The following is a 57,671-nucleotide window of genomic DNA, read 5'->3' as shown; positions in this document are numbered from 1 at the left end:
ATCATCTGCATGCTCTTTAACTTCATTTATTCGCACCATAAGCATTCCTAGGGATTGTTCTAATGAATCATTTAAATCTTGATTTCCGAATAATTTATAGTTATAAATTGCTGAATCTATATTAGACAAGTTTTTTATAATTGCACTTCTTAACTCTAGTGGGAGTGAACTATTTGATAAATCTTTTTTTAAATCTTCTATTTTTGATATCAATGACTCTAGCTCTTCATTGTTAATTAGATTTTCACCAGCTATATTAGAAACTACAAGCGATATCATTTTTAAAGGTTCTACTTTTTCTTGTGTAATACCTAATTTTGAAATATAAGTATCTATATTTGTAGAAAGAAAACGAGTTAAGATATAATCTAGTGGTTCAAGAAAAATTGGAGAATCATAACCTTCAAGAGATTGTACTTGCTTTTTTGCTCTTTGAATTAAAATTATTATGTCTATTTGTTTTTCTAAAACTAGTGTAAGATTCTCTTCGGTTGGCAACTCAAATGATTCTACTATTATGTCCTTTAACTGTTTGTTGTCATTAATAAAACGATCATCTATAAAACCATTGTTTAAAACATCATAAAGACGTCCAACAAAATTATCCTTTGTAAACTTTTCTGTCATTGTTTGCCTCCAGTTTAATAATAATTTTTTATCCTTTTCAGTCTGCTTAACTTTAACAATGCCCTTTTAAAATGCCTTCAAATTTCATCTGCATCTTCAGGGCGAAGGCGTTTCCACTGTCCTATATTACAAATAATCCTAGTTGTCTATACCGTAATCTTAATTTCTACTTGACGGTCTCACTACCCTTAACTTAAATCCACATGTATTATTATATTTTCGACATTTTTGTTAGCAATTCCTGCAAATTTGAAGAACAGAGTTTTGAAGAACAGAGTTGTACAAATTTCTGATGCCACCACCCGTAAATCGACGGAATTTGTCGATAGGGTAGTGGTTTTTACATCGGGAATATATGCTCAGTCGATGAACAAATGGGTGATCTCAATAACTTAAACTTGAATTGCTGAATTGCTGGTGCCTGGCACCACCCGTAAAATAGCGAAGATTGTCGATGGTTGAAAGTTGGATAATGATAGTTTTGTTGTGAAGGAGATAGTATAATAGATTTTGTAACTACATACCATGGTGGGCGGTTGGCCATCTCCTGGAAGAAGGGAGGTGGTAGGATGACGACATTTGAAGCATTAAGCCTAGTTGCTCAATTCAGTTTAGCTCTAATAGCTACACTTACTTTTGTTGTAACTATTGTCGTCTTTCTATACAAAAAGAAATAGCCGCCCACGACCAAGGTAACGGCTACTTCTTTGTATATTTCTCATAATTTGGTCAGCCGCTCTTCATGCGGCATGTAGTTATTACTAAGCTGGGTGTAGACGCACTCAGCTTTTCTTATTGTATATTAATTATAACGAATAATACATATTGTTGCAAATATGCAAAGGTTGTATTTTAGAATATAAATGAAATTAAATAAGAGGAAATAATAACATAGTTCAGGGAGAGGTTTGACATGCTTCTCCTGTTTTTTGTTATTGGAAGGATTTAGTGTGAAACAGGAAAACAGGAACACGAGGCTCATAGATTAAACATTTATGGATAGTATAGAATCAGCTTTTATAGTGATTTATATCGTGAAAATTCAACTTTTTGCTTTTCGACTACCTCAACGTTTTTTGCTATTTTATATGTATCTATCGAAAAGAGCGTATAGTATGGGAGGTAGTTTTATGGCAACGATTGTTTCAAGTATTGGATTGAAAGGCTTAGAGGGATACCGTGTCCATGTGGAAGTACAATTAATGCCAGGTGTAGAGGGGGTGAGTATCGTAGGTTTGCCAAATGCTTCTGTGAAAGAGTCTAAGGATCGGGTGATGTCGGCACTTTATGCAAATGATTGTCAAATACCGGATAAGAAGGTGATTATTAATCTTTCCCCAGCAGAACAACAGAAGAATAGCCCGATTTTTGATTTGGCGATGGCTATTGGTGCAATGTACGAGGCGGGGGTGATTCAAGATAAAATTCCTAAAGGAGCAGCTTTTCTTGGTGTGCTGTCTCTGGATGGATCAATCAAACCTGTTGGTGGGATGTTACCGGCCGTGTTAGCTGCAAAAAATGAAGGGTTTTCTATTTTGTATCTTCCTTGGATGGAAGATTTCCCTTTAAGCCGTTTAGGTGGAATGGAGTTACGTTTTGTTCGTACGCTTCGTGAGGTAATTGAGTCTTTTTCAGGACAACTATCGGTGTTCAATCCTTCTATTATATCTTCCAATATTGCTGAAGAACCAACAAGTAGTGATTATAAGAGAGATTTTAAACATATTCTTGGCCACGAAAAAGCAAAAAGAGCGCTAGAGATTGCTGCTGCAGGTGGGCATAATGTATTGATGTCTGGTCCGCCTGGTTGTGGGAAGAGTTTACTTGCTGAAACATTTTCATCGATTTTACCTAAGCTAACGGAAGATGCTAGGTATGAAGTGATGAGTATTTATCAGTTGTCCGGACTACCGAATAAAGCGTTCCACATTGCTCCTTTTCGCAATCCCCATCATTCTTCTTCTGCGGTTTCTCTCATTGGGGGAGGGTCTAATCCTAAGCCTGGTGAAGTATCCCTTGCTCATCGTGGCGTCCTTTTCCTTGATGAAATGGCTGAATTTCCAAAACGAACACTTGACATGCTTCGGCAACCAATTGAGACGGGGAAGGTAACAATTAGTCGTGCTAGTTCAACAGTGACGTATCCTGCACAGTTTCTTCTTTTAGGTGCCATGAATCCCTGCCCCTGTGGTTATTTAGGCTCGAGGCATTTTTATTGTACATGTTCTCCGAATCAAATTACTGCTTATGCCAATCGCGTTTCCGGACCAATTCAAGATCGGATGGATATCTTACTATACTTACAAGCGGTTGCGTTAAATAAGGAAACAATGGAAGGTAACGAAGAATCTGAAGTAATCAGAGGAAGAGTTACCAAGGCGAGAGAAAGACAATATGCCAGATACGGAGCTGAAATATTAAATGCCAACGTATCACAAGAGTGGATTCTAGAGCATGTCAAGCTCAGTTCAGACCAACAGAAAATGGTTCAACAGTGGTCTACCCAATATAATTGGAGCACGCGTGTGCAAATGAAGGTGTTACGAATTGCTCGAACAATCGCGGATTTACAAGATGTTCATGCAATTTCCAATGAATCACTATGGGAAGCAATGACATTGCGCCGAACGGTTAAAAGTAAAGAGCAAAAAACGCCATTAGCGAGGTGAGTTATGGCACGGAAGAAAAGAATTTGGATTCCGGATTATTTTTATCATGTTGTATGTCGAGGCAATCACCGGGAAGCCTTATTTAAAGAGGAAGAAGACTTTGAGACATTTCTTTATATTTTGGAACAAGTGAACAAGCGGCATCCATTCGAACTAGCAGCTTTTTGTCTCATGACGAATCACTTTCATTTGCAAATTCGCTCACAGAAACAAGAGATCTCTAAAGTAATGGCACTTGTGAATCGCCGTTATGCAAGTTATTTCAATATGAAGTATTTCCTGTCTGGACACCTTTTTGAAAAACGATATTATGACAAGATCATCCCTAATGAACAAGGCATGTTAGAAGTTAGTCGCTATATCCATCTAAATCCACTAGAAGCAGGAATGGTGAAAAGGCCAGAAGACTACAGGTGGAGTAGCTTTCGAAGCTATCAAGGAAATACAACGCCTGACTATCGGTTTTTGAGACAAGCGATTTTATTGGATTATTTTTCAGGTTCGAGACTTGAGAAGCGGAGGAAGTATGGGGAGTTTGTGAGAGGTGGTTAGTGAAGACTTAAAAATAGGTTTGTACACGAAGAAAGGAAATTGAAACGAGAGGGAGTAACGATCATGGGGGGAGGGATATAACTATATGTAAACTAAATTTTCTGGTGCCTAGTATAGAAAATAGGTTAAATAAATACAAAAAGACCACCGTTTTCATAGTAAAATAGAAGTACCTATCACAAAACTTCCAATTACTTATCCCAACCAAAGGAGTTGAAAACGGTGGTTTATAAAGCTTTTTCTGCTCTTAAAGTACTATTACTTATCATTTTAACCCAGTGCACATATACTTGCCGTTTTGTGTATCAAAGTACAATAAGTTTAACAGGTTCCTCTAATTCTGAAGATCCAAAAGAGCATGCTCCGCTACTGTCTTTGATGTGAAGTGGACCTAAATATTTCTTGGGCTTCATAAAATCTATTGGGCACTTTATTTACGCTTCCTCATACATACTTCCATGTATATCTACAATTATTTTTGTCTTTATAACGGGTGCTTGTTCAATAAAAGTGCGTTGATCGAAGTATATGCTGAAAGAGTTCTTTTTAAAGAATTCACTTATTGTTTGTTGGTTTTCTGCATAACTCCCAGTCATTTCTCCATAGATATGGATATAATCGCCTTCATTTAAATTTGTTATGTTAGGGAAAAGGATAAGTGCTTCATCCCCATAATAATCTTCATAAGAAGCATCATGATTAGTAGATAGGGTCAAAATTGTTCTTCCATTATTCTCTTGAATGTTATAAATTCTGCCGTAAAAATGGACTATACTTCCTTTATAGCTACCAGGTCGCTTTTGTAATTCTTTGTAATCTGACTCCATAGCGTGTTCAAAGTATAAATTTCTTTCTATCGTTTTAATCTGATCTTGAGCTTCTACATACCTCTGAGATTCTTTACTAACCCTCTTCAACTCTTTGATGGCTAGATCTGGATTTCCCTCATTCAAAAATTCTGAAGCTTGAACGAAATAATCGTTTTCATCAGCTTCCTTAATTTCTTTGCCTTGTTTAATGTCTTTCTTCTCATTTGCTATTTGCTGATCTGAGCCATTTAAACTAATACTCTCCGTCTTGACTTGAGCGTCTTCAAAAAGAGTGATTTTTGATATACCATCTTCTATAGTCTTAGCAACCTTATCAAAACTGCCAGAGAAAACTGTTAAATATGATGGTAAAACTAAAAGTAAAAAAACTGTACCCGTTGCGACTACTGTTTGGAAAATAGCTGAATGCCAATCCGTTTTAGATAAGCGCTTAAATGATTGAGGTTTAACTAAAATTGAAAATATAATTCCGCTAACAACTCCCCCTAGATAAGTGGGTAACGTGAAACTTGGTGTAACAAATGTAAAAGTGATAATGCCTATAATAATAATCCAAATGGCCAGTTTGTTTTCTGACATGACCATCCGATTTCTTTTGATTAAGAGTCCTACATGCAAACCTATTAACCCATACAGACTTACTGATGCCCCACCCAATACCGTATCTAATGAAGAAGTTAAAAGAAAAATCCCTCCAATAATACCTGTGATCATAAATAATAAAGGAAATTTAACAGAACCATAAATACGTTCTAATGGAGGAGCTAGTACCAATATGCCTAAAAGATTTACTATAAGATATAACGTTCCTCCCATTTGCACAAAGATATAAGATGCTAACCTAAACCATTGGTCTATAGCGCTCTCGCCTGTTTGTATAGCACCAAAACGCAAGGCAGTGTTATGGTCATTTGAACCATTTCCCCAAAAATTAGCTGCCACTTCCATAACAATAATCACCAAAATAAACAAGGTAACAGAAGGGAAACGACGGACAAAGGATTTTAGTTTATTCCTATTAAATATGGAGGACATTGTTCCAATCCTAGAAAATTCATTACGCTTTAAATGTTTTTTTATTTCTTCTTCTATAAAAAATTCAATTTTATTATCGCTAAACTTACTAAAATTGTTAGGAGACCTTAATTCCAATAACACTTTTTCCTTAAAGCTAATTAAGATTGAATGATTGAGTTCGCCAGTTTTTTCAAAATTTTTCTTAATAAAATTTAGTGAATTTGGATTAGCTATAATCAACTTTCTTATTTCACTTCTTGCTTTCTTTTCCGTATTGCTTGTCATTGGTTCTAATCTGAAAATTGCCCTCATGCTCTTATTTCTCTCGTGAAATGACTTTGAGTTATCTCTTTCGGTTATATTTCCGTCTAATTTACGGCTATCCTTTGTACCATTCTTAATCCTATTAAAAATTAGTAGTTGTAGATATCTTAAATATGCAGTACGAATCTTAAAGGAATGTATAACTGATATTATCCATGACAGTATTAAAATTGCTAGCCAAGTATCGGTTGTAGGAGCAAAGAAGAATACAAGTAAAATAGATAAATAGAAAATTCCATAAATCTTCCACCTATGATTTTTAGCCGTATACCCTACATACAAGAAAGCAAGAAAACTTGTTAATCCGAAAGGGAATAAAGTTAATAGTATCCACCAACTATTTAAAAATCTCCAAGATTTAGTCCCCATTGTGAAAGCCTTTAACATATGTATTCACTCCAGTATATTTACAGCTTGATAGCATTTTTATAGGTAAATAATAGAAATACATCCTAAATTATACCACTTTGAACTTGTTTTGAAATAAAAAAATTACACTTACAGTTCATTAATATATCCTTCTACTTTTACTGAAGTCTGATCATGTAATAGTAATATGATGACGATAGTGCTGGTGCCGCGGAAATGCTGTTGCCTGTATAGAAAATAGGTTCAATAAATACAAAAAGACCACCATTTTCATAATAAAATAGAAGTACCTATCACAGAACTTCCAATTACTTATCCCAACCAAAGGAGATGAAAACGGTGGTTTATTCATTATTAAACCATATTTAAGGTAAAATGGAAGTCGATGGGCAAATTTTGAACGAGAAGATGGAGGAGAAAATCTATTAATCGTAGCTGTAAATGCAGGAATTACACAAAAAGATTTAATCTGTACATTTTATGGAGACATTCTAGTTCGACCATTTGAGTTTGAGTCATCGATTACTGAATTCGAAAGTGACTTGAATAATGACACCTCCGCATTTAGTATAGAGGCAATTGTTACAGATGACACTAACTAAACGTAAAAAAGCTCTTCTCATAGGAGAAGAGCTTTTAATGTTTACTTACGCTTTTTTAACATTTGCTGCTTGTGGTCCACGGTTACCTTCTTCAATTTCAAAAGTAACTGCTTGACCTTCATCTAATGATTTGAAACCGTCGCCTTGGATTGCTGAGAAATGTACGAATACGTCATCTCCACCTTCAACCTCGATAAAACCGAAACCTTTGTCTGCGTTAAACCATTTTACTGTACCGTTACTCATAAGAAAATTCCTCCATGTGTGCTTTATAGCACGAATATTACTTTTGGGTTCAAGATAATAATTCAAGACGATGATAATCACTAAAAAGCTAATACACAAATATCTTGTTTTGCTAAAACGAACATCAATAAGTTAATTTTATTATAACATGTATTAGAAATATAGATAGGGTTTTTAATAATATTTATTAAAAAGAAGCATGGGGACGGTTACACGTGACCATGAAATTGCTCGTGCCAGTAACCACCTTTAAATAGCGAATTTTGTCGTGAATTGAAAGGTAGATAAAGATAGTTTTATTATGAGGGCTATATAGCGAGGTGGGCAGTTGACCATCTCCCATTAGAAGGGAGGTGGTAACATGACGACTTACAAAGCAATCATTATAGCACTGACATCAAGCCTAGTTCTTCTAAATGGGCTGGCATTCGTAGTTCTAATCGTCAAAGAAATGAGAAAAAAGTAACCGTCCAACGCCCGACCAAAGGTTAGGATAGGTTACTTTTTCTAGATACTTATCTAATTGTTGGTCAGCCGCTCTTCGTGCCGCATGTAGTTATTACTTGGAGGCGCACCCAGCTTTTCTTAATGTAAATTAATTATATCCAATAGTACATATTGTTGCAAATATGCAACGGTTGTATTTTGGAATATAAATGTACTTAGAATAAGGGGAAATTATAACATAGTTCAGGGAGAGGTTTATCATGCTTCTCCTTTTTTGTAATCGGAAGAATTTAGTGTGAATATTTTCAGAGAAGACTAGGTCCTGCCACGAGGGTAGCGAATGTTTACGGTGCTGTTTTGGAAAAATTTAAAATTTTCTAATAAAAATTACAGAAAAATGTAAACGCTTTTTGAACTGCTGCTACTAGTATATATCGAAACGGTATGGTAACTATACCAAAAACATATTGGAAAAGAATATGTAATGATGATATATTTTTTTCATATTAATCAGTTAACTTTTATTACATTTAACGTTAATAAAGTTAACATTATAATTGGATAAGGGGGATATAATATGAAGAAAATATTTGCAATATTAGTAATGATAGTGTTTGTCGGAGTCTTAGTGGCTTGCAACCAAACAAGTGGAGCTTCAAATGATAATACTATCAAAATTGGTATAATTGCTGATTTAAGCGGAAGTGGTTCCACGCTTGGACCTGGTGCGGTTAATGCAGCTGAGCTGGCTGTAGAGGAGATAAATGCTGGTGGTGGTGTCCTAGGTAAAGAAGTTGAACTTATTACTGGTGATAGTGCATCTGATGCAAAAACAGCAAATGACCAAGCGAAAACTATATTAAATAAAAATAAAGCAGATGCACTATTTTTAATGTCAAATAGTGCAAATAGAGAAGCAATGATGTCAACAGTAGAAAAATCTAATAAACTATTTTTCTATACCCCTATTTACGAGGGTGGTTCTTATGGTGATAACATGTATTTCAGTGGGGAGGTCCCTTCTCAACAAATTGAACCAGTTATTCCGCATATAATGGAAACTTATGAAGCGAAAAAGTGGTTTATTGTGGGGAATGACTATGTATGGGCGAGAAAGACGAGTGAGATATTGAAAGGCGCTGTTGAGGGAAATGGCGGAGAAATTGTGGGTGAAGAGTACGTACCAATGGGAACATCTGATTTCTCTACAATTATTTCTAATATTCAAAGTGCAGATCCTGATTTTATTTCTGTAGAGGTCGTTGGGGCAGATGCTATTTCATTTGTTAAACAACTAGAATCAATGGGGCTAGATAAAGGACTATTCGCATATAACGTTGATGAAGATTCTATTAAAGCAATGGGGAAAGGCGCGGTAGGGATGTTAGAAGCTGCATCTTATTTCTATAATTTAGATACAGAGGCAAATAAAGAATATCTTAAAAATTACACAGAAAAGTTTGGAGAAGACGCTGTAAGACCAAATTTTGTATCAAACAGTCCATATGAACCAATACATATATGGGCAAAAGCGGTAAATGAAGCTGGAAATTTAGAAGTGAAAGAGGTTAATGAGGCTTTACCAACTGTTACTTTTTCTGGTCCTAAAGGAGAAGTTTCCTTTGATGGTGAAGGACATCATGCTTCCCTTCCAATTTTTCTGGGTGAGGTTGGAGATGATTTAGAAGTTACTATTGTTAAAGAATTTGGGATTATAGAACCGTAAAGATTAATGGGAGGAAATAGTGATGTGAATAATTTATGTCACTATTTCTTTAAAGAGGAGTGAGATTATGTCCCTTTCAATATTATCGGTTGTGTTACTAAATATAGTCACATCCATTGCAATCTTTTTTGTTATAGCAGTTGGTCTAGCTGTCATCTTTGGTCTTATGGATGTTGTTAACTTAGCTCATGGTGAATTTGTAATGCTTGGAGCCTATGCGGCATTTATAACATCCCAGTTGGGACTAAATCCATGGCTTTCCTTCGTGATTGCCCCTGTTATTGTAGCAATCTTCGGTTTATTTATTGAAAAAATATTAATAAGACATTTGTATGGGAAAATAATGGAGTCTATCTTAGCGACGTGGGGTCTTGGAATAATATTGCGCCAAGTCATAGAGTTGATTTTTGGAAAAGATTATAAAATTGCTCCTTATCCAGTAGAGCAGACTGTGAATGTTTTTGGTGCTGGTTATCCGGTTTATCGTTTGCTCATAGTAGTTCTTGCATTGGTGATTGTTGCCTTACTTTGGTATCTGGAAAGGAAAACAAACGTTGGTGTCACTGTTCGTGCTGTTATACAAAATCCAAATCTATCCTCTGCGTTAGGAATAAACATTAATCGTGTGTATAGTATTTCATTTGTTGTTGGTAGTGCATTAGCTGGATTAGCTGGAGCTATTATTGCTCCATTGGTTAGCGTTCATTCTGGAATGGGGATTAATTATGTGATGAATGGATTCCTCACTGTTCTTGTGGGGGGGATGGGATCTTTGTTTGGGCTTGTGGGAAGTGCTTCTTTACTTGGGGGGAGTGAATCGGTGTTTTCCTTCTTTTTCGATCCAGTATGGGGAAGTATAGCTGTCATTTTAATTACGATTGTGTTTATGAGGTTTAAGAAAACTTCAATATAAATAGGAGGTGGCGCAATGAATCTAACTCGCTCTTTATTGAAAAGTAATCCCTCCAGAAACTTAGTATTAATCATATTAATTCTACTTTTATTACCTACTGTATCCACAGATTATTTTTCTAGTTTAGTAGGTAAAGCGATTATTTTTGCGATTTTTGCAATCAGTTTAGATTTAGCGTGGGGCTACGGAGGGATACTATCTTTAGGTCATAGTGTATTTTTTGGATTAGGAGCCTATGCATTTACTATAACATCATTAAATATTGGAACTCCTTTTGGCATTTTTCTGGGCATAGTATTGGGTGTTTTCGTCCCAATCATAATTGCTGCTCTTGTTAGCTCGTTTGTATTTTTTTCAAAAACAAGCCCTTTCTACATCGGAGTCGTTACACTTTCTCTAGCGTTATTAGCAGAAAAAATGGTAATCAGATTCTCGTCGTTTACTGGAGGGCAAAATGGTCTTAGTGGTGTGCCGGAATTTCCATTTTATGGGGTTCCCCTTTATTACTTTATACTACTCATTTTTGTTTTAGTTGTTGTTGTCAGTTCTATTCTAGTTAAAAGTGATATGGGGAAAATAATTATGGGAGTAAGGGAAAATGAAGAAAGAATGCAATTTTTAGGGTTCTCTACTCCACTAGTACGTACAATGATTTTTTGTTTGTCAGGTTCTCTAGCGGGATTTGCAGGAATCTTATACGCTTCTTTTGATGGGTTTGTATCACCAAGTCTTGTAGGATTTACCTTGGGTACTCAAGTAATTGTTTGGGTTGCAATTGGAGGTAGAGGAAATATTGTTGGTGCTGTTATTGGTGCGTTATTAATTAATATACTTAGTCCATATTTTAATGAATATTTCCCTTATGTCTGGCAGTCCATCTTAGGATTGTTTTTCATCATTACAGTGGTTTTCTTTCCTAAAGGAATCTATTCCTTTATTGATAAGAGTAGAAAGAGTGCTGTTAAGTATGACGTTACTGTAAAACCTCAGGAGGTCAAAATACTAAATTCAAAAAGTAATATTTTAAACATTAATAATCTAGGTGTATCATTCGGAAAGCTTTCCATATTAAAAGACTTAAGTTTAAAGATTAATACAGGAGAATTACAGTGTATCATTGGGCCTAATGGTGCAGGGAAGACAACTTTAATTAATGCAATAACAGGACGTAATAACCCAACAAACGGAACTGTAGTAATTGATAGTTCATCTATTGAAAAAGAGAGACCCGAGACAATAGTGGATAAAGGAATAGCCAGAACATTTCAATCAACCAATATTGTTGGAAATTTGACTGTGGCAGAAAATTTACAATTAGCTACAGCCAATGGTAAGTTTCAGTCCTTTTATCAAAATACAAAAGAAATACATTTATCACCTTCTACAGACAAATTACTAAAACTTAGTCGATTGGAAGAAAAGATGACTTTACTGGCCAGTGAATTAGCGCATGGTGATCAGCAATTGTTGGAATTATGTATGGCCATCGCTTTAGAACCAAAAGTTTTGTTATTGGATGAACCAACAGCTGGACTTACAGGTCTGGAAAGAAAAGAGATAGGAAAAATATTAATACATCTCGCTCATGAAGATAATATATCCATTCTTGTTATTGAGCATGATATTGATTTTGTTAAGGAAATAGCTGATCGGGTTACAGTACTTTATGACGGAACGATAGCGGCTGATGGAACGGTTGATCAAATTACTCAAAGTGATTTGGTTAAAAAAGTATATTTGGGAGGCCATTAATATGAGTTTTATTAAAATCAACAGTTTGACATCTGGTTATTCCAATACTGTAATCATTCGTAATATTGATATAGAAGTCAATGAGGGAGAAGTTCTATGTCTATTAGGAAGAAATGGAGTTGGGAAAACCACTTTATTAAAAACTATTATGGGACTCTTACCCACGTTAGATGGAGAGTGTTTTGTCATGGATAGAAAGGTATCTGGTCTAAAACCCTATCAAATTGCTAATCTAAGGGTTTCATATGCACCCCAGGATATGGGGATTTTCCCAGACTTAAGTGTGGGGAAAAACCTAAAGGTTGGTTATAGAGGAAGTACTTCAAACTTTGAGGAGGGTTGTGAAGAAGCATTTGTGCATTTTCCTATTCTAAAAGAACGCTTAACACAACGTGCAGGAACACTCAGTGGTGGGGAAAAGAAAATGCTAATCTTGTCTCGCTGTATAGTTAATCAACCCCGTCTGTTGATTTTAGATGAAATTACTGAAGGTGTTCAGCCTTCCATCATTGATAAGTTTTCTGATGCCTTAAATGATATCAAGAAGAAAGGTACAACTATTTTGCTTGTTGAACAAAATGTGAGCTTTGCTGAAAAGGTTGCAGACTTCTATGCTGTTATGAACCAAGGTGAGATTGTTGCGATGGATCAGATGGGTAGGGGATCTAAGCAAAAGATTGAAAGTTATTTAGTTATATAGAAATAAAAATGAGAGGGGACGTATCTATGGAAAGATGGACAATTCAAAGGTTACAAGAAGGTTATAGAAGTAAAGAGTTTTCACCAGTAGAGGTTACTAAACAGTACTTAGAACAAATTTATGCAAGCAACCCGAGGTACAATGCCTTTATTACTATTACAGAAGAACTTGCGTTAAACCAAGCGAAGGTATTGGAACGTAAAATGATCGCTGGATATGACCTAGGGAAGATGTTTGGAATTCCAATTTCCTTTAAAGACATTATTTCTACAAAGGGGATTTTGACTACTAATGGATCATATATTGATAGGGATAATATCCCGGGGGAAAATGCACCTGTCGTACAACAGATGGCTGCTAGTGATGGAATTACTTTAGGGAAAAATAATCTTCACGAATTTGCGTTTGGTTTAACATCAAACAATCCTCATTATGGAGCTGTAAGAAATCCCTGGAATACGAATAAAACGCCTGGAGGTTCAAGTGGTGGATCTGCTGCTGCTGTAGTTGCCAACACAAGTGTAGTTTCTTTCGGAACAGATACAGGAGCTTCTATTAGGGTACCCGCATCTTCATGTGGGATAGTAGGGTTAAAGCCGACAAGGGGCTTAATTTCTACAAAAGACGTTACAGGAATTTCGTGGACACTTGATCATGTTGGTCCGCTTACAGCGAACATGACTGATTTGGCCATTGTCATGGATTCTCTAACCAATAAAACATACTTGGAACAATCTCAATCTGACGTAAAAGGACTTAAAGTCGGTATTCCATCATCATACTTTAATGAGAAAGTCGATTCAGAAAGCTATGAAATTTTTGAACAGTCCATTAAAGCTCTAGAAAACTTGGGAGCTATTATTGTTAAAGTTGATTTGCCAGAATTAAAAGAAAATCAGGATGTTGGATTTATTATTGCACTTTCAGAAACTAGCTTTTTACATCAACAGAATATAAAGAATAAAATAGATCAATATGGGTCTGATGTTAAGGCGATTATGGCATCTGCAACAGGATTCACGGCAACGGATTACTTAAATTCATTAAATGTCATTAAAGGTTATACAAAACAATTCGAAGAAGTTTTTAAAGATATTGATGTCATGGCAACATTAACTATGCCGAACACACCTCAAGATATTGGGGTAGATGAGATAATGGTAAATGGAATCAATGAAGATTTATTTAATTATATGACTCGTAACACTTTTATATTTAATATGATTGGTTTTCCTGCTTTATCCATTCCTTGTGGTATAGCGGAAAACGGTTTACCTGTTGGATTACAATTAGCTGCGCTTCCGCATAGGGAGGATTTGTTAATGAAAACTGGATTTGCTTTTGAGAAAGATCAGTTAGAGGATTTCTATCAAATAAGAGATAGCAAATGTGTTATAAACTAGAAAAAAATTAATGACAATATGTCCCTTTATACAGGGAGGATAAGGGAATTATTTAATTAGTGTATATGCCTACTGTTAATTGGTAAATATTAATTCCCCTGAAAATAAAACGATAATAATACTTGATGGGGGGAATGTATATCCGACATAGTAATAAAAAAATCATTCCAAATAAGATTAATTATTTTTCAGTGATGGTTGAAATAATTAAATGGATAAATTTCATCATTGGTACATTCATTTTAGCTTTGGGTGCAGGGATGATGATTCATGCAAATCTTGGAGTTTCTACTTGGGATGTATTACATATTGGATTAGCAGACCAATTATCTTTATCGGTAGGTACGTCCGTTCAAATTATAGGGTTATTGTTAATCTTATTAAAGTATCTGCTTGACCGTAGAAGACTACAAATAGGTACTTTTATAAATGCGATCTTAATAGGTTACTTTTTAGATGTCATTTTATTCCTTGATTTCCTTCCTGATTTTGATGGATTATTGGTGAATTCTATATACTTATGTTTTGGTATTACTATGATGGCTAATGGATCTGGGATGTATGTAGGTACTGGAAAAGGAGCGGGACCTAGGGATGGTTTTACATTAGCGTTGTCAGAAAGAATAGGTTGGTCGATTAGGTTAGTGCGCTCTATATTAGAAGCTACTATTTTATCCATTGGCTGGCTACTAGGTGGGCCAGTTTCGGTCGGGACATTTGCTTCCATTCTTTTGATTGGTCCTATTCTCCAGAAAACATTATTGCTTTGGAGGAAAGTCACTAAAAAATTGGATGATGAATCTGTTAAACGTAAGGTAAATAAAGAAAAGTCCTTCAAAGCTGTATAATTATTTGATATTTTAAAAACTTTTTCTAGGATGATAAACAATGGATGTTCGACAACTTCGTTATTTTGTAACCATAGTGAACGAAAAAAATAATATCTCAAAGGCTGCAAAGAAATTACACATGACGCAGCCTCCTTTAAGCCAGCAACTACGCTCATTGGAAAAATCCCTAGGTGTTCAGCTTTTCCAACGAGAAGGGAAAAGGCTAAGTTTAACATCTGCTGGGAAGTCTCTCTACCAACGGTCTATAACCTTACTGAATTATTATGACGACACTGTGTTAGAAATAAAAGAAATAGAAAATGGCATTCGAGGCCAACTTTCCATTGGAGTTTCCGCATTTCATTCTTATCTTTTACCCAAGAAGATTAACTATTTTAATAGGCTGTACCCTGAAGTGAAATTTAAAATCTTCACTGGAGACCCGACTAGACTGAGCAATCTTTTAGAAAGGGGAGACATAGACTTAGCGATAGTTAATTTACCTGTGGAAGCTATCGTTTCCAGTGTATCCGTAGGTAGACTAGACAGTTTTGGTTTTTCTTTATTTATACCTAGAGCGTGGGGATGGAGTGAAACGAAGACTAACGTAACTTTTGAGGAACTGGAAGGGTTACCACTGATTCTTTCCAAAAGAGAAGAAGGGAAAATGGGAACTTACTATGAAATTATCGACGAATTTAATAGATATAACATGAAACCCAACGTCGTGTGTGAATGTAATGATATTCAAACGGTCTTTATGCTTGTAGATGCGGGATTAGGTTCAACAATTATGCCTGATTATATATTGGATAATTTGAACATAAACAGCATAATTCCACTGAAAATCCTGGATTCTACTCTTACTAATGAATCAGCAGTGCTTTGGCGCAAAGATCGATACTTGTCAAAGATAGCTCAGTTCTTTATTGATTCCCTGGGTATTGTAGAAGTTGAGTGAGTGGTGCATATAGTTTAGATCGTGAGCTTTTTTTAATTCACTAGAACATATCGCCACTTATTGAGGCCGGTGCCTGCATTACCCGTAGATATTGCCGATTTTTGTCGGTGGGGTGGTGACAGGGCTTGCTTTGTTTACCTATGTTGACTTTAAGATGTTAAAGTGTAGGGTTTGAAATGGATAAGGAAAATGGGATACTCTTTGCTCCTAATGGAATAAAAAGAAATAATCGTAGGTTGTGGTAAAATGTAGAAATAACTGAGTATTGTTAGGGTGGTTGGTTGTCAGACTTCTGTAGATCAGAAAGGTGATAATCAAGGAGACATTTCTTGAATTTCTAAGAGAATTTCTGAAAGGAATTATACTTAAATCATGTATTAGAAATCAATTCATCTTAATTATTTTATTCACTTTCTTTTGGTAATCGAACTTCAAAGATTATTACGGGTGCCTGACCCCACCCCTAAGGCAAATGAGCACTTATGTTTTTATTGCTATAATAACTGGAGGGCAGAAGAGTTAGAAAGCCTAATCCCATCCTGTTTTTGACGAAGAAATAGGCTTTTTATGTTCAACAATTGCGCTTATGGAATAATCTTTCACCTATAAACCTACTCTTACATTGAATTGATTAAGTATAAAACATATTTCCTGTTTTGATCTATCATTCGTAAATCGTCACAATTACTCCATTCATATTGTCGCCTGAAATCTCATATTCGTGATTTTTCGGCAGAATAATGGTCATATTTTCAGAAACAGGGTAATAAGAAATAGTATAATTTTCACCTTCGACCTTAGCCGAAACCTTCTTTTTCTCCTTTAGGTAATCTAAATATTCTTCTAAAACGAAACCCTTTTCCTTCATAATAGCACTATGCGGCATACCAACATAGCGAATGTGCCAAGGTTCATATTGAATGCCTGTAATATCAGTTTTATCCTCTGGATAGCGTAAAACAAAACCGTATTTCCAAGCGTTTTTTGCTATCCATTCTCCTTCTGGTGCATCTTCCATTTTCATCTGGGTAGACCCTACATCAAGTGACAAACCCAAATTGTGTTCACTATAACCTGGAGGTAAGGCGCGGTCAGATCCCATTTGTTCATAGAGTATATTTTGTTCCTCGAAACTGCGAAACCCACTTGTGAGGGCAAAATTATGGAGTCCATCTTTTCCAGCACCAGCAACCATCTCTGAGAATTTATGTGCAAGAGACTTTGACATATAATTTTCATTACCTAATAACACGTATCCCTGTGTCAATTCATTGTGCATGGATAAATCGACCACGTCCGATTTAATACTCTCTTGTTGAACTGGGTGTTCATTGTTGACTAATAGTAGATTTCCTTGATTAATTTGTTCTTCTGTAATATTAGTTTGTTGACTATTATCGGAAGCACTTCTATCTTCTGTATTATGATTTTCATGTTGATCATCTTTTTGCACTTCTATATTTGGTATATCTGATTTTGATTCAAACGATCCCTTATATATGAAGGTTACAAACAAGCAAATAAGTAATAATAGTAAAAATCCCCACTTCTTCATTTTTCATTTCCTCCTTATTCTTCTTTCTTTAAAAAGAGTAAGTGAAAATATTTAATTAAAGAGTGGGGTAATTCTTAAATTTTTCTTAAATCATGTATTACTTATTTTGTTCCCTTTCTTTTGGTAATCGAACTTCAAAAGTTGTCTGTACGACGCTACTTTCAGCAGTAATTGATCCATTATGCTGCTCTGCAATATTCTTCGCAATGAACAGACCCAACCCTGTGCTATCTTCTCTATGTGTTCGTGCTTTATCTCCGGTGTAGAACATATCAAAAAGATGAGGGAGATCATCTGGAGGAATTCTATCTCCATAATTAACAACTTGTACTACCACTTCATTTGCTTCAATAAAACCATTGATATCTACATACAGACCGTCATATCCATAACGAATTGCATTGGTGATAAGATTTTCAAACAGTCGTGCTAGCAAATCTCCATCTCCCAAAATGGGTAAATGAATTGGACTATTCATCCGTGCAATCAAATGATTATTTTCGAATACAGGATACAATTCTTCATTTAATTGGTTTAGCAGGTCAGTTAAATTAAGTCTTTTTTTATCTACTGGCAGCATTCCATAATTCATCTTAGTTATCTCGAATAATTCATCAATTAGCCTTTCTAACGTCTGAGATTTAGTAAAAGCAATCGTTAAAAAATGCCTGACTTGTTCTTTCGTCAAGCGATCATCTTTAAGGATTAAATCCAAGTAACCCAAAACAGAAGTTAGTGGTGTACGCAGATCATGTGCCAAGTTTACGACAAGCTGATCCTTACTACTTTCCGAAAAGTCACCTCTTACGATGGCTTCTTTTAATTTTTCACTTGCGAGATTGATGTCTTTTGCAATATCATTAAATTCATCATTTGATTGAATTTCAACTTGATGTTGAAAATCGCCACGAGCTAGGTAGTGAATTCCGGTTGAAATTTCATTGAAATAAATGGAATAACGCTTCGTAAAGAGAAAGAAAAACAATATTGAAAGTGGAATAAATATAAGTAAAAAGACATTAATGTCTCCAATGTTGTACATAAATGAACGAAAATGGGTCAATGGATCGCCGTAATCAACCCAATTATGATAATAATATTGAAGTGCTTTAAAGATTATATAAGTAATAGTACCAGACAGAATCAGACTCAATCCAAATAACAATATCATTTTTGAACGGAAACTTCGTACGATTTTAACCATTGAATGTATAACCAACTCCCCACACCGTTTTAATTAATTTGTTTTTCTGTTTATCTTCTTTAAGTTTTTTTCGTAACTTACGAATATGAACCATAACGGTATTCCTGCCTTCAAAGTATGTATCGCCCCACACCTGTTGAAAAATATTTTCCACACTATACACTTTCTTTGGATGACTGGCTAGTAAATACAAAATATCAAACTCTTTAGGAGTTAGCACAATGTTTTCACCGTAAAGAGTAACCGCATGTTGATCTGGAGAAATAACTAAACCTCCAAATTCTAGATTTGATTTATTTTGAGTCTTGGTTTGATTCAATGTCGTAAATCGCCGTAACTGAGCATTTACGCGAGCTACCAATTCAATGGGGGTGAATGGTTTAGTCATATAATCATCTGCTCCAATTACCAGTCCCTGTACCTTATCGAAATCAGATGTTTTCGCACTCAAAAATATGATAGGCATATTATGCTGTTCTCGAATGAGGCGGGTTACTTCATATCCATCCATTTTCGGCATCATAATATCCAAAATGAGCAGATCAAAGACCTGAGTCTCGACAACACGAACAGCCTCTTGTCCATCAGATACTTTTATAACATTATACCCTTCTTTTTCTAAATGAATGGCAATAAGATCAGCAATTTCCTCCTCATCATCAGCAATTAGTATCGAAATATCTCTCATCTTCCCACTCCTAAATAAAGTTAACATACAGGATCTATTCATATTCTATTATATCTTTTCTTTTTCAAAAAAGGGGGCTTATTGTTGGACTAAAGTAACACAGCTCTTCTACTAAGCTTCCCATTATCTTAGTTACAATCCATAACTATAGCTTTGAAAAATACCTTATTTTGCTTTGAATTTCTACGCAACAATCTGGCCCGATTATTGAATCCTCCAATCAAATTCGTACAAGAAGCATAACATTTGTAATTGAATATACGTATGTACTTTAGGTGGTACGCCTAAAGAAAAAGTTTTAAAAGCATTTGGAGCACATTTCTACTTTGATGACCAGGAAATCCATTTTTCTACTGGCTGGTGCCTGGCACAACTCGTAAGATTGGATGGTAGACAAAAGATCCTTATAAACTTTTATGATATAAATGAATTGATAATAAAAAGAGATATAATAATAGAGATTGTCAGTTAGTGTATGGAGGCAACCTTAGGTTAAATCAATATATAAGCGGAAAGGAGAAAATATGAAACAGGAATTAGCAACTATTAAAATTAGTCAGCCGGCACATAGGGCTCTGAAGAGTGCGGGGATAGAGACAGTGGAACAGTTAACTCAATATAAAGAGGGGGAATTACTTGCTCTTCATGGATTTGGACCAAAAGCTTTAGGGATATTAAAAAACATTCTTGAAGAAGATGGACTTTCATTTAAGAAGGAGGAGAGAGAATGAGATGGTGGGGGGGTCAGACCCCGTCGAATGCTGTCGAATAATATCATTGCTGCGTTTCCATCCATTCACGCAGGTGACTTAACTGGGCATCTATTTCGTTACGTAACGACACTGCCCAATCATCGTAGTTGTCTACTAATATGGTTTCGGGCATAAACGTTGGTAGCTGCTTGCACAACTCGTATCGAATCGTTGAGTCTTTTTCGAGGTATGCTTGACGGACAACTGCAACAAAATCGACAAGATCACATTTGATTTTGTATCGGAGTGATACGGTTCCGTGCTGAAACAATAACCCATTCATAGAACCGATTGGATGTCGTAACAATTTTGCCAAATGATGAAGACACACTTTTAAATTTGCCTTTGCTTTGTCCTGAGCAAGGTGTGGAAAAAGCTCTTCACACAATATATCGCGTGTCGTTACCGGATGAAAGGCTAGATAAGTAAGTAGTCTCTTGGCATGGCGCTGATTCCAACCGGATTCAATTGGAATCGAATCAATCTCGACACTGAATCTGTGTAATAGATGAAGGGCAATAATGGGAACTCTTCGCGATTCTATTTGCTCTTCTGGCTGAAATACCATTTGTATAAACTGTTGTGATTCTTTTCGGGAAAAGGTATCAACACTTATCCTTGTTGCAAATAGTCTGACCCATTCCGAAACTAGCTCGGGTTGCTCTATAAAAAGAAGAAACGACGCATTTGGCACGGTAACGAGCGTACTGTTTTGCAATAGAAAAGAACTTGCATTAAGAAAGGAATTCGGACTTGTCATATTCAGTTCGCCTGTTAATAGAAGGACCGGACACGATAGATCTGCAAGTTCTAAAAGCAGTGCTGAATTAGATGTTAGCTCAACCAAGTTAGAAAAATGCCCTGCTGGGTGGCTGAGCAATACTTGGAAATAATGTCTGAGATCTGAATGATCCGGACCAAGTGTTGTATATCCTCTTAGAAGTTCTTCATATTGGTGGAGAAAGTGGGGATGCCCCGCTTCCATTGTTTGTTTCATATGTGGAAACACGTTCCGAGCTAAATGGTAGTGCGCATTATTTGTTGCCATATACGGAAGTGACATAAGTGTAAGGGCTTTAACTTGATCGGGATACTCTCGGGCGTACTTCACAGCTACATGTGTTCCATAACCAAATGCGGCTATATGGACTTTTGGTAGCTCGAATTTTGTAATGAGTCTATTTAAATCCTCACACAAATCTTCCCATGTAATCGGCCCTTCTTCATAATGACTTTGTCCATGCCCTCGAATATCGTATTGTACTATCGAGAAATCTGTACCAAGTAATTCAATAAAACGCCCCCAGCATGAGGAATCAAGTGCGAGTCCATGAATGAGCAAAAGTACCTCTTTACTCCCACTCCTATCACTCCACTCGTAATACATGTTATGTCCATTTACTGGTGCTAAAGGCATCTCTTTTCCTCCTGTTTACATAGTCAATCCATAATATTTCGACAATAATACTTATTTCCCCTCTTTTTGTTACCTTTTTGTTACCGGTGATTAGCTATAATGAACTAGCAGTAGCGATCGTACTATAAATACAAAGTTTTCCCTTGCTAGTTAGCTGCCGTATTCAGTCTGGTACTGCTAGCCACACCGTTCCTACTTGGTGAGATTAAGCTTGAGCCATTGACAATGCTTAAAAGTAAATCAAATTTTGTCAGGTTATATATTTTACAAACTTTATAAGGAGGCAGGTATGAAAAAATATGTTTTAATAGGTTCTTTCGTAGGTCTCATGATTATCATTGTAATGACATCACTTTTGTTTTTTAAACCCAAAGAAGAAGCTAGTGTATCAGCTGTAGACGCTGAAGAGGTGGATCGTATAAGTGAAAGTGAAGAGACTGCTTTGAATAATAATGATTACATTACGCTACATGTTATTAACGGGGAAGTCATTATTGGAAGAGATGGTCAAGAAATCACAGAAACAAATGAAATACAAGTATATGCGGGAGATACGGTCATAACGAAAGAAAGTTCGACAGCTAAGGGTGAAATGAATTCAGATGAAATGTTTATGATTGATGAGAATTCTTCTATAGAAATAACTGAAATTATAGATGATGAAAAAGGTGTTCAGATTGAAATGAATCAACATGTCGGGCTCGTATATCATATGGGAGAACACGATGCATATTTTGTGAATATAAATGATATTCAATATCAGCCAATAGGTACACATTTTTTCACTTCTGTTGATCCGGAAACAGGGGAGAGTGGTCTATTTGTGGCTTCTGGCATAGTGAGGTCATCTTTTATTCCAGAACCGGATCGATTTACAAATGTGTTACCATCCCAGCAATTGAGCGTAAATACTAATGACCAGCACGACACACATCCTGGGATTATTACACCAGGTGAACTTGTAATGAATATGAATAATTCAATGTTAGCAAGTTTTATAGAGAATAAGATGAAAATTGATGAAGAGAATGAAAGTTTATTGGAGTTATTAAATAGTAGTCCCGATATGAGGGGAGAATATGGCTTAACTTCGGATGAAGATCTGGATAAGTTAAAAGAAAACACAAACAAGTTGTATGAATATATCCTTGATCAATCTATTAAAAGAGGACATATTACGCAAGAAGAAGCCCAATTTTTAGTGGATCAATTTAATAACATGGTTGAAGATGATCGTGGACGTATTGACATGAGTAAAGATATTATGCTACATCCACTAGAATTGGAGAATCAATTATTTGATAGGCAACAAGAAAGGGCGGAAGAGGAAAGGAAACGTGCAGAAGAGGAAAGAAAACGTGCAGAACAACAAAGACTACAAGAAGAAAATCAGAGAATAATAGAGCAGATCAAACAAAGAGTAGAACAACAAAAGGAAGAAAATCGCTTACAGCAGGAACGAGCTGCCGAGGAGGCGGAGAGAAAATATTTAGAACAATTAAGTAGGGAAGAGAGAGAGAGGCTGGAACGAAATCAGGAGAAAGCAAGAGAGAAACCATCACAACCTGAAATAGTGAGACCGATGCCGCCAGCACCACAACCTCCACCTGGAATAAAGCCTCCTTCGAATGAACTCGAGGAAGAGCGTCAGCGTGAGGAAGAAGAGCGTCAACGCGAGGAAGAAAGGGCTAGGTTAATACAGAAGATAAAGGATTATTTAGAAACAATATCCTTCGAATCCCTTGATTTATCAGAAGGAGTAAAAAATATTGATTTAAGTGATTTTTATGCCATGGATGAGAGGATTGAAACAACCGTTCAAGTGGATGGCTTAGAGGTTGCTGCGGTAAGTATAGAAGATGCTCAAATGAGAATCACACCTATTCAACCTGGTGAATCTAAATTAGTATTTAAAGTTGGACTAGATAATACCGAGATAGTTAAAGAGATTAATATTAGTGTTGTTATTAGTATTCCATTGGAAACTGCAATTTCCATTGAGTTTATGGATACAAACCCGTTAAATAATGCGATAGTTCCTGAAGTAATTATTACAAAGGCAACCGATGAAACTTATTTGACCGACTATGTTCTTTTCTGGGCAGATGAACAAAACGAGAAACTCGGTGAACCAATTATTACTCTTGAAAAGACTGGTGAAGACATTCATTATATTTTTCCAGAGGATATAGAAATACCTACTCAAGCAAAAGGGATTCTAATTTATTCTAAAAATGATTTTGGTTTATCAAATGTTTCTGTTTATACACCTATTGTCGATTATCAAGCTTATTCAGTTGGCAGGAGATTAAATGATCGTGAACTGATAGAAAATGACTATTCTGGTTTGGAGTTAAGTGGCCTATTCATTGATCCATACGGGGAAGAGGTCGACTTTTCTAGTCAATTGTATCGTGTTGAGGCAATAAGTAGTGATGGTTCAGTGAAAGTAGAAAATAGGGGGGAGTGGATAGAGTTTGAGGGAGTTCATCCTGGTGAGTCTTTCATCACATTGAATCTATACTATGCTAAAGGTAAAGAATTATTGGTGTCTACGACATTTAATGTTACAGTAAGGCAAATTATCTTACCGAAGCAGGGACCTTCATTTGTAGATTATACAATTGTTAATAATAATGAAATCAAGTTCACAATCGGAAAAGCAGAAGATGAATCAGATATCCTTGGTTACTACGTATATTGGTCAAATAATGATAATGATAGACTAGGGGTGTTTACCGCTTTCGGTATAATGGATTCGGCCATGGAATTTACCATACCAATTCATTATATCCACGATACAAGAGTACTTGTTGTAACCTACAACGAGATGGGGGAATCTGAGGAGTTTGCTTATGTGGATTTAACATTGGGGGGTCAGACCCTGTCGAAAGACAAGTTGATCGATTTGTCCTTAAGGGGAGGACGATAGGGAATACAAATCTTAACCTCCAGTAAAGGGCAGACTTAATGAAAAGAAAGGGCGCAAAGTGACAGGTCTAAAGCTAAATGCTAAGATGGCTGTGCTACCTGAAGGGGATACGGGAGGAAGTTATAATCAATCAATACAAAACATAAGAGTCCGATCGATAAAGAATGGATTAGCTTGATCAAGGAAGCAAAAGATTTGGGGCTCACGATTGAGGAAGTTCGGGAGTTTTTACTATCTTCATCAGTGGAGCTTGGCACCACTCGGAAATTAACGGGTTTTATCGATGATTGAGTGCTTGATAATGATAGTTTTGTTGTGAAAGAGTAAGTATAGTAGGAGGAATTCAATTGCTGTGCATTTGTGTTCCTCTTTCATTTATTGCATACATTAATGCGAACGGATCAGTATAAGTGCTTGTTAAATAATCCCTAGTACTGGCAACACATGTAGCTCATACAAAGAAAGTGACTATAGAATTCTCTGAAACAGCGTTCCTTTATTAGGGACGTTTTTTATTTCTATAGGAAATCGATTAGCTTAATCACACCCTTTCATAAACTTCAGATGAACTTTACTGCGCAGTAATCGTCAACTACGTAATACTAGGTATATCATTCGTAGGCGGATTATTAAGTTCACACACTATTTAAGGGGTCAGACCCTGTCGAAAGACAAAGTGGTGTAAATGTCCTTATGGAGAGGACATTTAAGCGAGTCTAAATAAATAGCTGCACTTTGTATTTGATGTAACTATTGTCGTCTTTATTAAACGAAATAGTTGGGCACCACCTGTAAGATGTCAAACTTGGCATTAACAGGTGGTGGCCAAGCACAATTATAAAGAAGCGTTCGGTGGAATATAAATATATTTACCGAACCAAACACCTATCTTTTCGATATACATATTAAACCAACAGTTACAGAGGAAGCTCCAATTATAAAAGGCAAAGAGCTCCACAATGTTTTGCTTAAGACATCCACACATCATTCCTCAGACCTACTTCCAGGGGAACTTTTAGACAGTTGCTTCCGGTCAGCAGCCGTTGGAGGTTCTTCTAACCAGCCATTTTCTATTGTGAGATTCAACCCTTCATTTGCATACTTTCCTATATCAGCTATAAGAGTAGCGAATTGAGCATGTATGTCATGACGCATGATTTTGGCAATAGCTTGACCATAGTTTGAAATGCCGATTTGATTCGCAAGTGTTGTATGATAAAGCATTAACTTATCTGAGAATGGTGGAGTCGTAGAGTCAGAAACATGTGCTTCCATAGTAGGTGGGACAGGTAAATTTTCATTGGTAAGAAAACTACCTAAAGATTTGATCTGTTTATCTGCAATCTGTGCCCCTTGCTGAAAAAACTTCCTTAATCTACTGGATGATGCCAACTGGCTAAACCCTAACATCAATGCTTTGCCTAGAATATTGGTATTAAGGTTGACATGTAGATGTTTAATTTCAAGTGCAGTTAGTGGTCTATTTTTACCTGCGATCAATGAAATAAATGATTTCTTTTCTACAAAATCAACTTTTTTCGGATAGGGAATTGTGGGAGCAGGTGTATCTTTTCCTTTCATAGCTAATAGATGTGACCCCTTTTCAAATGTGATTAAGGAGTCATGTAAACACAGCTTAAAATAATCTATTAAATCTTGTCTGTGTGCACTTGAAATTGCACTACCATAGGTAACGATAGCAACCTTGGACATTTCTGCAATATAATAAAGAATAAAAATATCACTAAAAAGTCTAGGGGCATCTTTTCTAACATCTTGCTCACCAAAACCAATTGGGGCAGGGATATTTTCCTTCGTATAAATCTCTTTCAACATGATTAAATTCTTTTTCGAAGTTTTTAATGCAAATTCAATATATTCCTTAACTTCTTCATCTTCTACTACTTGAAGATGATGTTCAAAGACACAACTAAATAAGGAATCCCCCATATAATTTGAATATAATTCACCTAGTTCCGAAGCATTCAATTTTTGATTTTGTTGATGTTCTTTTATTTGGTTCATTACTTCTTGTTCTTGGTAAGATGAAGTATCGTTTTCCAATGTTATCCTCCTAAAAAGATTTAGTTTAGGAGTAGTATTTGACGAAGAGCTTAAAATTATTATATTTCAGGGGTCAGACCCTGTCGAAAGACAAAAGTACAGATTTGTCCACGAAGGAAGGACATTTGAGGTAAACCTTAAAAGGGAAAAGTATGGTACTTTATTTGACCACATTGGTATGCTCATGTTTATTGTAATATATAAGGAACTTGTAAAGCAGAAACGTTAGTGAGAGAACAACTAGATAAACAGGTAATGAATAATATATTTTCCAGCCATTATATACATATACGTGTAGTTTAACGAGTAATAATTCAAATACAACTGAAAATAATGCCCATGATAAAAAGTATAAGACTAGTTTCTTACCTTTAAGATTTAAATAGTCCAAAAAGTAAACGAATAAGTATCCGAAGGCTGGATACGCCCCGTATAAAATAACATCAAATAACTCATATTTGTTAGAATCAGTTAAATCGTAATAATTAAAGGGCTTAACGCCCATTGAATGATCCATAACCTGAGGGAATGATATGCTAAGCAGCACAATTAAAGGGGTTATTTCCTTAGGAATTCTCTTACGCATAAAGAGAAAAATCCCAATGTTAAATACTACTGTTATAAGTATAGTCCATTCATTTATATCAAATTTCTCAGGAAAGTATAGTAACATGTCATTACCTCATTAAACGACGTTTTCTGTACCATGTCCATAGTATGTATGAGAGTACAACTGTAAATGTCCATTCTATTAGAGAATGGTGAACTTGAAATTTGTTGTTTTTTAATACACCTAAGTAAATAAATAAAAATTCCAACGAAGACATAAAGAAAATAGTAAAGATAGAAAGAATTATTTTCCACATGCGATTCCTAATTCTAAGGTGAAAATCAAAAAAGATAATTATGATTAATGGATAAAGAAAAAGTCTCTTAAAAAAATGGGTCCAGAAATCACTCTTACTTGTTGACAAGCTTAGCAATTCCAAATTGACTATAAGTATAGATGAGACAGAGTGTGTAATTAACCAAACTGTCATCCAAATAAAAAGGATCTCAAAAAGATGAAGTCTCTTTTTATAGTTGCAAAATACAATTAACAAGAAAACTAATATAAACAAAAATACAGAAAGAATCATTATATCACCTAAGAGTAAGAATGGTATTAGTGTGATCAAATATGGAGTAACTATGCAAGCGAATATCGGGGTCTGGCCCTGTCGAAAGACAAAAGTACAGATTTGTCCATGGTGGGTGGACATTGAGGTGAGAGGGTAGCTTTTTTACCATGTCAGATGCTCATTAGTGAACAAATATTTAAGCATCTCTGCCTTCTATAAATAACTCCCCCATGTTGTAGATAAATACCCGAATACTCAACTAATTCTACTGCTCTAATCTTTTTGAGGTGCTCAAGTGTATAGGGGTATAGATTCTCGTCGGCAATTGTTCTGATAATATCCAAACTATTCTCTGCGATCAACCCTACCCTTATCCATGGGTTATCATGATGCTAGGAAATAGGAATTGTAATAGTCCAACATATGCAGAAGTGTGTCGATCGTATAGCAGTTCCATTGTTATCATTAGTTCCTGTTTCAACGTATGCTCTTCTAAGCTTGGCAGCACCTTTAAAAAGAATGTATAGAATTTGCAGCAGTGTAATCATTGTCCTTCCTACGTGGAAAATTCACTAAAGTGTCTTTCGACAGGGTCTGACCCCTACAAATAAATAACATTGACCCTATTTACGTTTTTAAAATATACTTAGTTTAAGCAACTAGAGAGGGGCTGTGACTTGAGTTGGTCAAAGAAACTATTTATATTGGTCACGTTTGTTTTAATTATTGGTTTGGTCGCCTATTATTGGAACGTTTTAAATAAAGAGACTGTAGTCAAAAGAGGCGAGGTTAACCTTACGCAAACAGATTTTTTTGAAAAGGGTTACATTGAGCTGAATGGAGAATGGGAATTTTACTGGGAAGAATTGTTAACACCTGAAAATTTCAAGCAACAAAATCAAGCTATAGATTATACTATTGTTCCAGGAAATTGGAGTCAAGATCTTCATGGCAATCAGTATAAAAATAAAGGCTTTGCGACTTATCGCATGGTAATAAATGAAATTTCTAATGAAAAATATTTCGGTTTTAAAAAATCAAATATTCGTAATGCGAGTAAAATTTATATCAATGGAGAAGTTGTGTTAGAAGATGGACAAGTTTCACCATCTATGGAAGATAGCGTACCAGGAAATAATTCAGAAATTATTTATTTTGAATTACAGGATGAAACGGCTGAAATTATTATCCATGCATCAAATCATGAATATATCGTTGGTGGTATTGCTAAACCTCTTCTATTTGGTTTGCAGCAAGAATTAGTAACTCATCAGCAACAAACGATTATGTTTGAATTTGCTATGCTATTAGTAGTCTTTATTGTAGGTATCTTTTATATTATTTTATATTTTACAAGCAGGCACTACCGTATGATGGAACCTGCAACTTTTGCGTTAGCGTTAAGTTGCTTATGCTTTGGTGTAACGGGTGGTATCTATAGTGAACGCATTATTACGATTATATTTCCAGACCTTACTTTGAATTCAACCTTTAGATTTGGCCATTTTGTCAGCGCTTTGTCAGTCATATTTGTGTTACATGTTGTTAATAAAATTAATGATGGTTTTCTCTCAAACCGATTGAAAACTATTATATCTTTCACTTTTGCTCTTTTTATTCTTCTTGTATTAACCTTACCTTTAAGCCTTTATTTAAGCACATTAAACTTTTATTTATTTTTTGTCGTTGGTGTATTTTTATGGATTTCGATAAATGTTTTCCTAATGTATATTAAAAATCAGGATAAAGGGATCGAGCAAGTCGAGCATAATATGCTGATTGTCGCCATTTTTAGTGTGTTTCTCTTCTGGTTTGATCTCATGCTCTACAGTATTGGCATAAAGGAAGACATGGGAATAGCGTTTTTTTGTATGGCGATTTTTAGCATCGCATTAGCCGCATTGTTAATTTATCGATATACCCTTTACTACAAAAAAAGTGAAGAGTTATCCAAAGAGTTACTTCAAACGTTAGACGTATTAACAGAGAAATCGAACCAGGCTAAAGAAAATGAATTGGCGTTTTTACAAGCGCAAATCAAGCCACATTTCTTGTTTAATGCTTTAAATGTAATTTCTTCTATGATATTAAAGCGTTCAGATGAAGCGTATGAGCTAGTATTATCATTGAGCGATTACTTGCGTGCGAAATTTGACTTTTATAATAAAGAAAATTGGATCAGTATAAGAGATGAATTAGGTTTCATCTATTCCTATCTTGATATCGAACAAGCTCGTTTCGAGGAACGCCTAAAAGTAGACGTTCGGTTGGATGAAGATATAGATTTTGTTGTGCCACCGTTATTAATTCAGCCATTAGTCGAAAACGCCGTTAGACACGGTGTGAATAAGAAAAAAGAAGGTGGAACAGTCTCGATTCATATTACAAAACTACCAGAAGGTCATCTTATCAAGGTGCGTGATGATGGAGTAGGGATGTCGACAGAAAAGGTAAAGGATATATTAGACCAAACATCACATGAGGATGGAATTGGATTGCAAAATATTCAAAATCGTATGCATCGCTTATTCGGGACGGGATTACAGATTGAAAGTTCAGTAGGAGAAGGAACAACGATTTCAGTAATAATACCTGATCGGAGGGTTTAACAAAATGAAATTACTCATGATTGACGATGAACGCATGGCCATCGAACATCTGAAAACAATTCTTGAAAAAAGTCAGCAAGTGGAACTGGATGATGTAGTCACTTTTGTATCGCCAAGCGACGCTCTCCAATGGGCTCAAACAGAGCAAGCTGATGTGGCATTTGTCGATATTGAAATGCCAGAAATGAATGGATTGGTTTTAGCAGAAAAATTGAAAAGCCTACAGCCACAGATAGAAATTATCTTTGTTACAGCTTTCCAAGAATATGCGGTGGAAGCATTCGAGCAATATGCATTAGACTATTTGCTTAAACCAGTCCGCCGCGAGCGAATGCAAACGACAATAAATCGGATCCATACTAGATTGAAAGAGAAAAAGTCGTTGGCAAAATCGCTTGAAATGGTTACCATTCATTTGTTAGGAAACTTAACCATTCAAAAAGGGGATCAAGCTATAGATTTGAAATGGCGTTCAGGTAGGGTAAAGGAGTTATTTGCGCTTTTGTTGCACTTCCGCCAGCAACCAATTTCTAAATTTGATATTATTGATTATATTTGGCCGGATTTTTCAGATAAGAAAGCTTCCACTCACTTACACATGACGATTTATCGTTTGCGACAATTAATACAAACACATGAAATAGATGTAGTGATCAAATTTCAAGATGAGTCCTATCAATTAATTTTAGGCACAGAAATCGTGGTAGACGTTGATCAATGGCATCACCATTTACAACAACATCCTACTGTGACATCCGTCAATATCAGAGCATGTATCGACGCTTTACATGTGAAACAGGGACGCTATATGCAGAATCTGGATTATAACTGGGCTAATAACGAACAAGCCTATCTTGAAAAAAGTTATACAAATCGATTAATGGACATCGCTCGCTTTTTGTCAGAGACAAAGCAATATGATGAAGCGATTAAGTATTATGAACAAGCCTTTCAATTAAATAGCTATGATCAACAAATAATGATCGAGCTATTCCAGTTGTATGCTATAAAACATCGCAATAGTGATATTGAAAGATTCTATAAAGAGGTCCAGCATATCTATCAAGAAGAGCTTGTAACTCCTATGAGCAAAATGATAGAACGGTGGTATCGAAATTGGCAAAAAAAATTAGAATAAAATCTATCTATAGTAGAAATGTAGTCCTTTAGTTATAGGGGACTACATTTTTTTTATGATAAAAGCTATTGAATTCTCTCTTTACGATGAATTTTATCCCAAATGTATGTGTGATTTGTGGGAATATAGACTTATGTTAAGTCTATGTTAAGTGCAAATAAATATACTTATTGTAGAAAAAGGTAGAAAAATGTAGAAAAGAGCAAATAGATCATTTTCTAAATGCTTGTTATTTTTTAAGATTTCTTTAAGAACGATGATTTATGGTGCAGGAGGATTGGGTTATATATTCAAAATTAACTGTTCTATTAAAAAAAAATTGAGGGGGGAAAAATGGAAAAACACTGTAACCTGAATTATTTAAATGAAGGAAACGTTGGTTACAAAGGTTATAAAAACAAGGGGATTTTATGAATAAGTAAGGTGAAGATTTACAATCTAATAGAGTAGTAATTTTCTAGGATGTACCAAACTTAAATGCATGCATATCTATTTATTTTACTGGGGGGAAAATGATGAGTAGTTATCACTCTGAAATCGAAATGGTAAATAAAAGTCGCAAACTTAAATATAGACGCAGAAGAATTATGAAACGCTCTCAGACACTAGCGAAACTATTTTTTATTGCAATTCTTATATTCACGACACTTGCTTCAAGTTATGGGAGTACGACTGTTTTTGCGCAAGACAATGTTGTGCGTGATGATACAAGTGGGGATTTTGATTATAATCCGGTGTTAGGTGAGGACGTGCAAGTGGATCCTGATTTTGAAGTTATTGCAGAAGAGGGAGATGTCTTTTCAGAAGGGAATATTCGCTTTGAAATTTCTGATGGACATGTAGAATCAGAAAAGTTCTTTATTCCAGAAAATTCTCAAGTGCAGCTAGATGGATCAACATTACTCTATAGTGATGGTGAATTTTTATTAGATGGTGTACCTGTAGCTACTGTGAATGGCACAAATAATGGAGATGGGACTGCACTTCAAATTGATTTATCCGCTCCGCTTGAAAATGGGGATTTTGAGAAAGAATTAGATAGTGGTGAAGTTCAAGATTGGACGATTAATGATACGAGTCAACACCCTTCCAAGGGTTTGGTCAATCAAATCTGGTTAGGTGAATTAGCTACAAAAACAAAAGGGAGAACTTATCAAAGTTTTGATGGGAATGGGCCATATACTGCAACAGGTCCAAATGGAGAATATACCTATGAGACTGATGTTAATTATAGTGGTATTTTAAATAGTGAGCGTATAGCTGCAAGTATAGAAGGTAATGAAGTATTATTTAGTACTGGTTCAGGAACTCTAGTAAAAGGGTTGATAGATGATAATGGTAATAATCGACTTGAGCTTGGATTTAAGTCCGGCAGTATCAATAGTAGTGCCTCTGGGTATGGGAGCGTATTTCGCATAGAAGCATGGAGCACACCGTTTCAGGCGAGAGCTGGAGATGCATTGTACTTTGATTGGCGAGCTTTCACGGTTCCAAATGATACAAGTAACTACGATGATTTTGAAGTGTATGGCTTTATTGTTGATAACGAGGGTAATCATACAGAGATCTTGTATGGTCGTGGTAAAGATCAGAAATGGACTACTGTGCAAAAAGAAATCCAAGAAGATGGCGAGTACCAATTCCGTTTTGTTTCTGGTTCGTTTGACCAAACAGATGGTGGGAAACTAGGAGCTACTTTATGGATTGATAACGCACGAGTGGTTAGTAATAAAATTGTGAAAGATGTTGTTGATGCTATTGGGCAAATGGTGCATTATCAAAATCCACAATATAGTGGAGACCGAAACGTTAACATAAGTGTAACGAAGGAAAACGGGGAAACTAGCGAATTAGTAGATTCCGATGTAATAATTGAGATGATGACCCAAGAAGAATGGTTGGAAAATGGCTTATCGATTATAGAACCGAATGAAGGAACATTATTGTATGACACCAACACATTAGTAACGATTACTGGAGCTACTAGGGGAGATTCGTCTGTGAATGTTTCTATTGAGGATCCAAATGATCAAGTAGTATTTAATGGGCAACCAGCTGTAGATGAAGATGGAAAATGGACAATTGATTATCAAGAAGGAAATTTAATCCAGGGTGAATACACGATTAAAGCGACTGCCTCTAAGGATGGTGCGACGTCAAATGCAGTTACAAGAATTTTTACATTTGTGGATACATCGGAACTTGAAAATTATATTGCGGACGACATACCAGTAATTGTTAAGGATAAAGAAGATTATCAAAACGGCTGGTCTGCATATCAAGAGAAGTTAACCGAGTCTCAAGATTTTCTTGCTAGTATTGAAAACGAATCTTCAACGCCGACACAAACAGATGTTGATCAAGTATTACAGGAACTTAAACATGCTGTTGAAGCGCTAAAAAAACATGCACCAATTGAAATAAATCCTGCCACCTATGAACATGGCGGAAGTATAATAGTGATTGAATTTGATAAACAGGTTACTTTAACCAATTCTACAAATCCTGGAGAAGGATTCACGGTTTCGGTGGCTGGAGCAAACTATCCGGTTAAAGGTGCTTCTTCGAATGGGAATTTAGTTACATTAACCGTAGATCAAGCACTAGATAGTGATGCTAAACAAGTCCAAGTTAATTATGATGGCACAACCGGTAACCTTTACGGTGATGAACAAAACGGTTCTGCAGATGAGTCGTTTAGTATTATTGCTACAGATGAATTTGGTGCTGGATTACAGATAGTGAATACGAGTGGAAATACAGATGATAGAACACCAACATTTAATGGTTCTGTTCACACCAATGCAGACAGAGTGAGTTTAACGATTAAATATCAGGATCGTGAGATTATTGCGGGACTTGAAGATGTTGAAGTTGATTTAGATTCGGGTAAATGGACATATACAGTCCCAAGTAATATTGCATATGGTGGTGACTATACAGTAGAGGTCACTGCAACTAACAATGAAGGTGAAGCAAGAACAGTTACAAAATCAAAAACGTTTTATATTGTAAATAAAGAAAATCTTCAAGCAGAACATGATGCTGCAGAGGAATTAGTAGAAGAAGATTATCGATTAGGTTGGGATGATTTTGAAAAGGCGCGTCAGCATGCGGAAAGTGTATTAAATAAGCCAACTGCTTCTCAAGCTGATGTTGACCAAGAAATAACTGATCTTAAAGATGCTGTAGATGCACTAGAAAAGCATGCACCAATTGAAACAGACCCTGCCACCTATGAACATGGTGGAAATAAAATAGTCATTCAATTTGATAAAAAGGTTACTTTAACCAATTCTGAAAATCCTGAAAAAGGGTTTACAGTTTCGATGGATGGAACAAACTATCCGGTTATAGGTGCTGATTCGAATGGGAATTCAGTTACATTAACCGTAGAACAAGCACTAGATAGTGACGCTAAAGTAGTCCAAGTTAATTATGATGATACAACCGGTAACCTTTACGGTGATGAACCAAACGGTTCTGCAGATGAGTCGTTTCGTATTAGCGCTACAGATGAATTTGGTGCTGGATTACAAATAGTTAATACGAGTGGAAATACAGATAATAGAACACCAACATTTAATGGTTTTGTTCACATCGGCGCAGACAGTGCGAGTTTAACGTTTAAAAATCAGGATCGTAAGATTATTGCAGAACTTGAGAATGTTGAAGCTGATTTAGAATCAGGTGAATGGACATATACAGTTCCAAATGATTTTGCTTATGGTGGTGACTATACGGTAGAGGTCACTGCAACTGATGAAGATGGAGACAGAACAGTAACAAAATCAAAAACGTTTTATATTGTGAATAAAGAAAATCTTCAAGCAGAACATGATGCTGTAGATGACTTTGTAGAGGAAGATTATCGATTAGGTTGGGATAATTTTGAAAAAGCGCGTCAGCATGCGGAAAGTGTATTAAATAAGCCAACTGCTTCTCAAGCTGATGTTGACCAAGAAATAACTGATCTTAAAGATGCTGTAGATGCACTAGAAAAGCATCCACCAATTGAAACAGATCCTGCCACCTATGAACATGGTGGAAATAAAATAGTCATTCAATTTGATAAAAAGGTTACTTTAACCAATTCTGAAAATCCTGAAGAAGGGTTTACGGTTTCGGTGGATGGAACAAACTATCCGGTAAAAGGTGCTTCTTCGAATGGGAATTCAGTTACATTAACTGTAGATCAAGCACTAGATAGTGACGCTGGACAAGTCCAAGTTAATTATGATGGCACTACCAGTAACCTTTACGGTGATGAACAAAACGGTTCTGCAGATGAGTCGTTTCGTATTATTGCTACAGATGAATTTGGTGCTGGATTACAAATAGTGAATACGAGTGGAAATACAGATAATAGAACACCAACATTTAATGGTTCTGTTCACCATGATGCAGACAGTGTAAGTTTAACGTTTAAAAATCAGGATCGTAAGGTTATTGCAGAACTTGAAAATGTTGAAGCTGATTTAGATACAGGTGAATGGACATATACAGTTCCAAATGATTTTGCTTATGGTGGTGACTACACGGTAGAGGTCACTGCAACTGATGAAGGTGAAGACAGAACAGTTACAAAATCAAAAACGTTTTATATTGTAAATAAAGAAAACCTTCAAGCAGAATATGATGTTGTAGATGACTTTGTAGAGGAAGATTATCGATTAGGTTGGGATAAATTTGAAGAGGCACGTCAGCATGCCGAAAGTGTAATAAATGATCCAACTGCTTCTCAAGCTGATGTTGACCAAGAAATAACTGATCTTAAAGATGCTGTAGATGCACTAGAAAAGCATCCACCAATTGAAACAGACCCTGCCACCTATGAACATGGTGGAAATAAAATAGTCATTGAATTTGATAAAGAGGTTACTTTAACGAATGCTAAAAATCCTGAAGAAGGGTTTACGGTTTCGGTGGATGGAACAAACTATCCGGTTAAAGGTGCTTCTTCGAACGGGAATTCAGTTACATTAACCGTAGAACAAGCACTAGATAGTGACGCTGGACAAGTCCAAGTTAATTATGATGGCACTACCAGTAACCTTTACGGTGATGAACAAAACGGTTCGTCAGATGAGTCGTTTAGTATTAGCGCTACAGATGAATTTGGTGCTGGATTACAGATAGTGAATACGAGTGGAAATACAGATGATAGAACACCAACATTTAATGGTTCTGTTCACCATGATGCAGACAGTGTAAGTTTAACGTTTAAAAATCAGGATCGTAAGATTATTGCAGAACTTGAAAATGTTGAAGCTGATTTAGATTCAGGTGAATGGACATATACAGTCCCAAGTAATATCGCTTATGGTGGTGACTATACGATAGAGGTCACTGCAACTGATGAAGGTGAAGCAAGAACAGTTACAAAATCAACAACGTTTTATATTGTAAATAAAGAAAATCTTCAAGCAGAATATGATGCTGCAGAGGAATTAGTAAAGGAAGATTATCGATTAGGTTGGGATAATTTTGAAAAGGCGCGTCAGCATGCCGAAAGTGTAATAAATAAGCCAACTGCTTCTCAAGCTGATGTTGACCAAGAGATTGCCGATCTTAAAGTTGCTAGAGATGCACTAGAAAAACATGCACCAATTGTAGAACGTACATTTTACCATCATGGACACAATAACATCTATATAGTGTTCGACAAAGATGTTATGTTTACAGATGTGGAAACAGATCTAACCTCTGGATTCACTGTTTCGGTGGACGGCAAAGAAATTGACATTGTAGCGGTGGAGAGAATTGGTGAAGATTTAGATGGTAAGACTCAGGAACTAAAACTTTCTTTACGAAAAGATGTAGAGTTATTAAGCGAAATTGAAGTGAAAGTAGATTATAGTGAAAAAGATGGAAACTCTAATCTAAGTGGTGATGAAGAAAATGGCACGGCTGTAGAGGATTTCGAACATGTTTCAAGCGATGATTTTGGCCTTGCATTGCAAATATCCAATCCAAATGCAATTACTAATGATACAACACCATCTATATTAGGTACTGCCGATAAAAGTGCTGACAGTGCATCAATTACTATTATTGGACCGAATGGTGAAGAGACAGTTGTAGATCAAGACGGATTAACCATTGGTTCAGATGGCAAATGGATATATCAAGTAGAGGAAAAGCTTGTGCCGGGTGAATACGAAGTGGTTGTGACGGCATCTGAAGCAGATCGCGAAGATGTCATCAAGCAGCATGCTTTCACCGTAGTGGATAAGGAAGATTTAATCAAGTTAAAAGATATGATTGATAGTAAAATGTTAAAGGGGAATTTTTACACTGAGGGCACATGGAAAGAGTATTCAACTAAGAATTCGAATGCTGAGAGTGTGATTCATAATCCAAATTCAACACAAAGTGAAGTTGATGCAGCACGTAAGGAATTGCAAGCAGCTTACGATAACCTTTTATTGAAAACTGTAAAAGAAGCCCTAGATAAAGCTGAAATAGAAAAGAAACTAGCTAATAAAACGAAAAAGGTATATACAGATACTGGTGGTTCTGAAAGTGATGATGCTTACCAAGATGTCAATGACGAACTAAACAACTTGGAAGAAGAGTTAAAAAAGAAGCCAGTTGAACTAGATTTAGACAAATTATTGTACCGTATTGATGAATTAAAAAAGGCTAGAGAGAATTTAGAACTAGCAACAGATCAATTGATTTCTGATCAATTGAAGGAAGCTGCCCGTTTCTTAACAAGAGATACTGCTTTTACATTCAGTGAGGATGACACGTGGGAAAGTGTCACATTGAAATTCCTTATGTTATCTGAAGGACCTTATGATACAAAGATAACATGGTCATCAAACCAGTCTAAGGTTATTTCAATAGATGGCAACAAAGCTACCACAGATCGCCAAGGATCTGATAAATCAGTAATCTTAACAGCTACGATTTCAAAGGGTAATCAAAAGATAGAAAAAACATTTCTGGTAATTGTCAAGCGAGCTAACATTTCGAAAAAAGTAAGCGAAACAACCAAACGGAATGCGAGTGTGGGAGTGAATAACAATACGTCACCTACTCCATCGATTGAGCGAATTAATCTATTCGCTAACGATAACCAGCTTGTGAACAAAATTGACAAAATTATTGTGAATGACGGAATGGTTCCTGCGGATACTACAGGCACATTCTCAGTCTATTTACCGGATGATCAAGCAAACATCGCAGATGAACTTGCGCTAGAAGTTACTGCTGATACCTTAAAGAAATTAAAAGGCATTCTAGAATTGAAAACGGACCAAGCAACAATAGTTCTTAATCAATCAGCAGTACAGAGCTTGGCTGACAATGATTTGGAGTTATTTTTCAGAATCGTACCATTAAGAGATGAAACAGATAAAGATGATGTTTCAAAACGAATGGTGGCAGACCAATCTGTACTAGAAGAGATCAAGAAAGTAAGTGGAAGTGCTTCTGCTAGATTAGTAGGTACACCAAAAGAAATTGAAACGAATTACTCTGGGTATAAAACAGATATAATATTACCTATTGGAGAATTTTATCATGATGGTCTTGATTTAGATCGCTTGCGTGTTTATATCGAGCATAGTGATGGAACGATTGATGTTCAAAAAGGAACGATCATCTATGAGAACGATACGCCGTCTGGATATAAGTTTTCTGTAGATAAGTTTAGTACGTTTACATTATTTGAAATAGAAGTTTCAGAGGACTCTACTACTGAAACAGTTGATAAAGAAGAAAACCAATTACCAAGTACTGCATTAAATATGTATAATGATTTGATTATTGGTGTGTTACTGTTCGGATTTGGAATATTTATGTATTACGTTCAACGACGTAGACGAGAAAATTAATAGAATTTCAGTAACTGTCACCACCTACAAATCGATGAATTGTAGGTGGTGCTTTTTTCTTTTATCTAACTAAGGGGTCAGACCCTGTCGAAAGACAAATTGGCCGATTTGTCCTTGAGGGGTGGACAATGAATGGAAATATGCAAAAGGTGAACTTTTGTGATTCTCTTTATTCCTTTTGCCTGGCACCAAGTAAATATTTGTAGTGCTAGATGTATCGAAGGAAACACATAAACTGGTTAAGAATAACTACATGCCGCATTAAGAGCAGCTGAAAAATAGAGCAATATTAAAAGAAATAGCCGCCCCCTTGATCAAGGGGACGGCTATTTCTTTTCTTTGTTTAATTATGTAAGAGTTGGGAATTAAGTAGCATAGTTTATTTTGATTTTTGGAGGAAAACTATGAGAAAAAATAAAACATTAAAAGTGAAGCGTTTGCTTTTAAAAGCATTTTTCGTATTTATAACAATCTTTTTTATTACTGTTTTAGTCGGTGGCTTGTATGTACATGAATTGGTAGAAGGCGCACCAAAAATAGATGACGAGGACTTTCATTATTCAAATTCATCGACATTATATGATCACGATGATAAACCCATGTTTACTTTAGATAACGGAGTAGACCGGCAATCTACTAGTATTGAGAAAGTTCCCCAACTTGTAGAAGACGCGTTCATCGCCATTGAAGATGTGCGTTTTTATGAGCACTCAGGACTTGATTTTAAACGGATTGGAGCGGCAGTTATATCTAATATAACGGATGGATTTGGTTCTGAAGGAGGGAGCACGATTACCCAACAAGTGGTTAAAAACTCCCTACTTACTTCAGATAAAACGATGGAGAGAAAAGTTCAGGAAGCATATCTTGCTCTTCAATTAGAGGAAGAGTATTCAAAAGATGAAATTCTCGAACTCTATTTAAATAAGATATATTTTGGTAATGGCGCATATGGGATTGTGATTGCAGCTGATACGTATTTCGGAAAAGACTTAAAGGCGTTAACGATTGAAGAAGCTGCTTTATTAGCAGGGCTTCCTCAGCGTCCGACAGATTATGATCCGTATCAAAATCCTGAACTAGCAAAAGAACGTCGGAACACGGTTCTATTTGTTATGAACGAGCACGGTTTTATAACTGATAAAGAATATAATCAGGCGAAAAGCGTTCCAATTACAGACATGCTTCAAGATCAAAGTAACCCTTATGATATTTCTGATGCCTACATGGATCAAGTTTATAAAGAACTAGAGAACATGGAAGAAATAGACACATCCATGATTTACAATGGGGGTCTGGAAATATATACAACCTATGATAAAAGTGCCCAACAACATGTGGAAAAAGTATTAAATACGGATGAATTTATCACGTACCCAGATGATCGATTTCAAGTGGGATTGACAATGATAGATAATCTAACAGGTGGAATTAAAGCGATCGGAGGGGGGCGGAATCAGGAATCTGGAAAGAGTCGAATCAACTATGCAACGAATATCGAACGTTCACCAGGTTCTACGATTAAGCCGATACTAAGCTATGGTCCCTCTATTGAATATTTAGAATGGTCGACCTATAAGCAAATAGAAGATGAAGAAATAACTTATACCGACACGGATAAGGTAATAAATAATTATGATGATCGTTATCATGGTATCGTATCGATGCGTGAAGCATTAAAAAGATCATGGAATGTACCCGCAGTGAAAACATTTAAAAAAGTAGGAAGTGAACGTGCCGGGGAATTTGCATCTAAGTTAGGACTATCTTTTGACGGTCCTATTTATGAATCCTTTGCACTTGGTGCCTTTGAAGAAGGAATTTCTCCATTAGAGCTCGCAGGTGCATATGCTGCGTTTGGAAATGAAGGAGTCTATAATAAGCCCCATGCGATTAGGAAGGTTGTATTTCCTAATGGGAAAGAAATTAATATGAAGCCTGAACCAGTTGCTGCAATGAGGGAGTACACCTCCTATATGATAACGGATATGCTACAAACTGTTGTTGAAGAAGGAACAGGTAGTAATGCAAATATAGAAGGTATGGAAGTAGCGGGAAAAACAGGTACTACAAACTTTAATGAAGAAACAATACAAAAATATAATATTACAGAGGCTGGCGTTCCGGATAGTTGGTTCACTGGTTATACAACAGATTATACGATTTCCGTATGGACAGGCTACCCGCAAGTAAGTGAAGAAAACTATATAAAAACAAGAGAAGACAAACAAATTGCCGAAATAATATTTAGAGATGTAATGGCTAAAACGGTAGATGAGAATACTAAAGACTTTGAGAAGCCAGACTCTGTTGAAAAAATAACCTTTAACACCAGAACAGGTGAAAAAAAAACAGAAAGTTCTCGCAAGTCTAATATTAGAACAGAATTATTCGTTTCTGGAACATCACTTGATGATGTCCACAGCCTTGTTGAAGATGGTTTTGAGCAGGAACAATCTTATTATTACTATCAAGATTCGAATAGTAATGATAAACAAGATGAAAAAAATGATTCTACTGAACAAGAAAATCAAGAAGAATCAAGAGAAGAAAAACAAGAAGATAAGGAAGAAACAAAAGAGGAAGAGGAAGAAGCAATAGATTCCGATCAACCAGAAGGTGAGGAAGAAGAAACAATAGATTCCGACCAGCCAGAAGGTGAGGAAGAAGAAACAATAGATTCCGACCAGCCAGAAGGTGAGGAAGAAGAAACAATAGATTCCGACCAACCAGAAGGTGAGGAAGAAGAAGCAATAGATTCCGACCAACCAGAAGGTGAGGAAGAAGAAGCGTCAGATTCCGATCAACCAGAAGGTGAGGAAGAAGAAGCAATAGATTCCGACCAACCAGAAGGTGAGGAAGGGGAACCAACAGATTCTGAGCAGTCTGAGGGTGTAGGGGAAGAATCCACAGATCCCGAGCAGTCAGAAGGTGGAGAAGAGGAAATCACAGATTCCGATCAATCAGAAAGTGTAGAAGAGGAATCCACAGGTTCTGAGCAATCAGAAAGTGTAGAAGAGGAATCCATAGATTCTAACCAACCAGAAGTTGAATAATTATAATTTTCTAGTACTTGGCATTAACAGTATTATCAATATAATGTCAAATTTCGACAGGGTCTGACCCCTTTTGTACGAGGAAAAGTGCTGGCGCTCGCATTTGGATGTGTTTTTGATTGGACATTGTTGAACTTACTGAATTACGTGTCGGGTTCACTGAATTACGGGTTGGGTTCACTGAATTATGTGTCGGGTTCACTGGATTCCGTGTCGGGTTCACTGAATTCCATGTTGCTTTTCACTCAATAGTTCGATTCCCCCATACGTTACTGCTCTAACATGTGTTGCTGCTGCACCAGTGATATGACGAACTAGAGAAGCTACCATATTCAACTACTAAAGATATAAGCTGAAGGAAGAAGCGGATAGCCTTTGGACTTGAAACATCTTATAACAATCTATTGCTAAACACTTTTATCACCCTAAATCGCAAGGGTACAAAATGATTGTACGTATCCGAAAGGGCAAGCTAATTCTTGTGTTATTCCCAAATCAAAATTAGCAAAAACATTGATACAATAACTAAAATAGCAGTACGAATTCACTTGTGAATCGCACTGCTATTTCATGTGTGTTTTTATTTTTTTCTCATGAACCGAACCCGTTACTCATAGGCGAAGAGTTTTTTAATGTTTAGTTACGCTTTTTGAACATTTGCTGCTTGTGGTCCGCGGTTACCTTCTTCAATTTCAAAAGTTAATTGTTTTATAAAAGAGAGAATGGGCACGTGTAAAGTACCAACCAACTAGACAATTTATTCATGTACATATATTTCCATCTGCCTTTCGACATGGTCTAATCCCCCGTGATATAATACATAGTAGCTAATCGGTTACGTAGACGTCATTTGAAACAATGAGTTTCAATGAGAGAATAAGCAAAAAGAACTGATGTATGACTTGAAAAGCAATACATTATATACAAGAAAGTTTTAGCTGTAAAGTCGTTTCATGTTAATTGGGGTCAGGAATGTTATAAATTTATAAGCTTTGGAGAGTAGGAGATGGAGAGCAGGATGGATCGTGTAAAAGTACATAGACAGATTATTAACTACATCATGCCGTTTACATTTAAACTGCCATATAAAGAAATATACGACAAGTTACATAGTAGTTTGGAATGGAATGAAATCACAAGTTCTCAAAGAGAAAATATGATGGAGCATATTGACGTATTAGTAAGAAGAGATCCCACAGTAAATCAAAGGGAGTCTATTGGGAGACAATATGAATTAAACCAAAATGGTAGGGCGGCAAATGATCTTCTTAAGAATCATAAAGGTATTTACACATTTCATCACAACCAGAAGGATAGGGAAGGTCACACCTTTACATTTAGTATCCCTTCGATTCGTTTATTTACGTTCGAAACACATATTGGTTTTGTTGTGTTTTCCATAAAATACGAAAACAATCCAACTGTTGATGAGGTTATCGATAACAACTACTTCCTAAAGAGCTTTTCGAAGCATTATGGAAGGGTTTCTTACCAATTTCCTGTCTTCGATCGTGTCAACCGTTATCTCAAAGGAAATAATATCATAATTGATAATAAAAAAATTGGGCAAGCGATGAAATATGGGAATACCCCAGAAAAAATTATCGCAGGGTTAGCGGAGATGGATGCGGCTACTGATTATAGTCATTTAAAGGATGAAGAAATAAAAATGCTGGCAACGCATTATGAAGAAAAAGCCCTAAGCCAGTTAGTTCGAGATCTAGTTGAGGAATTCGAACCGGTTACGTTTTTTCAAGATTACCAAAAGGATTATAGAAATGACGGGACAGAGGATAGACAAGGGATGAAAACCTATCCTAGTTATGCCCTCACCTATACAGCTCTAACGATGGACAAACAGTTTCTGAGCATAGCAGATGACAAGAAAAAAGAGTGTATGGAAAGAACGCTATTTAAGATGAGGCGAACGTACAAGGATTCCTATAAACCTTGTGCAAGGGATTTGGATTTAGAAAATGCGGAGCAAGTGTACCAAGCTTTTGAGAATAGCTATTGGGGCTATTCATTAGAGGGGTTAGCTAACTTATCCTTTTTGGTAGAGGATGAAAAGACGAATCGATTTTTTGAGAGTAATTATTATGGCAATTTGGAACGAGGCTATTTTTATTTATTTATTATTGCTTTGCATCAGCGTTATGCGCTCATTAAATTATCAAAGGAAGCAACACTGTTGCCAAATTCCCTTGAAGGACTTGTAAAAGATAAGCATAACCAAATAGATAAACTGCGTGAGAAAATAGCCTACTTTAACTTACGATGTGCATTTAAACACGTTTCTTATATTTCGCATCAGGACTACATCTATCAAAGATTTTACGTGGCATTGCAGATTGATGATTTAATGACAAAGATTGAATCGGAGGTAGAGTCTTTAGGTGCATTAGTAGATTTGCAAAAAGAGGCGAGACGTAAAGGAACGGAAATACTAATTGTCTGGTTAACTACAATATTTGCGGTCATATCAACGGTATCTGCGTTGTGGACAATATATAAAGACTTTTTACTAGTTGGTTACCAACGACCTGTGTTTTACGGGACAACAGCTTTTATCATAGTAGTAGCTTTGGGCGTTGTCTTTTTCAGAAAACGACTACTGAATAAAGGAACATAACTTAATTTTTATTGGCAGAAAAGTAAGTATAAAGGTTTCTTAAGCTGCATAAGTGTAACTAGGCAATCACCGTCACTTTTGTGCTTGGTGCGAGCCTTATACATGAAGACGTAGTAGATTTTTAGATTCATAATTGCTTCAACAGAGAATCAAATAATTGGAGGCAGAGATATGCAAGTGGCCGAGAAATATAACGTCAATCTTTTGGGGGAATCATCACTTCTTAACGATTTGACCAATATAATAGAGAAAGAATCATCCTTTGTTATTAATATATTTGGAGAACAAGGAACAGGAAAAACGTTGCTCATTCACTACTTAGAGCAAATGGGGCATGTAAGGTGTACCGTAGAACAACTGGAAAGCAATGAAGCAGATTCGATCATTGAGTCTGTTGGTGACGATAAGATTATTCTGATTGATGATGTCGATCATTATACGCCTAAGCAGCAGTTTAGAGAACTGATGTCTGAAACATTTAGAAAATTTGGGCACGTTAAGGTGATCTACACGAGTAATACGAAATTTTTTACAGAAGCATTACCAGCTATTACTAATTTTAATATAGAAATAGGAAACAGAACATTTACCTACGATGAATTTGTTTCTTACATAAAGAATCCACATGGCGGCACGCAAATTGTTGCAGGTTGCGAGATACCGGAAAATATCATAAAAAACATGCACCTTTTTGCTACATACTGCAAAAACTTTACTATTTTATCTGATGTGATTGAGTCAGTAACCGCAATGATCAAAAGGAATAATAATATTACCCCACAAGAATTTGTTCATATCCTAACGAAGTCTGATCTGTTTCTAAAGGTGAAAAAGGACTTAGTTATCGATACAAAAAGTGTTGATGACAGTGATTATTTATTTATCATTCGTATGAAAGATAAAATTGAAAAGTTATGTGATATTATCCTAGATTGCTATCCGGATGAACGCGTGCTTTATGAAGTGTTAAGAAATCAATTTAAAAATTCTACTTTTATTGAAGATACCTTTCAACTGCCTATCCAGTATGAAGATAAGGTATTAAATATTTGTTTAACCTATGATCCAATTGAGCTGTTGGTGAAGCTACTCGGACCGCGTGATATTATCCTAAAGTTGAATGAGTTAAATATGGGTGAGGCATCCTTTACTAACTCGATTGAGGATAAAGCAAAATTGATTTTAAAGAGTATCGGCATGAACATTTTAAATAAGCCAAAAGGCATCCTCTTTTTTCATGATCGCTTTCAATCCAATTACAAGCGAATTATGGATATAGAAAGTAGTAATATGAGTAAGGAATATTTAATTGGATTAGGGATTTCGTGTTATCAAGATCTTGAAAATGTTTTCTATGAGATGCTTAACTTCTATGCAACGTATTTCAATCAATCTTTATCCAATTTCTTGCAAGAATACAACACCACGTATCCAAATGAAAAGGTTCATGATAAGAGAATTACATTTGGCAAATATATCGGATTGTTCTCCTTTTTAAACAAAATTTGTAAGCAACAAGACTATCAGTTGAAAATGTTTAACCTTAAGAAGCGTGACAATCACATTATTCCAACTAGGTTACTGACGAATATCCAGGAATTATCATCTTTTCGCTCTTTTTTTACACACTTTCAAAAGGTGTCATTTGAGGTGCCATTTAAAACCTATCAGAAGCGTGTCATAAAAATACATGAGTATGCTTTATCTATTCTGCAGGAATTTATTGATTCAAGAATTTTCCCTGAGATCATTAAAATAAAAGAGGTTCGATTTGATGAATTTGGGAGAAAGCAATTCGTAGCAGCAGATTGGAAAAATGCTGAGATAAGGTTTAGTCTTTCTTCTAATGTGGAAAATATCGATATTTATTCTCACTATTATATGCTTAGAAATGAACAATCCATTGCGATTAACCCGGTTTTGATACCGAGATATCTGGAGGATAATCGGGAAATGTTTGACGGAGCGGGTTATGATAAATCCTCCCAAACCCAACTAATTCAAGGGTCAACGTTAATTAATAAGATTACACCAATGAAAAACGCAAGGGTATTAGACATCGGCTGTGGAAATGGGAAGACTACAGTAGAATTATTCAGGAAAGAACCAAGTGTTTCTATTGATGCCTGTGACATTTCACAAAGCATGATTGACAAAGCAATAGAGAATCGTCAAAGCGAAGGGATCGCGCAAGAAAATATTCATTTTTATTGTAAGGATGCGATTGATCTAGATGAAAACGAACAATATGATTTAGTGTTTAGTAATGCAGCCTTACATTGGATTGTAGATAGTGAAAAAATGTACACCAAAATTTATAACAGCTTAAAAAACGGTGGGAAATTGGCGGTTCACCAAGGTGGATCTGAATGTTATGCTGGCTTACACGAAAAAGTGAAAAAAGCCATCGATGAACTTGACTTTAATATGTATTACCAAAACTGGACGTATCCAATTTTCTACCCTACTAAGTCACAATTTCATAGCCTCTTAGGCTTCATCGGGTTTCGAGATGTGCGTATTGATAGTGTAGAGACGGATGGTAGTGAATATCCGAATTTAGTAGAAAACTTCGCCAATGCAGGAATGCTTCCGTATCTTAATCATTTACCAGATGAGAATCTAAAGAAAAAGCTAAAGCGGACGTATTTCAATTTATGCGAAGTGGAAAAGGTCAATCAATATACACATCGATTATATGCATTTGCCACGAAGGGAGATTAATCGTTGAAATTAACGTTTGCTATAAAAAGGGTTATTCCTAAAACAGAGAAATCAATACGAAATCAGATCTGGGACATTCTTTGTGAATGTGACAAAGAATTCGTACCGCCACTCTCAGCGCGTGAAAGCTCCACGCAGTCGACATTATCATCATCAGAAGGGCAGGATATCAAGCCTTTTTCTTATTTTGAAAAAATGACGGAGCAGCATTTTATTTTGGCTATAGATGAAGAAAAGAATCATGTTATTGGTTTTATGACGTTTAAAAGCAATTATTATACGGAAGAGTTGAAAAACTATTCGCCAAGCAATTACATCACCACGATTTGTATTAAACGAGACTATAGAAACTATGGAATAACGAGAAAGTTATATCAATTTATGAAGGATGATATTAAACAGCAGGGGTTAGAGGAGCCTTATCTTACTACAAGAACATGGTCATCAAATGACGCACATATTCATATCTTAAAATCCCTTCAGTTTGATACGGTGGAGCGGCTAAAGGACCACCGTGGCCCCGGCGTAGATACGCTTTACTTTGGGCGCAAGGTATCGGAACGGACTAAGAATTAAAGCTCAAACGCTACACTTTGATGCTATCATCACCCTTAATACGACGTAATTTGTCGAAAGGGTGATGTAGTTTTTTCTTTAAGTTTTTATGACCACTAGTGATTAATCTTGTCACGCCAATTATTAGCAATGTATTATAGTTTCACCTTAGAGTCTTGGGGTAAAATTCGAAAAGATGAAGACAGGTGATTACTACTTAATTTTTGAGAGCAAATAGCTGTTATATCATTCATAGCTTTTACAACATCAATGCCATCAATCATTACCTTGAATTGCTCCCCTTTTTTAATTAATAGTAAGAATGATAGGAGTTTGGAGAAGTTTGAGGTATCTATAATTCTGTTATTTTTAATAAAATAAATAGTGCCACTATATTCTTTTGCATAAGCGTGTATATTTATTATCGTATTTACTCTTAATGATTTCTCTAATAATAACTGTGATGAGATAACTTTTCTCACTTTAGTTTCCTCCCTAGATTTATATGATATAAATAATCTGCAGAGCTACAATTAATTGTAATGTAGTACCTACTGCATATTTTATTCGCATTTTGTCAGTTATTCTGTCTTCTATAATTTATCTTCGACCACAATAGCAAGATTGTCGTCCATTTCTGGTTCACTTATTCTCTCCAATTGTGTTGCGTTCAATTTGCTCAGAATAGTTTCGAACCAAATACAAATCCTAATATTAGAAGAACAACTAGGATAAATATTAAAAGCTTTGCAAGACCGGCGGAAATATTAGCTAAACCTCCAAATCCAAACAAGCTAGCTATAATTGCAATAATCAAAAAAATGAGAATCCATTTCAACATATTGTTACCTCCCAAATTCAATGTATATATGTATTTAGCCATTTTTATAATTTTCAAACATTTATATTTGGATATAGCTATTTTTCCATTACATGAACTATTGATACATACAGAAGTGAACATCATACATACTTTGAAGGTAACACTCCTGAATAGAAAAAAATAAATAGCCTTGTTTTGAATTAACCTAATCAAATAAGAAGTTCAGAGCGACAAAAAGCATTCCTGTTGTTTTTAAGCAAAGAATCTATGTGGTGAAATCCACATAGATTCTTTGCTTAAGCTTGTCGTTGGTGAACACAAAGGACTAATGCATTGAGTTGACATTGCAGAAGCAAGTGTTCTTCTTGTTTCAAGGCCCCTGCGCTTTTCTAATGTTAATTTTCTTCAAAGTTATTTGCTCTATCCAAACATTGGCAAGATATATTCAACCAAGAACCACAAAATAATTATAAGTATTACTACATAGGCAAAATACTTAATAAAGGTGGTGGCGATTTGACTAGGATCTGATTTCTTTTCTTTTTTTTCATACTGAATATGTTCATCTCTATCGGACATCACTTACCCCTCCTTATTGGTAGATTGATAATCTAAACTACCATTTCCCGTTGCTAATCTGATTAAACATCTAAAACCTTTAGGGGTCAGACCCTGTCGAAAGACAAATCGGTCGATTTGTCCTTGAGGGGTGGACAACTAGGTTAGTCATTGTCAACAGCCGCAATGTCTATTAAAAGACTGACCCATCATTTTCAGGATTGTTTTTTGGGGAATAGGGAATTAGGAAGGAAAGGTGTTTTTATAGAGGAGTGAGTTTGATGGATAATCTTACAGTTGATGTTATTGGTATAGGGGTGGGGCCTTTCAATCTAGGTTTAGCTGCTTTACTCGATGAGAAGACAGAGTTATCGAGTTATTTCTTTGATGAGTCTGAAGAATTTGATTGGCATCCAGGTATGCTATTAGAGCATGCGGACCTTCAAGTACCTTTTCTTGCAGACCTAGTTACTTTCGCTAATCCGAAAAGCCGCTATTCTTTCCTGAATTATTTACATACAAAGAATCGTTTGTACAAATTTTATTTTTATCGCAAGTTTGATATCCCACGTAAAGAATATAACGATTACGCAAGGTGGGTGGTGAAGCAACTACCTCATTGCGTATTCAAATCGCAAGTGATTGATGTTATCGATAAAGATGGCTATTATGAAGTCCATGTTAACCACTGGGATATATCCGAAAGAAAGACATACTATGCGAAGAACATTATTATGGGAACAGGTAGCAAGCCTTTATTGTTAAAGGGAGCAGACGGTTTGCCGAAAGAAGATGTGCACCATTCAAGTGACTACTTATATCACAAACCAACCACTGTCCAAGGGAAATCAATTACTGTGATTGGCTCGGGACAGAGTGCTGCAGAAATTTTCTATGACTTGTTGCAGGAAATGGATACGCATGATTTTCAGTTAACCTGGTTTACAAGGTCTCCTGGCATTTTTCAATTAGATGAATCGAAGCTTGGTCAAGAGGTATTCACCCCTGACTATGTTGATTATTTTCATCAATTGCCATTTGCCGAGCGGATGGAGGCATTACAACATCTGAAGCAACTTCGAAAAGGCATTGAAGGAACAACATTAACGAATATTTATCATTACCTGTATGATAAGTCGATTGATAATGAACACATTCCTGTTTCGATTCAGCCGTTAACGGAGTTAGAAGACATTCAAGAGAATGGCGGAGAATATACTTTAGCATGTCATCAATGGGAATTAAAAAAACGCTTTACACACAATAGTGAAAAAGTAATCCTGGCAACTGGCTATCAACCGCACATTCCTGATTGGTTCACGAACCGTTTCCGTGACAAGATCGAATGGGAAGATGATAAGCATTTTAAAGTGACGGACAATTATCAATTACAATTCAAAGAAGCAGGCCGAGAGCGTGAGCATCACTTCTATACGTTAACAAACTTGGATCATGCTTATGGGTCCGGTGCAACAAATTTAGCACTGTCCGTAAATCGAAATATACAAATCATTAACGATATTGCAGGAGAAGGAATCTACCCGATGCAACGCGATACATCATTCTCGCAGTTTTTTTAATGTAGGGGTCAGACCCTGTCGAAAGACAAAGTGGTCGATTTGTCCTTGAGTGGTGGACATTCAGGTGAGAGGGACACAAAAGGTTTTTAACTTTTTGTGTCCCTTTTCATTTCCAGTACAAGCTGCTGATGTATTTGTCGAGAGGTAGGTGCTTTTTCATTAAGGCTAGTGCCTACCTGCAACTAAACTATTGAGTACCTCACCTCTGCTTTTCATAGACAACTACCATTTAGGATTATCTTCATGTTTTGCATTAAGCGGAAGTCAGAAAAAATTTAAACAAATTTCAGCCAACATAGACACCAAATATCAATCACCTAACGATTATAGATATGAAGATACAATTAGAGGAGGTAGTAACAATGGAAAGGTCTACAATTACGGCAAAGGAAGTAGCAAAGTATATAGGGGTGCACACGGATACGATTTATGATTTGGTGCGTGAGGGTTGCTTTCCTCATATTCGTTTTGGAAGGAAGATTTTGTTTAGCAAGGAAGCCATTGATGGATGGGTAAGAGATCAGTCGAATGCATCCGTAACGAGCAAGGGTTAGAGTTGACGTTTTGTTGCAACGAAGTAGCGTGTGCCAGAGCTTATTGGTACACGCTACTGTTATGTGCGGAAAAATAACTTTGGTGGACTAGTGTACAGGGTCTACAAGTTGTAGCCACTATGTTTGCTAAAGAAAATAGTACAGGATGTATCTAGCAGGTATTTTATCAATACGATTGGGGCTGGATGGACGCCCTTTGAAAGAATTTATAGAAGTTGTTGCAGTCTGAAGAGTGTCCTCCATACGTGGAAAAATTAGCGAAGTGTCTTTCGACAGGGTCTGACCCCTTAATGACAGACGAATTTACATAGTATTACAAATATTTTAACAGTGAGTTAATAATGCATCCCTATAATTAGAGCTAATTACAGTTATGGGAGGTTCATATGAGAGGGTCATCGAAAAGAAATGTTACTAAGTTTACAGCGCTTTTATTGATTTTTACTGTCGTATTTATGGATATTGCTCCTATTTTTCCTAGCTATAGAGTCGCAGCAGAGTCTACTGTCACAACGGAATCTATTAATCTAGACAACGTCGAGAATGGACAAGCGGAGGAGAATACGGAAACTACTGGAGAAGAGGACCAGACAACAACAGAAGATATTCCTAATACTCCAAAGCAGGAGCAAAACAATGATCCTGCACAAGAAAAACAAGAAAGCTCACCTACTGAACCAACACAAGAACCAACACAAGAACCAACAACAGACACACCAGCTAATCCTATACAAGAACCTACACAAGAGCCTACTCAAGACAACATAGAGGATGAGGAAACTCTCCCTACCGAACAACCCGTTGAAACAGTCGAAGAATCAATCAACTACGACCTAATACCCCAACTACTCATTACGGAAATTATGGCCAACAATGACGGAGCAGATGACTTTGAATTTTTTGAAGTCTATAACAATACGAATCAACCGATTGTCCTTGACCACCATGTGTTTGCTTTACGTTACACGGATGGAAGTGGAAAGCCGGATAGCCCAATGGAATTCAATCCAGTAACTATTCAACCCAACCAAACACTCGTTTTCTGGAATAATAATAAAAACAAACCAATCGAAGAGTTCAACACGCATTATAGTACGGACTTAACCGCTGAAGATGTGGTTACATATAACGGAACAGGTTTTTATAATAGCGGAGATCGTGCATTGGCATTTAAAACAAAAAATGATGAAGACATCGCATGGGCGAATTTTTTACCAGGAGATATTGCTAGTGGTAAAGTGGTTCACTACCAGTATCCTGCAACGGGAACAGAAATGGCGAAATACGAAACACTTGCTGCGCCAAACCCTGGTTTTATAAAAGAAGAGCAGCTACCAGCGGAGCCAGTTTCCATTGCAACTCATGCAGCACCAGTAATAAATCATGAGCCAATCACAGAAGCTGAGGCTGGAAAAGAAGTTACAATCGAAGCGACGATCACGGACGATGGTAATGATGTAGCGGCAACACTTTTCTATCAAACGAGTAATCATTCAGACTACCAAATGATAGAGATGATGCCTCTCGAAAATAACACGTACCAAGCAGTGATCTCAGGTAATGAGCTACTAGCAGAAAGCCTAACTTACTACATCACTGCGACAGATCCAAATCACCGTGTTTCTTATCCTGCTACAAAAGAAACACCAATTGATGTAACGATTAAACAGGTCGAAGAAGAAGATTTTGATAGCTATCCGCATGTGTTAATTACAGAGATCTCTCCAAATACAGCGGGTGGTGGTGTCGATTATTACGAGTATTTTGAAATCTACAATAATACCAATCAACCGCTGGCCCTTAACAATTATACATTTGTCTATAATTATACGGACTCAGGAAAAGAGATAGCTTTTCAAGTACCTGAGACTACAATGGAGCCACAAGAAACGCTTTTATTTTGGTATAACAATGGCAAAAATACGTTAACTGATTTTAACGAAATTTTTGGAACAGAGTTAACAACGGAGCAAGTAATAGAGGTCACAGATCCAGCATTTCCTGGCTTTGCCAACGGTGGCAATCGTGCTTTAATTTTAAAAGATAATCAGGGAGAACAAGTTATATATGCAGATTACCTTGGTTCCGATAATGATAATTCTGGAGCTGTGATTGAATATAACTATCCTAGAGAAGGGACAAGCATGGTTAAATATCGTTCCATGGCTACACCTACTCCAGGAGTGATCGCGTCTGAACAGGTACCTGCGCAACCTGTAGATGTGCCTGAGATTGTGGAAGATCTAGAACCGCCACACATTACACATACACCTGTTTCACAAGCGGATACATTTTCGTCGATTACAATCGAAGCAACGATTGAAGATAACATCGCTGTCCCGGCGGCTACTTTATATGCAAAAGCTGAGGGAGAGGAAGCGTTTATACCGTTATCGATGAACGTTAATCCGGCTAATCCAACATCTTTTTCTGTAGAAATACCAGGGATCTATGTGAAATCAGATATGACGTATGTTATAGAAGCAACGGATGGCGTGAATAAAAGTACTACAGAAGAATTCATCATCGAAGTGGTAAAAGAAGATGTGAATTATGAGCAAGTACCTGCCCTACTAGTGACGGAAGTGGTTCCTGACACGTCGAATGTTGGTAGTGGAGATGGTTATGAATTTATCGAAATTTATAACAATACAGACCAACCAATAAATTTTGAAGATTATAAAATGCAATATCGTTACGGAACCGATCCGGAGAGCGATATTATCTGGCCGTCAGTACCAGACGATGTCGTAATTCCGTCAAAAGAAACACTCGTTTTCTGGATCATGAACGGCCAAAATGATGACCAAACGGTAGCTGATTTTAATGGTCATTTCGGAACGAATCTAGTAGAAAACCAAGATATCGTAAGGATTTATACGGCGGGAATGGCGAATGGTAGTATGCGAGGTCTCATTGTTGCATCAAATGCTGGCCACGAGCTATCGATTGCCTATTACAATGATGTCGATGGAACCGATGATACGCTTCCTGATAAAGGCATTGTGTATAAATTTCCAGTAGATGGTTCCAATCTTATGGAAAAAGTCAGTGCAGGTGTGACAGATGCAACTCCGGGCCATGTGGAAGATTTCCAAGTACCTAGACAAACGGTAACAGTACCAACGGATGAAGTGGCTCCAACGATTGAAAATGTAACGAATGTAACAGAAGTAAATCAAACAGAGGATATAGATTTAAAAGCAGATGTACAAGATGATATCGAAGTAAAAACGGTTCAAGTATTCTATCGTACGAATGATCAAGAAAACTTTCAATCTGCATTACTAGAAGAAGACTACGATGACATGCTGTATCATTATCGTATTTATTCTCCAGAGATTATTGCAAAAGAATATGTGGAATATTATTTTGTTGCTTCGGACGGGACGAATCAGGTAACGAGTGACAAGTACCAAGTAAAAGTGACAAACAATCTAGACAACTCGAGCTTACGTCTTAATGTACAAGATAATACGATTCTTAGTGGTGAAAAAATAATTAAAGGTACATCTAGGGATGATCGTCCGAATGATGTGATGCTTGCTGTGGATGGAGTAGCATTATCGAGTGGTACATTCCAGGCCGTTGAGCGTACAGCTTATCTTGCTTTTGAAGTAAGTGGGATCAACACGTATTTCCAAAACGGTGTGACCATGGGCGACGATGTTATTCATATTTTTGATGATTGGATCGCACAGTGGGAGACGATTACTGTACCAATTGAATCAGATCAGTTAGAGCTTGGGGAAAATAAATTTACGATCCGTGCAGGAAATAAGGCAACACCGTGGGAAGGCGATCCAGGGGAGAACAGAGATGACTATAACCTTCGAAACGTTCGCCTAGTATTATCCGACGGAACGATTTTAACAGACGTAAATAAAGCAGATCCATCCGTTGTGTATGACATGGGGGATGACGGGGCTGACAGAGTGTTTGAGGATTTCACTTTTAGCCTTACAGAAGCCCATGCCAATGCAAAAGCATATCGTTGGGATACGACAACTGTAGCAGATGGGGAGCATACGATTACCGTATCTGACCAAGATGAAACTTTTGACACAAACGTTTTAGTTGATAATACTGCACCAGTCATTACTTCTAGTTTAGAAAATGGTAAGACGTATAAAGGTGCGATCGATATTGATGTTGATGTAGCCGATGCGATTTCTGGCGTGAAGGAAAGTACGGTATGGTTAGATGGAGAAAAAATAGACGTGCCATATGCGACTTCATCAGGTGCGCTTACACCAGGTGACCATGAAGTGAAGATAGAAGCGGTCGACCATGCTGGTAATGAAATTTCTGAAGTGGTCCAGTTTGCTGTTGTAAACGAAAATCCAGACATGCCTACAAATAATTCACCGGCTAAAGAAGGGCCGATTGAAGGCGATCCAGTTTTACGTGTAAATGTGGTGGACCCAACAAGTGACAATGTGGATGTTACATTCTATCAAGGTTTTCAATATAAACCGAGTGATACCGAACAAGTGCAATCGTTTAGCAATGCATCCGACGTGGAGCCACCTAATACACCAGTTCCAGCAGGCGAGACAGTTTTTGATGCTGGATCGATTGCTGCTGCTTCTGCATTAGATGGGGAGTATATGATCACAGATTCTACTACCCAATTTCCATATCATCGTTTTGATGTAACGGTGGACGAGCAAGTAGACGAAAACGACATCATTGAATTCGTTTGGAATGGTAATTCTTTAGAAGGTAGAAAAGTAACGATGTATGCTTGGAACCATACGGAAGGCAAATGGCAGATTGTTGATTACAAAGTGGCTAGTACAGAGGACTTTGAGTTGAAAGGAACGGTTTCTGTTACAGATTTTGTAAAAGATCATAAGATTAATGTGATTGTCCAAGATGAGATTCCAAGTAGTTCAGATGAATATGATTACACATTTGTTTGGATGACAGACACACAGTACTACTCAGAGAGTTATCCGCATATTTACGACAGACAAACGCAGTGGATCGCGGAAAATCAAGAGGAAATGAACATTAAATACGTGATGCACACGGGCGATCTTGTAGATGAGGCCGATAAGGAATACCAGTGGAACAACGCGGATAATTTTATGAAAACGTTAGATGATGCCAACATTCCTTATGGTGTATTGGCAGGAAATCATGATGTTTCTCAAAAGACAAATGACTACACGGAATACTACAAGTATTTTGGTGCAGATCGTTTTGAAGATAGACCTCATTATGGGGGTTCTTACTTAAATAACCGTGGTCACTATGACTTAATTTCTGTTGATGGAAATGACTATATTATGGTGTATCTTGGTTGGGGTGTAGAAGATGAGGGGATTGCATGGATGAACGAAGTGCTTGCTGCGCATCCAGACCGAATCGCTATTTTAAACTTCCATGAGTATTTACAAGCAACGGGTACACGTCACCCACTTGGTGAAAAGTTGTATAATGAAGTTGTTTTACCGAATGAGAATGTTGTGGCAGTCCTTTCTGGTCACTATCATGAAAGTCAGACACTAATCGATGCAATCGATGATGATGGAGATGGCACAACGGATCGTCAAGTATATCAAATGCTAGCAGATTATCAAGCTGGTCCAGAGGGTGGACAAGGCTACTTACGTTTGCTTCATTTTGATACAGACAATAATCGAATCATCGTTAATACGTATTCGCCGTATCTTGATGATTATAACTACTATGATACAGATGCCTACCCAGGCAAAGATGAATTTGTTATTGACTTAGATCTAGCACCAAAAGAAAAGCGAGTGGCAACAGATTATTTTGCGGTCAATGTCTACACAGATCATGAGATTGGAAAAGTGGAAAACGTCACGAGCGGGGAAACGGCTGAAGTAACGTGGACTGGGTTAGAAGAAGGTGAGACCTACTCTTGG

The 57,671-nt window shown here is 36.4% G+C and carries 36 protein-coding genes and 1 riboswitch (2 of these 37 running past the window's edge); of the genes, 24 read left to right on the top strand and 12 right to left on the bottom strand.

Going from position 1 to position 57,671, the window contains the following annotated elements:
• Positions 1–627: the 5' portion of a hypothetical protein gene (locus NYQ66_RS15565; protein ID WP_259870694.1), read on the bottom strand. It extends 111 nt beyond the left edge of the window; 627 of the gene's 738 nt are visible here — the first part of the coding sequence; its start codon is at positions 625–627; its stop codon lies beyond the left edge, outside the window.
• Positions 628–1,196: 569 nt separating this feature from the next.
• On the opposite strand from NYQ66_RS15565, the gene NYQ66_RS15560 reads away from it, so the two are divergent.
• The 3 genes from NYQ66_RS15560 (at position 1,197) to NYQ66_RS15550 (ending at position 3,848) form a co-directional block, all read left to right on the top strand.
• The gene (locus tag NYQ66_RS15560) at positions 1,197–1,304 is read left to right on the top strand and encodes a putative holin-like toxin (protein ID WP_259870693.1); all 108 of its coding nucleotides are present in this window, start codon (positions 1,197–1,199) and stop codon (positions 1,302–1,304) included.
• 453 nt (positions 1,305–1,757) lie between these two features.
• The gene (locus NYQ66_RS15555; protein WP_259870692.1) at positions 1,758–3,296 is read left to right on the top strand and encodes a YifB family Mg chelatase-like AAA ATPase; all 1,539 of its coding nucleotides are present in this window, start codon (positions 1,758–1,760) and stop codon (positions 3,294–3,296) included.
• A gap of 3 nt (positions 3,297–3,299) precedes the next feature.
• On the top strand, positions 3,300–3,848 hold the full coding sequence (locus NYQ66_RS15550; RefSeq protein WP_259870691.1) for an REP-associated tyrosine transposase: 549 nt from the start codon (positions 3,300–3,302) through the stop codon (positions 3,846–3,848).
• Positions 3,849–4,282: 434 nt separating this feature from the next.
• Here NYQ66_RS15550 and NYQ66_RS15545 read toward each other — a convergent pair whose 3' ends face one another.
• Together NYQ66_RS15545 and cspD are read right to left on the bottom strand one after the other, a co-directional pair.
• A complete protein-coding gene (locus NYQ66_RS15545; protein WP_259870690.1) occupies positions 4,283–6,406 on the bottom strand; it encodes a rhomboid family intramembrane serine protease in 2,124 nt (707 codons plus the stop codon).
• A gap of 629 nt (positions 6,407–7,035) precedes the next feature.
• Positions 7,036–7,236, bottom strand: a complete 201-nt coding sequence (cspD, locus tag NYQ66_RS15540) for a cold-shock protein CspD (protein WP_259870689.1) — start codon at positions 7,234–7,236, stop codon at positions 7,036–7,038.
• A 1,024-nt stretch (positions 7,237–8,260) separates the two neighbouring features.
• Here cspD and NYQ66_RS15535 point away from each other — a divergent pair.
• From NYQ66_RS15535 to NYQ66_RS15505, 7 genes are all read left to right on the top strand, one after another.
• Positions 8,261–9,409, top strand: coding sequence for a substrate-binding protein (locus tag NYQ66_RS15535; RefSeq protein WP_259870688.1), 1,149 nt, complete (start codon positions 8,261–8,263; stop codon positions 9,407–9,409).
• Between the two features lie 67 nt (positions 9,410–9,476).
• Positions 9,477–10,322, top strand: a complete 846-nt coding sequence (locus tag NYQ66_RS15530; protein ID WP_259870687.1) for a branched-chain amino acid ABC transporter permease — start codon at positions 9,477–9,479, stop codon at positions 10,320–10,322.
• 15 nt (positions 10,323–10,337) lie between these two features.
• A complete protein-coding gene (locus NYQ66_RS15525) occupies positions 10,338–12,074 on the top strand; it encodes a branched-chain amino acid ABC transporter ATP-binding protein/permease (protein WP_259870686.1) in 1,737 nt (578 codons plus the stop codon).
• Between the two features lies 1 nt (position 12,075).
• Positions 12,076–12,774, top strand: a complete 699-nt coding sequence (locus tag NYQ66_RS15520) for an ABC transporter ATP-binding protein (protein ID WP_259870685.1) — start codon at positions 12,076–12,078, stop codon at positions 12,772–12,774.
• Positions 12,775–12,800: 26 nt separating this feature from the next.
• The gene (locus tag NYQ66_RS15515; protein ID WP_259870684.1) at positions 12,801–14,177 is read left to right on the top strand and encodes an amidase; all 1,377 of its coding nucleotides are present in this window, start codon (positions 12,801–12,803) and stop codon (positions 14,175–14,177) included.
• Between the two features lie 134 nt (positions 14,178–14,311).
• Positions 14,312–15,025: a YczE/YyaS/YitT family protein gene (locus tag NYQ66_RS15510; protein ID WP_259870683.1), complete on the top strand. Its 714-nt coding sequence runs from the start codon at positions 14,312–14,314 to the stop codon at positions 15,023–15,025.
• Between the two features lie 40 nt (positions 15,026–15,065).
• A complete protein-coding gene (locus NYQ66_RS15505) occupies positions 15,066–15,968 on the top strand; it encodes a LysR family transcriptional regulator (RefSeq protein ID WP_259870682.1) in 903 nt (300 codons plus the stop codon).
• A 664-nt stretch (positions 15,969–16,632) separates the two neighbouring features.
• Here the strand turns inward: NYQ66_RS15505 and vanY are convergent.
• The 3 genes from vanY to vanR form a co-directional block, all read right to left on the bottom strand.
• Positions 16,633–17,523: a VanY-A/VanY-F/VanY-M family D-Ala-D-Ala carboxypeptidase gene (gene vanY / locus NYQ66_RS15500; RefSeq protein ID WP_259870680.1), complete on the bottom strand. Its 891-nt coding sequence runs from the start codon at positions 17,521–17,523 to the stop codon at positions 16,633–16,635.
• Between the two features lie 97 nt (positions 17,524–17,620).
• On the bottom strand, positions 17,621–18,727 hold the full coding sequence (locus NYQ66_RS15495; RefSeq protein ID WP_259870679.1) for a sensor histidine kinase: 1,107 nt from the start codon (positions 18,725–18,727) through the stop codon (positions 17,621–17,623).
• Positions 18,720–19,415: a vancomycin resistance response regulator transcription factor, VanR-F/VanR-M family gene (gene vanR / locus NYQ66_RS15490; RefSeq protein ID WP_259870678.1), complete on the bottom strand. Its 696-nt coding sequence runs from the start codon at positions 19,413–19,415 to the stop codon at positions 18,720–18,722. Before vanR ends, NYQ66_RS15495 begins: the two co-directional genes overlap by 8 nt.
• A gap of 256 nt (positions 19,416–19,671) precedes the next feature.
• Between vanR and NYQ66_RS21575 the strand changes: the two genes are divergently transcribed.
• Both NYQ66_RS21575 and NYQ66_RS15485 read left to right on the top strand, forming a co-directional pair.
• A complete protein-coding gene (locus NYQ66_RS21575; protein ID WP_407652103.1) occupies positions 19,672–19,887 on the top strand; it encodes a 5'-nucleotidase in 216 nt (71 codons plus the stop codon).
• 52 nt (positions 19,888–19,939) lie between these two features.
• The gene (locus tag NYQ66_RS15485) at positions 19,940–20,146 is read left to right on the top strand and encodes a DNA-directed RNA polymerase subunit alpha C-terminal domain-containing protein (RefSeq protein ID WP_259870677.1); all 207 of its coding nucleotides are present in this window, start codon (positions 19,940–19,942) and stop codon (positions 20,144–20,146) included.
• Positions 20,147–20,189: 43 nt separating this feature from the next.
• Here NYQ66_RS15485 and NYQ66_RS15480 read toward each other — a convergent pair whose 3' ends face one another.
• On the bottom strand, positions 20,190–21,584 hold the full coding sequence (locus NYQ66_RS15480) for an alpha/beta fold hydrolase (protein ID WP_259870676.1): 1,395 nt from the start codon (positions 21,582–21,584) through the stop codon (positions 20,190–20,192).
• Between the two features lie 289 nt (positions 21,585–21,873).
• Between NYQ66_RS15480 and NYQ66_RS15475 the strand changes: the two genes are divergently transcribed.
• A complete protein-coding gene (locus tag NYQ66_RS15475; protein ID WP_259870675.1) occupies positions 21,874–24,516 on the top strand; it encodes a hypothetical protein in 2,643 nt (880 codons plus the stop codon).
• Positions 24,517–24,534: 18 nt separating this feature from the next.
• Positions 24,535–24,618: riboswitch (cyclic di-GMP riboswitch) on the top strand.
• Between the two features lie 27 nt (positions 24,619–24,645).
• Positions 24,646–24,807 (top strand): anti-repressor SinI family protein, encoded by a 162-nt coding sequence (locus tag NYQ66_RS15470; RefSeq protein ID WP_259870710.1) that lies wholly within the window; start codon positions 24,646–24,648, stop codon positions 24,805–24,807.
• Positions 24,808–25,500: 693 nt separating this feature from the next.
• On the opposite strand, the gene NYQ66_RS15465 is transcribed toward NYQ66_RS15470, so the two are convergent.
• Positions 25,501–26,580 (bottom strand): DUF3231 family protein, encoded by a 1,080-nt coding sequence (locus NYQ66_RS15465; RefSeq protein ID WP_259870674.1) that lies wholly within the window; start codon positions 26,578–26,580, stop codon positions 25,501–25,503.
• 160 nt (positions 26,581–26,740) lie between these two features.
• Positions 26,741–27,253: a hypothetical protein gene (locus NYQ66_RS15460; protein ID WP_259870673.1), complete on the bottom strand. Its 513-nt coding sequence runs from the start codon at positions 27,251–27,253 to the stop codon at positions 26,741–26,743.
• Between the two features lie 1,125 nt (positions 27,254–28,378).
• Here NYQ66_RS15460 and NYQ66_RS15455 point away from each other — a divergent pair.
• The 7 genes from NYQ66_RS15455 (at position 28,379) to NYQ66_RS15425 (ending at position 48,280) form a co-directional block, all read left to right on the top strand.
• Positions 28,379–30,310, top strand: a complete 1,932-nt coding sequence (locus tag NYQ66_RS15455; protein ID WP_259870672.1) for a sensor histidine kinase — start codon at positions 28,379–28,381, stop codon at positions 30,308–30,310.
• Positions 30,311–30,314: 4 nt separating this feature from the next.
• Positions 30,315–31,448 carry a response regulator gene (locus tag NYQ66_RS15450; protein ID WP_259870671.1) on the top strand — a complete coding sequence of 378 codons (1,134 nt, stop codon included), beginning with the start codon at positions 30,315–30,317 and terminating at the stop codon, positions 31,446–31,448.
• A 515-nt stretch (positions 31,449–31,963) separates the two neighbouring features.
• Entirely contained in the window at positions 31,964–39,292 is a 7,329-nt protein-coding gene (locus NYQ66_RS15445; protein WP_259870670.1) for a SwmB domain-containing protein, read from the top strand.
• Positions 39,293–39,696: 404 nt separating this feature from the next.
• Positions 39,697–42,348, top strand: a complete 2,652-nt coding sequence (locus NYQ66_RS15440; protein WP_259870669.1) for a transglycosylase domain-containing protein — start codon at positions 39,697–39,699, stop codon at positions 42,346–42,348.
• Positions 42,349–43,366: 1,018 nt separating this feature from the next.
• Positions 43,367–44,980: a hypothetical protein gene (locus NYQ66_RS15435; RefSeq protein WP_259870668.1), complete on the top strand. Its 1,614-nt coding sequence runs from the start codon at positions 43,367–43,369 to the stop codon at positions 44,978–44,980.
• 171 nt (positions 44,981–45,151) lie between these two features.
• Positions 45,152–47,704, top strand: coding sequence for a class I SAM-dependent methyltransferase (locus tag NYQ66_RS15430; protein ID WP_259870667.1), 2,553 nt, complete (start codon positions 45,152–45,154; stop codon positions 47,702–47,704).
• A 3-nt stretch (positions 47,705–47,707) separates the two neighbouring features.
• Positions 47,708–48,280 (top strand): GNAT family N-acetyltransferase, encoded by a 573-nt coding sequence (locus NYQ66_RS15425; protein ID WP_259870666.1) that lies wholly within the window; start codon positions 47,708–47,710, stop codon positions 48,278–48,280.
• Between the two features lie 134 nt (positions 48,281–48,414).
• Here the strand turns inward: NYQ66_RS15425 and NYQ66_RS15420 are convergent, their stop codons facing one another.
• From NYQ66_RS15420 to NYQ66_RS15410, 3 genes are all read right to left on the bottom strand, one after another.
• Entirely contained in the window at positions 48,415–48,741 is a 327-nt protein-coding gene (locus NYQ66_RS15420) for a hypothetical protein (RefSeq protein WP_259870665.1), read from the bottom strand.
• Between the two features lie 197 nt (positions 48,742–48,938).
• On the bottom strand, positions 48,939–49,100 hold the full coding sequence (locus tag NYQ66_RS15415; protein WP_259870664.1) for a DUF1328 family protein: 162 nt from the start codon (positions 49,098–49,100) through the stop codon (positions 48,939–48,941).
• A 402-nt stretch (positions 49,101–49,502) separates the two neighbouring features.
• Positions 49,503–49,661 carry a hypothetical protein gene (locus NYQ66_RS15410; RefSeq protein ID WP_259870663.1) on the bottom strand — a complete coding sequence of 53 codons (159 nt, stop codon included), beginning with the start codon at positions 49,659–49,661 and terminating at the stop codon, positions 49,503–49,505.
• A gap of 260 nt (positions 49,662–49,921) precedes the next feature.
• Between NYQ66_RS15410 and NYQ66_RS15405 the strand changes: the two genes are divergently transcribed.
• From NYQ66_RS15405 to NYQ66_RS15395, 3 genes are all read left to right on the top strand, one after another.
• Complete coding sequence (locus tag NYQ66_RS15405; RefSeq protein ID WP_259870662.1) at positions 49,922–51,220, top strand: lysine N(6)-hydroxylase/L-ornithine N(5)-oxygenase family protein; 1,299 nt, start codon at positions 49,922–49,924, stop codon at positions 51,218–51,220.
• 362 nt (positions 51,221–51,582) lie between these two features.
• A complete protein-coding gene (locus NYQ66_RS15400) occupies positions 51,583–51,774 on the top strand; it encodes a helix-turn-helix domain-containing protein (protein ID WP_259870661.1) in 192 nt (63 codons plus the stop codon).
• Positions 51,775–52,160: 386 nt separating this feature from the next.
• On the top strand, positions 52,161–57,671 hold the 5' portion of the coding sequence (locus NYQ66_RS15395; RefSeq protein WP_259870658.1) for a lamin tail domain-containing protein. Its footprint extends 465 nt past the window's final position; the window shows 5,511 of its 5,976 coding nt (coding positions 1–5,511); it begins with the start codon at positions 52,161–52,163; its stop codon lies beyond the right edge, outside the window.

Origin of the sequence: Aquibacillus koreensis, from assembly GCF_025154055.1 — a bacterium.
Taxonomy (GTDB): Bacteria; Bacillota; Bacilli; order Bacillales; family Amphibacillaceae; genus Aquibacillus_C; species Aquibacillus_C koreensis.
The sequence above is the reverse complement of the archived record's forward strand: the minus strand, read 5'-3'. Positions and strand labels throughout refer to the sequence as shown.

What these genes read in the sequence shown, in the direction of transcription:
- NYQ66_RS15550 (WP_259870691.1), top strand. Translation starts at nt 3,300, where the DNA reads ATGGCACGGAAGAAAAGAATTTGGATTCCGGATTATTTTTATCATGTT.
- NYQ66_RS15440 (WP_259870669.1), top strand. Translation starts at nt 39,697, where the DNA reads ATGAGAAAAAATAAAACATTAAAAGTGAAGCGTTTGCTTTTAAAAGCA.
- NYQ66_RS15535 (WP_259870688.1), top strand. Translation starts at nt 8,261, where the DNA reads ATGAAGAAAATATTTGCAATATTAGTAATGATAGTGTTTGTCGGAGTC.
- NYQ66_RS15520 (WP_259870685.1), top strand. Translation starts at nt 12,076, where the DNA reads ATGAGTTTTATTAAAATCAACAGTTTGACATCTGGTTATTCCAATACT.
- NYQ66_RS15505 (WP_259870682.1), top strand. Translation starts at nt 15,066, where the DNA reads ATGGATGTTCGACAACTTCGTTATTTTGTAACCATAGTGAACGAAAAA.
- NYQ66_RS15430 (WP_259870667.1), top strand. Translation starts at nt 45,152, where the DNA reads ATGCAAGTGGCCGAGAAATATAACGTCAATCTTTTGGGGGAATCATCA.
- NYQ66_RS15525 (WP_259870686.1), top strand. Translation starts at nt 10,338, where the DNA reads ATGAATCTAACTCGCTCTTTATTGAAAAGTAATCCCTCCAGAAACTTA.
- NYQ66_RS15545 (WP_259870690.1), bottom strand. Translation starts at nt 6,406, where the DNA reads ATGTTAAAGGCTTTCACAATGGGGACTAAATCTTGGAGATTTTTAAAT.
- NYQ66_RS15530 (WP_259870687.1), top strand. Translation starts at nt 9,477, where the DNA reads ATGTCCCTTTCAATATTATCGGTTGTGTTACTAAATATAGTCACATCC.
- NYQ66_RS15495 (WP_259870679.1), bottom strand. Translation starts at nt 18,727, where the DNA reads ATGGTTAAAATCGTACGAAGTTTCCGTTCAAAAATGATATTGTTATTT.
- NYQ66_RS15515 (WP_259870684.1), top strand. Translation starts at nt 12,801, where the DNA reads ATGGAAAGATGGACAATTCAAAGGTTACAAGAAGGTTATAGAAGTAAA.
- cspD (WP_259870689.1), bottom strand. Translation starts at nt 7,236, where the DNA reads ATGAGTAACGGTACAGTAAAATGGTTTAACGCAGACAAAGGTTTCGGT.
- NYQ66_RS15485 (WP_259870677.1), top strand. Translation starts at nt 19,940, where the DNA reads ATGAAACAGGAATTAGCAACTATTAAAATTAGTCAGCCGGCACATAGG.
- NYQ66_RS15460 (WP_259870673.1), bottom strand. Translation starts at nt 27,253, where the DNA reads ATGTTACTATACTTTCCTGAGAAATTTGATATAAATGAATGGACTATA.
- NYQ66_RS15480 (WP_259870676.1), bottom strand. Translation starts at nt 21,584, where the DNA reads ATGCCTTTAGCACCAGTAAATGGACATAACATGTATTACGAGTGGAGT.
- NYQ66_RS15415 (WP_259870664.1), bottom strand. Translation starts at nt 49,100, where the DNA reads ATGTTGAAATGGATTCTCATTTTTTTGATTATTGCAATTATAGCTAGC.
- NYQ66_RS15410 (WP_259870663.1), bottom strand. Translation starts at nt 49,661, where the DNA reads ATGTCCGATAGAGATGAACATATTCAGTATGAAAAAAAAGAAAAGAAA.
- NYQ66_RS15405 (WP_259870662.1), top strand. Translation starts at nt 49,922, where the DNA reads ATGGATAATCTTACAGTTGATGTTATTGGTATAGGGGTGGGGCCTTTC.
- NYQ66_RS15400 (WP_259870661.1), top strand. Translation starts at nt 51,583, where the DNA reads ATGGAAAGGTCTACAATTACGGCAAAGGAAGTAGCAAAGTATATAGGG.
- NYQ66_RS15510 (WP_259870683.1), top strand. Translation starts at nt 14,312, where the DNA reads ATGTATATCCGACATAGTAATAAAAAAATCATTCCAAATAAGATTAAT.
- NYQ66_RS15555 (WP_259870692.1), top strand. Translation starts at nt 1,758, where the DNA reads ATGGCAACGATTGTTTCAAGTATTGGATTGAAAGGCTTAGAGGGATAC.
- NYQ66_RS15435 (WP_259870668.1), top strand. Translation starts at nt 43,367, where the DNA reads ATGGATCGTGTAAAAGTACATAGACAGATTATTAACTACATCATGCCG.
- vanY (WP_259870680.1), bottom strand. Translation starts at nt 17,523, where the DNA reads ATGAAGAAGTGGGGATTTTTACTATTATTACTTATTTGCTTGTTTGTA.
- NYQ66_RS15475 (WP_259870675.1), top strand. Translation starts at nt 21,874, where the DNA reads ATGAAAAAATATGTTTTAATAGGTTCTTTCGTAGGTCTCATGATTATC.
- NYQ66_RS15450 (WP_259870671.1), top strand. Translation starts at nt 30,315, where the DNA reads ATGAAATTACTCATGATTGACGATGAACGCATGGCCATCGAACATCTG.
- NYQ66_RS15445 (WP_259870670.1), top strand. Translation starts at nt 31,964, where the DNA reads ATGAGTAGTTATCACTCTGAAATCGAAATGGTAAATAAAAGTCGCAAA.
- NYQ66_RS15560 (WP_259870693.1), top strand. Translation starts at nt 1,197, where the DNA reads ATGACGACATTTGAAGCATTAAGCCTAGTTGCTCAATTCAGTTTAGCT.
- vanR (WP_259870678.1), bottom strand. Translation starts at nt 19,415, where the DNA reads ATGAGAGATATTTCGATACTAATTGCTGATGATGAGGAGGAAATTGCT.